Source organism: Mucilaginibacter pedocola (genome assembly GCF_002013915.1).
GTDB lineage: Bacteria > Bacteroidota > Bacteroidia > Sphingobacteriales > Sphingobacteriaceae > Mucilaginibacter > Mucilaginibacter pedocola.
In genome coordinates, this window is record NZ_MBTF01000003.1 from 229274 (window position 1) to 286944 (window position 57671).

At 47.2% G+C, this 57671-nt stretch carries 48 protein-coding genes (2 of these 48 running past the window's edge); 27 read left to right on the forward strand and 21 right to left on the reverse strand.

The annotated features are described in order from the left end of the window. The 4 genes from BC343_RS06740 to BC343_RS06755 form a co-directional block, all read left to right on the forward strand. A protein-coding gene (locus BC343_RS06740) for an alpha/beta fold hydrolase (protein ID WP_078346986.1) crosses the window boundary here: on the forward strand, window positions 1-155 show its 3' end. Its footprint begins 607 nt before the window's first position; the window shows 155 of its 762 coding nt (coding positions 608-762); the start codon falls outside the window, past its left edge; the stop codon is at window positions 153-155. A 3-nt stretch (window positions 156-158) separates the two neighbouring features. After that, window positions 159-821 carry a CBS domain-containing protein gene (locus tag BC343_RS06745; RefSeq protein WP_078346987.1) on the forward strand — a complete coding sequence of 221 codons (663 nt, stop codon included), beginning with the start codon at window positions 159-161 and terminating at the stop codon, window positions 819-821. A gap of 293 nt (window positions 822-1114) precedes the next feature. Then, window positions 1115-1645, forward strand: a complete 531-nt coding sequence (locus BC343_RS06750) for a hypothetical protein (RefSeq protein ID WP_078346988.1) — start codon at window positions 1115-1117, stop codon at window positions 1643-1645. Window positions 1646-1742: 97 nt separating this feature from the next. Continuing rightward, on the forward strand, window positions 1743-3053 hold the full coding sequence (locus BC343_RS06755) for a hypothetical protein (RefSeq protein WP_078346989.1): 1311 nt from the start codon (window positions 1743-1745) through the stop codon (window positions 3051-3053). A gap of 96 nt (window positions 3054-3149) precedes the next feature. Here the strand turns inward: BC343_RS06755 and BC343_RS06760 are convergent, their stop codons facing one another. Further along, on the reverse strand, window positions 3150-3812 hold the full coding sequence (locus tag BC343_RS06760) for a response regulator transcription factor (RefSeq protein ID WP_078346990.1): 663 nt from the start codon (window positions 3810-3812) through the stop codon (window positions 3150-3152). Window positions 3813-4233: 421 nt separating this feature from the next. Between BC343_RS06760 and BC343_RS06765 the strand changes: the two genes are divergently transcribed. The 8 genes from BC343_RS06765 to murI all read left to right on the forward strand — a co-directional run bounded on the left by BC343_RS06765 (window position 4234) and on the right by murI (window position 12676). Further along, on the forward strand, window positions 4234-5115 hold the full coding sequence (locus tag BC343_RS06765; protein WP_078346991.1) for an NAD kinase: 882 nt from the start codon (window positions 4234-4236) through the stop codon (window positions 5113-5115). 9 nt (window positions 5116-5124) lie between these two features. Next, window positions 5125-5916 (forward strand): type IX secretion system protein PorG, encoded by a 792-nt coding sequence (porG, locus tag BC343_RS06770; protein ID WP_078346992.1) that lies wholly within the window; start codon window positions 5125-5127, stop codon window positions 5914-5916. A gap of 378 nt (window positions 5917-6294) precedes the next feature. After that, window positions 6295-6816 carry an ExbD/TolR family protein gene (locus BC343_RS06775; RefSeq protein ID WP_078346993.1) on the forward strand — a complete coding sequence of 174 codons (522 nt, stop codon included), beginning with the start codon at window positions 6295-6297 and terminating at the stop codon, window positions 6814-6816. A 473-nt stretch (window positions 6817-7289) separates the two neighbouring features. Then, a complete protein-coding gene (locus BC343_RS06780; RefSeq protein WP_078346994.1) occupies window positions 7290-8030 on the forward strand; it encodes an isoprenyl transferase in 741 nt (246 codons plus the stop codon). Window positions 8031-8093: 63 nt separating this feature from the next. Then, on the forward strand, window positions 8094-10646 hold the full coding sequence (gene bamA / locus BC343_RS06785; RefSeq protein ID WP_078346995.1) for an outer membrane protein assembly factor BamA: 2553 nt from the start codon (window positions 8094-8096) through the stop codon (window positions 10644-10646). A gap of 17 nt (window positions 10647-10663) precedes the next feature. Beyond that, window positions 10664-11194, forward strand: a complete 531-nt coding sequence (locus BC343_RS06790; RefSeq protein ID WP_078346996.1) for an OmpH family outer membrane protein — start codon at window positions 10664-10666, stop codon at window positions 11192-11194. Window positions 11195-11250: 56 nt separating this feature from the next. Continuing rightward, the gene (locus BC343_RS06795) at window positions 11251-11763 is read left to right on the forward strand and encodes an OmpH family outer membrane protein (protein ID WP_078346997.1); all 513 of its coding nucleotides are present in this window, start codon (window positions 11251-11253) and stop codon (window positions 11761-11763) included. A gap of 70 nt (window positions 11764-11833) precedes the next feature. Beyond that, the gene (murI, locus tag BC343_RS06800) at window positions 11834-12676 is read left to right on the forward strand and encodes a glutamate racemase (RefSeq protein WP_078346998.1); all 843 of its coding nucleotides are present in this window, start codon (window positions 11834-11836) and stop codon (window positions 12674-12676) included. A gap of 111 nt (window positions 12677-12787) precedes the next feature. On the opposite strand, the gene BC343_RS06805 is transcribed toward murI, so the two are convergent. Then, a complete protein-coding gene (locus BC343_RS06805; RefSeq protein WP_078347049.1) occupies window positions 12788-12979 on the reverse strand; it encodes a cold-shock protein in 192 nt (63 codons plus the stop codon). A gap of 91 nt (window positions 12980-13070) precedes the next feature. Then, complete coding sequence (locus BC343_RS06810) at window positions 13071-14213, reverse strand: GAF domain-containing protein (RefSeq protein ID WP_078346999.1); 1143 nt, start codon at window positions 14211-14213, stop codon at window positions 13071-13073. A gap of 297 nt (window positions 14214-14510) precedes the next feature. Between BC343_RS06810 and BC343_RS06815 the strand changes: the two genes are divergently transcribed. Both BC343_RS06815 and BC343_RS06820 read left to right on the forward strand, forming a co-directional pair. After that, a complete protein-coding gene (locus BC343_RS06815; protein ID WP_078347000.1) occupies window positions 14511-15161 on the forward strand; it encodes an HAD family hydrolase in 651 nt (216 codons plus the stop codon). Window positions 15162-15185: 24 nt separating this feature from the next. Continuing rightward, window positions 15186-15980, forward strand: a complete 795-nt coding sequence (locus BC343_RS06820; protein ID WP_143822084.1) for a hypothetical protein — start codon at window positions 15186-15188, stop codon at window positions 15978-15980. Here the strand turns inward: BC343_RS06820 and lysA are convergent. Together lysA and BC343_RS06830 are read right to left on the reverse strand one after the other, a co-directional pair. Further along, a complete protein-coding gene (gene lysA / locus BC343_RS06825; RefSeq protein ID WP_078347002.1) occupies window positions 15977-17167 on the reverse strand; it encodes a diaminopimelate decarboxylase in 1191 nt (396 codons plus the stop codon). The two genes, BC343_RS06820 and lysA, sit on opposite strands and share 4 nt — an antisense overlap. Window positions 17168-17280: 113 nt before the next feature. Further along, window positions 17281-18591 (reverse strand): aspartate kinase, encoded by a 1311-nt coding sequence (locus tag BC343_RS06830; RefSeq protein ID WP_078347050.1) that lies wholly within the window; start codon window positions 18589-18591, stop codon window positions 17281-17283. A gap of 424 nt (window positions 18592-19015) precedes the next feature. Between BC343_RS06830 and BC343_RS06840 the strand changes: the two genes are divergently transcribed. From BC343_RS06840 to BC343_RS06850, 3 genes are read left to right on the forward strand one after another with little or no spacing between them, the layout of a single operon-like run. Beyond that, window positions 19016-19552 carry an RNA polymerase sigma factor gene (locus BC343_RS06840; protein ID WP_078347004.1) on the forward strand — a complete coding sequence of 179 codons (537 nt, stop codon included), beginning with the start codon at window positions 19016-19018 and terminating at the stop codon, window positions 19550-19552. After that, entirely contained in the window at window positions 19533-19799 is a 267-nt protein-coding gene (locus BC343_RS06845) for a hypothetical protein (RefSeq protein ID WP_143822085.1), read from the forward strand. Before BC343_RS06840 ends, BC343_RS06845 begins: the two co-directional genes overlap by 20 nt. A 17-nt stretch (window positions 19800-19816) precedes the next feature. Next, window positions 19817-20509 carry an ATP-dependent Clp protease proteolytic subunit gene (locus tag BC343_RS06850; RefSeq protein WP_078347006.1) on the forward strand — a complete coding sequence of 231 codons (693 nt, stop codon included), beginning with the start codon at window positions 19817-19819 and terminating at the stop codon, window positions 20507-20509. 241 nt (window positions 20510-20750) lie between these two features. Here the strand turns inward: BC343_RS06850 and BC343_RS06855 are convergent, their stop codons facing one another. Together BC343_RS06855 and BC343_RS06860 are read right to left on the reverse strand one after the other, a co-directional pair. After that, entirely contained in the window at window positions 20751-22631 is a 1881-nt protein-coding gene (locus BC343_RS06855) for a M1 family metallopeptidase (protein ID WP_078347007.1), read from the reverse strand. Window positions 22632-23090: 459 nt separating this feature from the next. Next, window positions 23091-23594 (reverse strand): DUF892 family protein, encoded by a 504-nt coding sequence (locus tag BC343_RS06860; RefSeq protein WP_078347008.1) that lies wholly within the window; start codon window positions 23592-23594, stop codon window positions 23091-23093. 140 nt (window positions 23595-23734) lie between these two features. Here BC343_RS06860 and BC343_RS06865 point away from each other — a divergent pair, with 140 nt between their 5' ends. After that, the gene (locus BC343_RS06865) at window positions 23735-24685 is read left to right on the forward strand and encodes a Smr/MutS family protein (RefSeq protein WP_078347009.1); all 951 of its coding nucleotides are present in this window, start codon (window positions 23735-23737) and stop codon (window positions 24683-24685) included. A 108-nt stretch (window positions 24686-24793) separates the two neighbouring features. Continuing rightward, window positions 24794-25684: an SDR family oxidoreductase gene (locus BC343_RS06870; protein WP_078347010.1), complete on the forward strand. Its 891-nt coding sequence runs from the start codon at window positions 24794-24796 to the stop codon at window positions 25682-25684. 386 nt (window positions 25685-26070) lie between these two features. Here the strand turns inward: BC343_RS06870 and BC343_RS06875 are convergent, their stop codons facing one another. Both BC343_RS06875 and BC343_RS06880 read right to left on the reverse strand, forming a co-directional pair. Then, complete coding sequence (locus tag BC343_RS06875; RefSeq protein ID WP_078347011.1) at window positions 26071-29364, reverse strand: glycosyl hydrolase; 3294 nt, start codon at window positions 29362-29364, stop codon at window positions 26071-26073. A 39-nt stretch (window positions 29365-29403) separates the two neighbouring features. Next, complete coding sequence (locus BC343_RS06880) at window positions 29404-31830, reverse strand: outer membrane beta-barrel protein (RefSeq protein WP_143822086.1); 2427 nt, start codon at window positions 31828-31830, stop codon at window positions 29404-29406. A 219-nt stretch (window positions 31831-32049) separates the two neighbouring features. On the opposite strand from BC343_RS06880, the gene BC343_RS06885 reads away from it, so the two are divergent. Beyond that, entirely contained in the window at window positions 32050-33159 is a 1110-nt protein-coding gene (locus BC343_RS06885; RefSeq protein ID WP_078347013.1) for a sensor histidine kinase, read from the forward strand. A 3-nt stretch (window positions 33160-33162) separates the two neighbouring features. Beyond that, window positions 33163-33894: a LytR/AlgR family response regulator transcription factor gene (locus BC343_RS06890; protein WP_078347014.1), complete on the forward strand. Its 732-nt coding sequence runs from the start codon at window positions 33163-33165 to the stop codon at window positions 33892-33894. A gap of 6 nt (window positions 33895-33900) precedes the next feature. On the opposite strand, the gene BC343_RS06895 is transcribed toward BC343_RS06890, so the two are convergent. Beyond that, window positions 33901-34614, reverse strand: a complete 714-nt coding sequence (locus BC343_RS06895; protein WP_078347015.1) for a LytR/AlgR family response regulator transcription factor — start codon at window positions 34612-34614, stop codon at window positions 33901-33903. 3 nt (window positions 34615-34617) lie between these two features. Further along, complete coding sequence (locus BC343_RS06900; RefSeq protein ID WP_078347016.1) at window positions 34618-35751, reverse strand: sensor histidine kinase; 1134 nt, start codon at window positions 35749-35751, stop codon at window positions 34618-34620. A gap of 221 nt (window positions 35752-35972) precedes the next feature. Between BC343_RS06900 and BC343_RS06905 the strand changes: the two genes are divergently transcribed. After that, window positions 35973-38393 (forward strand): TonB-dependent receptor domain-containing protein, encoded by a 2421-nt coding sequence (locus BC343_RS06905; protein WP_162276831.1) that lies wholly within the window; start codon window positions 35973-35975, stop codon window positions 38391-38393. 205 nt (window positions 38394-38598) lie between these two features. Here BC343_RS06905 and BC343_RS06910 read toward each other — a convergent pair whose 3' ends face one another. The 6 genes from BC343_RS06910 to BC343_RS06935 all read right to left on the reverse strand — a co-directional run bounded on the left by BC343_RS06910 (window position 38599) and on the right by BC343_RS06935 (window position 43377). Further along, a complete protein-coding gene (locus BC343_RS06910) occupies window positions 38599-39477 on the reverse strand; it encodes an AraC family transcriptional regulator (protein ID WP_078347018.1) in 879 nt (292 codons plus the stop codon). A 30-nt stretch (window positions 39478-39507) separates the two neighbouring features. Then, window positions 39508-40611, reverse strand: coding sequence for a cellulase family glycosylhydrolase (locus BC343_RS06915; protein ID WP_078347019.1), 1104 nt, complete (start codon window positions 40609-40611; stop codon window positions 39508-39510). A gap of 15 nt (window positions 40612-40626) precedes the next feature. Further along, window positions 40627-41436: a phytanoyl-CoA dioxygenase family protein gene (locus tag BC343_RS06920; protein ID WP_078347020.1), complete on the reverse strand. Its 810-nt coding sequence runs from the start codon at window positions 41434-41436 to the stop codon at window positions 40627-40629. 171 nt (window positions 41437-41607) lie between these two features. Then, entirely contained in the window at window positions 41608-41934 is a 327-nt protein-coding gene (locus BC343_RS06925) for a DMT family transporter (protein WP_078347021.1), read from the reverse strand. A gap of 26 nt (window positions 41935-41960) precedes the next feature. Continuing rightward, a complete protein-coding gene (locus tag BC343_RS06930; RefSeq protein ID WP_078347022.1) occupies window positions 41961-42848 on the reverse strand; it encodes a DMT family transporter in 888 nt (295 codons plus the stop codon). A gap of 10 nt (window positions 42849-42858) precedes the next feature. Next, a complete protein-coding gene (locus tag BC343_RS06935; protein WP_078347023.1) occupies window positions 42859-43377 on the reverse strand; it encodes a GNAT family N-acetyltransferase in 519 nt (172 codons plus the stop codon). Window positions 43378-43449: 72 nt separating this feature from the next. Between BC343_RS06935 and BC343_RS06940 the strand changes: the two genes are divergently transcribed. Then, window positions 43450-44313: a LysR family transcriptional regulator gene (locus BC343_RS06940; protein WP_078347024.1), complete on the forward strand. Its 864-nt coding sequence runs from the start codon at window positions 43450-43452 to the stop codon at window positions 44311-44313. A gap of 6 nt (window positions 44314-44319) precedes the next feature. Here BC343_RS06940 and BC343_RS06945 read toward each other — a convergent pair whose 3' ends face one another. After that, entirely contained in the window at window positions 44320-45051 is a 732-nt protein-coding gene (locus tag BC343_RS06945) for a polysaccharide deacetylase family protein (RefSeq protein WP_078347025.1), read from the reverse strand. 45 nt (window positions 45052-45096) lie between these two features. Here BC343_RS06945 and BC343_RS06950 point away from each other — a divergent pair, with 45 nt between their 5' ends. Both BC343_RS06950 and BC343_RS06955 read left to right on the forward strand, forming a co-directional pair. After that, the gene (locus BC343_RS06950; protein WP_078347026.1) at window positions 45097-45648 is read left to right on the forward strand and encodes a histidine phosphatase family protein; all 552 of its coding nucleotides are present in this window, start codon (window positions 45097-45099) and stop codon (window positions 45646-45648) included. A gap of 7 nt (window positions 45649-45655) precedes the next feature. After that, a complete protein-coding gene (locus BC343_RS06955; protein WP_078347027.1) occupies window positions 45656-46162 on the forward strand; it encodes a peptide-methionine (S)-S-oxide reductase in 507 nt (168 codons plus the stop codon). 159 nt (window positions 46163-46321) lie between these two features. Here the strand turns inward: BC343_RS06955 and BC343_RS06960 are convergent, their stop codons facing one another. From BC343_RS06960 to BC343_RS06970, 3 genes are read right to left on the reverse strand one after another with little or no spacing between them, the layout of a single operon-like run. Beyond that, window positions 46322-47728 (reverse strand): efflux transporter outer membrane subunit, encoded by a 1407-nt coding sequence (locus BC343_RS06960; RefSeq protein WP_078347028.1) that lies wholly within the window; start codon window positions 47726-47728, stop codon window positions 46322-46324. Window positions 47729-47743: 15 nt separating this feature from the next. Beyond that, complete coding sequence (locus BC343_RS06965) at window positions 47744-50902, reverse strand: efflux RND transporter permease subunit (RefSeq protein WP_078347029.1); 3159 nt, start codon at window positions 50900-50902, stop codon at window positions 47744-47746. A 39-nt stretch (window positions 50903-50941) separates the two neighbouring features. Next, window positions 50942-52174 carry an efflux RND transporter periplasmic adaptor subunit gene (locus BC343_RS06970; protein ID WP_078347030.1) on the reverse strand — a complete coding sequence of 411 codons (1233 nt, stop codon included), beginning with the start codon at window positions 52172-52174 and terminating at the stop codon, window positions 50942-50944. Window positions 52175-52557: 383 nt separating this feature from the next. Between BC343_RS06970 and BC343_RS06975 the strand changes: the two genes are divergently transcribed. Both BC343_RS06975 and BC343_RS06980 read left to right on the forward strand, forming a co-directional pair. Further along, window positions 52558-55809 (forward strand): glycosyl hydrolase, encoded by a 3252-nt coding sequence (locus BC343_RS06975; RefSeq protein WP_078347031.1) that lies wholly within the window; start codon window positions 52558-52560, stop codon window positions 55807-55809. Between the two features lie 230 nt (window positions 55810-56039). Then, window positions 56040-57671, forward strand: partial view of an alpha-L-rhamnosidase-related protein gene (locus tag BC343_RS06980; protein ID WP_238381714.1) — the 5' portion only. The gene runs 177 nt beyond the window's last position; only the first 1632 of its 1809 coding nucleotides appear in the window; the start codon lies at window positions 56040-56042; its stop codon lies beyond the right edge, outside the window.

Below are 57671 nucleotides of genomic sequence, written 5' to 3' on the forward strand. Positions count from 1 at the left end.
AAATTACTCCGCCTGAGGTTGCCGTTGAGTTTAACCAATTGCTGCCTAACTCGCATTTAGACTGGATAGATAAATGCGGCCACGCGCCAATGATGGAACGCCCGCAGGAGTTTAATACCTACTTAAAGGCTTTTTTAGAACGAATAAAACAATAAACTATGCTTGCAATTGAGCTTGTAGCAGACACTATTCCGCCGGTACACACCTCTGATAGTATTCAGAAGGTGTTCGACCGTATGGCGGAGTTTCGTGTTCGCCACTTGCCAATTGTGAACGAGGAACAGTTTTTGGGCCTGGTATCGGAAGATGACCTTATTGAGGAGCCCGACTATAATACCCCGATAGGCGCGCTTGCCTTATCATTGGTGAACCCCTACGTACTGGAAGAGCAGCATATTTATGATGTGATACGCCTGTTTTACGAGCAGGACCTGAGCGTGGTGCCCGTGCTTGATACCAAGAACGAGTACCAGGGGCTGATATCTATCAACACCATGAACGAGTACTTTGCCAAGCTTACCTCGGTGAGTGAGCCGGGCGGCATTATTGTACTGGAGATAGGTAACAAGAATAACTCGCTGGCGCACATGGCGCAGATAGTGGAGTCGGACAATGCACAGGTGCTTAGCTCGTACACGCGTACCTTTCCTGATAGTACCCGCATGGAAGTTACCCTGAAAGTAAACAAGCAGGACATCACTAATATACTGGCTACCTTTCAGCGTTATGAATACGACGTGAAAGCCACCTTCAACTTCACCGACAGGAATAATACAGCCAAAGAGCGCTTTGACTCGTTGATGAATTATTTGAATTTGTAGGGCAGTAAATATTATGTTAATGTGAAACTTTACCGCGAGAAAATTATTTAACTTTGTAAAGTGTCGTTATTTAATGAGTTAACAGACAATAAAATGGGAATTGGCCGCATCATATTTCATACTAATGAACTGAGGTACAAATCTAAATTTGGCGCTGTGAGTATTATTTCAAAGCCATCGTCTGATGTTCCAAAAAACACTAAATCTCAATTAGTTATAAGGTCGTCTTCTGACTTGAAAAATTCGCGTGTTTCCGCATATACTTACTTAATACCTTAATGCCTTGTTAAACTATGTTTAACGAGCATTATACATTCCATAAAGCTAATATTGAACGCCCCATTAGCGACAAATACCTGATTTGTACCCATAACTACACTTTTAAAACTGAAAAAACGCAGTATATCGCAAAAGTAGAACAGTACATTCATAACATTTACATCATAAAATTTTTCAGGAAGCAGGACAAAAACCGTAAGAATAGATATTCGCTATTAACTAACGAGCGTAAATGTACGCGGATAGTGTCCACTTGTATCCACATATTAATTTCTATTCTTAAAAACGATGAGCTTGCAAGTTTCGGGTTTTTAGGTGCCAATACGGTAACTAAGGAATACGAAGAAGGCAAGAGTGATACCAAGCGTTTTAGGATATATAAACAAGCGATGGAAAACCTTATTGGTGATAAAGTTTTTGCACATAGTATGGATAAACAGCATAGCACTTATCTTATGGTTAATAGAAAAAATGTCTCGGTTGAGGACTTTACCGACCAGGCTAAATTGATGTTCGACGATATATTTCCTCAATTGAGCGAATAATTCGATGCTGTGTCTCCACCTAAAAAATCTCAACAAATATCCCATCACCCAAGCTATTTTTTTAGCTTTGCAACCCCTACCACGCTAATCGCCGCTCATGAAAAACCGTTTTTTCTTGTTCTTTATCGCTATCGCTGCCATTTCGTGCACCAAAAATGCCGACCTCCCCGAAACAAAACTTCTCAATAAATATGCTGCCGGTTATGTTCGCCTCGGGCTTGCCATTGGCCAGTACGACGAGAGTTTTGTGGATGCTTATTATGGCCCCGATTCGTTGAAGCCTGCCCCGGTAAAGGATAAAGAGGATTTTCCGCGCGATAGCTTGCTGGCATCGGTAAACAGTTTGATGAATGATATTAAGATAGTAGCCACTACTGCCGAGGTAGATTCGAACCGTATGCGCGCCAACTGGCTTTACGATCAGCTGGCATCGTTCAGCGGGCGCATCAAAATATTTTCGGGCGAGTACAGCACCTTTGATCAGGAATCGAAACAACTGTTTGGCGTTGCAGCACCGGTAAACACCGAAGACTATTTTAAAAGCCAACTGGTCCTGCTCGATAGCCTGCTGCCCGGCAAAGGCAACGTGAACGACCGCTTTCAAAAACTGGCCAACAAGTTTGTTATCCCTAAAGATAAAATAGAAACGGTTATAAAAGCCGCCATTGCCGAATCGCGTAAGCGCACGTTGGCCCATTACAAGTTACCAGCCGGCGAATCGTTCACTTTAGAACTGGTTACCGATAAACCCTGGAACGGCTACAACTGGTACCAGGGCAAATACAAAAGCCTGGTACAAATAAACACCGACCTGAAGATATTTATTGATCGCGCTATTGATGTAGGAAGTCATGAGAGCTACCCCGGCCACCATGTGTATAATATGCTGCTGGAGAAAAATCTTTACCACGATAGGGGCTATGTGGAGCTTTCGATGTACCCGCTGTTTAGCCCGCAATCGCTTATTGCGGAGGGGAGTGCCAACTACGGTATTGAGATGGCTTTTCCGGGTAACGAGAAAGTGAAATTTGCCAAAAGCGTGCTGCTGCCGCTTGCGGGCTTAGATACCACAGGCATCGATAGCTATTTTAGAGCCTTGGTGATAAAAGGCAACCTTAACTATGCGCGCAACGAAGCCGCCCGCGGGTTGATTGACGATAATTGGAGCAAAAGCAAAGCGAGCAATTACCTGCAGAAGTATTGTTTGATGAACGATGAAACGGCAGATAAATCGGTAAGTTTCATCAAGAAATACCGGGCCTATGTGATCAATTACAACTACGGGCTCGACCTGGTGAAAAACCACATTGAAAAACATGGCGGTACCGCTAAAGATCCGGTTAAGCGCTGGGAACTATTCGGCAAACTGCTGAGTAACGAGGTTACGATGGACGAGTTGGCCAAGTAATACACGATTTAGGGATTGAGCGATTAGCACGAGAAATGCCTTTTCGCTTTATACCATCGTTTCTACTGCCAGTTTGCCCGTTAACTGTTATTCAGCCTACAGCAAATTATACGCCTGTGCAAATTTCACCGCGTCGTAGTTGTTTTTCAGGTTTAGTTTATTGCGGATGTTGCGGCGGTGGGTATCTGCCGTGGCAGACGATATGTAAAGCTTTTCGGCAATCTCTCCCGAATTACTTCCCATCGCCATATGTTTTAATACCTCTTTTTCGCGCTTAGTTAGTGTTAAAAATAAGGGGTTGTTATTCCGCAGAAAGTTTATTTCTTCCATTACGCGGTTTACTTTGCTGGTAATGTGGTGTACCGGGTCTATAAGCCCCGCAGTTGTTATTAGGTAGGTAGCTTCGCCTGCCTCGTTACGTGCAAAAACCTTGGTATTGCTTACAAATAATTGCCATTCGGTGTTTCGTGGTACGCGCACCTGCTGAAAGTACGAAACCTGGTCGTTCGCGTTGCTTTTTATAATATGCATTATTTTGGGCACGTAATCGTTACTGTCCTCGGTATTAAAATATTTCACGTAATACAATTCCGGGCCAAGTGCCTGTAATTCTTCCAGGGTGGTTTCCAGTATATTTAGCCCTGTGCTGTTCATATATACAATCTCGAGCGATTGCGCATCGTGTATTATTAATGCCGAAGGCAATTCATCGGCAAACGCCCTGATATTATTGAGGCGCTGTTGTAGGTGGTGGTCCATTTGGCTATTATAGGGGGCGGGGTACTGCTGCAAAATACCTAATATTAAGTATTTTTTGTAGGCCCGGATGTGCTGATATTCGCGTTGTAATTATAACTATTTTATAATTAGTTAAATAATTTTAAAATAGATAGCCTGATCCTTATCACATTTATCAAATGAATGTGATAACTGTTTTGAATAATTCATAAGCGGGGTTGTACCCGGTTTGGGGAAACAGGTTGTGTTTTAAGTGGTGGGGGCCATTTACTTCATAATCCCTTGAGCCACGGCAGGGCCTTTATTTTAAAGGCTTTGCCATACACCCGTTTTACTTCGCCTTTCTCCATTTTGGCAACCTGCAACACTCTATCTATCAATAAAATAAAACAATATTGCCGCATATCGCATTCAATAAACGATATTCGCTTTTTTATTACGGATGAAAATAGCAGTTTACGGCCGTCAGTTTAACGATCCGCAGGTATTTCCTTACATACGGCAAGTGTTTGATAGCCTCGTGCTGCATAATGTAGAGGTGTATGTACACCATCAGTTTAACGAGCACCTGCAAGGCAACGTTGATACATCTGCCTACAAAATCCTGAAAGCTAACGATACCCTAAAAGGTTTTATCGATATTTTCATCACCATTGGCGGCGACGGTACCCTGCTGGATATGGTTACGCTGATACGCGATAGTGGTGTGCCTGTTATAGGTATAAACTTTGGCCGCCTGGGCTTTTTGGCCAGTATTAATAAAAACGATATATCAGCAGCCATTCATGCCGTAGTAAACGGCGAATACACGCTTGATTGCCGCGAATTGCTGATCATAGAATCAGATGTAAAGCTTTTTGGCGATGATAACTTTGCACTTAACGATGTCACCATCCACAAGCGCGACGACTCGGCCATGATTACCACGCATGTATCGCTAAACGGTGAGTTCCTGAACTCGTATTGGGGCGATGGCATCATTATATCTACTTCAACCGGTTCTACAGCTTACTCGCTTAGCTGCGGTGGCCCCATTATTTTCCCCCAGAGCAATAGTATTGCCCTTACGCCGGTATCGCCGCATAACCTTAATGTAAGGCCCGTTATACTGCCCGATACCAGCGAACTTACTTTTGAGGTAGAATGCCGTGGTACAAATTACATCGTATCGTGCGATAGCCGCACCGCTGTTATGGATAAAACCATGCAGTTTAAGGTGCGCAAAGCGGATTTTAAACTCAATTTGATCCGCATGAATAATGAAAGCTATTTACAAACGTTAAGGACTAAATTATTATGGGGACTTGATGCCCGTAATTATTAAAACCAACGGATGCTTAAACTTTACGCCGCCTTATTGCTTACTTTTTTTTGCTGCACAGCCTATGCCCAGGCTACCTGGGAAATTGGCGGTTCGGCGGGCGGTGCGGGCTATATTGGCGACCTAAACCCAAGCCCTTTTAAACCCAGCGGCGGTTCGGGTGCTATATTTATCAAACGAAATTTTAACGGTTATTTATCAGCAAGGGCAAATTATCAATGGGGTAAAATTGCCGGGGCCGACAGCACTTCGTCAAGCGAGCAATTACGCAACCGCAACCTTAGCTTTACCGATAAGCTGAGTGAACTTAGCCTGATGGCCGAGTTTAACTTTATGAAGTATATACCCGATGCGGGTAAAAACAAATACACACCCTACATTTTCCTGGGTATTGGTAGTACAAGCTTTTCGCCCCGGACGATATACCAGGGCAACGAGATAGAACTACGCGAGCTACGTACCGAAGGGCAAACTTCGGCCTATAAAACCAATACGCTGGTAATACCTTACGGGGCCGGCATCAAATACAATATTGGCGGTAAATGGACAATGGGCGCCGAAGTTGGCTACCGCTACACCCGTACCGACTACCTGGACGATGTAAGCGGCCTGTATGCTTACCCCGGCACACTACCCAACGCAACCTCATTAGCCCTTGCCGACCGTAGCGGCGAACGCACCGGCACCTATATAGGCCGCCCCGGCACCCAACGCGGCGACCTGCGCAGTAAAGATATCTACGCCTTCTTCGGCTTTACGCTTAGTTACACTTTTGTAACGGAGAAGTGTTATTACGAACAATAGATTCGGCTATGTTAGGCGGTGAATTTAACCGCAAAGTTCTCGCAAAGCTTTTACGCGATTATTTTTCTGAACCATGATTTTCCTGATTAGAAGATTCTCTGATGATGCTTCTACCATTTAGAAAAGTACCATCCAAAACGTCATCGGCTAATCCTAAAATCAAGCGCATCAGGGTTCAGAAAAATAAAAGCTTTGCGCTTCTTTGCGCCCGCCAATTTGCTAATCCTTCGTGCTCTTTGCGGTAAAATAAACGATAATTGATATTATATTCTGTAAAACAAAATAAAAACAAAATATAATTTGTTAAAATAAAACATTTGTTTACTTTTATACGTTGAATAACCAAAACCAATTGTTTAACCCTAAACGTATAAAGCCATGGCCGAATTAAACTCTGCTCCCGAAAAACAAGGCAAAAAAGTAAGGGCTCAAAAGAAGCCGCTGAAAGTAGACCTCACCGCAATGGTTGACCTTGCCTTCCTGCTCATCACGTTTTTTATGCTGACTACAACGCTGAACAAGCCTAAAATAATAAAGGTAGCCATGCCGACGGATTCGGAGCCGGGGCCACAGGTTGCATCGCGCACCATGACAATATGTTTGGGGAAAGGCAATACAGCGATGTATTACCTTGGTATGGCTGATAAACCCATTGTGCCTGCAACCATTACCGACTACAGTAAAAAAGGGTTACGCAGGGCAATTATGGATATGCAACAGAAAGTAGGCGCAGTATCAAACAAAGGATTGATGGTGATTATTAAACCAGGCAATACATCGAAATATGAGAGTTTGGTGAACACACTTGACGAGATGACCATTACCGACATTAAACAATTCGCTATAGCGGACATAGATAGAGAAGACGTTAGCTTGCTAAAAAGCAAACAAGCCTATTAAAACGCATTACCTAAACCTCGTTCTTATATTCTGTTTTTTGTTTAACCCTTAGCCTGCCGCCTCTAACAAGGTGGCGGGGGAGGGAGGAAGCTTTAGTTATAAAACCTAAACCCCATAATAAATTAGTAGTAGCCCTCTTTGGCATTTTGCCGGGAGGGCTTTGTTATAAAATAAGCGCGTGTGTACGCATTCGGGCATTAAAAATTTTAAGCCGGAGCATAATTGTGTGCCGTTTAAATAGCCGGGGTTTATTTGTAAGGGCAATAAAAATCAAAGCCCTCATTAACAACATCTCCCCAACAACTGCCGCATATTTCTTTTTACATCCATACTAAAATAATACAAAGTAAGTTTTACCTTTGTCACCTTAAAAAAGAAGCGTATTTAGTATAACGCTTTGCTTAAAACAAGGTGTTTTTTAGCAGAGCCCTATATTTAACGGCCGTACTGCGGTTGTTAAAAGTGCACCAAAAATGAGTTTAAAGGATCAGATAGATTTGCAGAGGTTGCCCCGCCACATTGCAGTTATAATGGATGGTAACGGGCGTTGGGCAAAAGGCAAAGGCAAATTGCGCGTGTTTGGCCATCATAACGGTGTGCTATCCGTACGCGATGTTGTTGAAGGCGCCGGCGAGCTCGGCGTAGAGTACCTTACCTTATACACTTTCAGCGCCGAGAACTGGAACCGCCCAACTTTTGAGGTTAATGCCATTATGGAACTCCTCATCAGCACTATTAATAAAGAAATTAATAAGCTGATGGCCAACAATGTGCGCCTTAATGCCATTGGCGACCTTAACCTGCTGCCAGCCAAGTGCCACAAAGAACTTGATAATGCTATTAGCCGCACAGCCGCCAATACCGGGCTGGTGCTTACACTTGCCTTAAGCTATAGCAGCCGCCGCGAAATAGTGCACTCGGCAAAGGCCCTTGCATTAAAAGTGCAAAACGGTGAATTAAACCCCGCCGATATTGATGAACAACTGTTTGAAGATAATTTATATACGGGCGGCATGCCAAACCCCGAATTACTGATACGCACCAGCGGCGAGTACCGCATAAGCAACTATTTGCTTTGGCAAATAGCCTATGCCGAGCTGTACTTTACCGCCAAACTATGGCCCGATTTTAGGCGCGAAGACCTATACGAAGCCATATTGGACTACCAGAAACGCGAGCGCCGGTTTGGGATGACGAGCGAGCAGGTAAACTAAATTTTTTCTTTTAACAAAATTTAACAACTGTATAAATTACTTTTAGCCCACTAAAATATTCGGATGAATAAAGTTTTTTTTGCTATTCTTTTCTCTATTATAAGCACGGCTGCCATTGCCCAGATACCGGGCCAAAGGCGCGCACCGCTTACCAAGACAATACCTGCCGATAGCCTTAGCTACCTTAGCCCCAAAGATTATATTATTGGTGGTGTAAGTATCAGCGGAGCCAAATACCTGGATAAGGATGTATTGTTGCAAATATCGAAACTGAACAAGGGCGACAGGATCACACTCCCCGGCGAAGCTAATGCCAACGTAATAAAAGACCTTTATAAACAAGGCCTTTTTGACGATATACAGCTTAACGTTACCGGCATTACCATGGATACCATTTATCTGGAAATAGCCGTGGTAGAACGCCCCCGCTTATCGAGGCTTAAAATAACCGGTATACGCAAAGGCGAGATAGAAGACGTTACCAAAAAACTGAGCGACAAAACAGGCAAAATTGTAAACGAAAACTTGCTGAGCACCACATCGGCTATTATTAAAAGGCATTTTCAGGAAAAAGGCTTTTTAAACGTTACCGTTACCATGACCCAGGTAAAAGACCCCGGCGACCCCAACAGCGTAATACTTAACGTAGCGGTTGATAAGAAAACCAAGGTGATGATAAACGATGTTACCTTTGAGGGCAACAAAGCATTTTCTCAAAAAAAGCTGCGTAAATACCTGACCAAAACACGCCGCCGCCATTGGTACAACTTGTTTGGTTCAAAAAAATTCAAGCAGGATAAATACGACGAGGATAAGCAAAACCTTATCGATAAAATGCAGGGGGCAGGTTACCGCGATGCCGAGATATTGAGCGATAGCGTAACCCACCACAGCGATAACACGGTTAACGTAAAAATAAAAATATATGAAGGCCGCAAGTACTATTTCGGCGATATTAAGTTTAGCGGAAACGCCCGTTACGGCTCGGATGTATTAACCCGCGTACTTTCTATCGAGAAGGGGCAGGTGTTTAGCGAGGAAGAGTTAAGCAAAAGGCTTAGCGGCCCAACGCCAAATAACGATGACGTATCGTCGCTTTACCTTAACGATGGTTATTTAACCTTCAATGCCGACCCGGTGCAAACCCGTATCCACAACGATACCGTTGACTTGGATGTGCGTATATACGAAGGCCCGCAATACACTATTAACCGCGTTATACTAAAAGGTAACGATGTTACTAACGATAAAGTGGTAATGCGCGAGATACGCACCAAACCGGGCCAAAAATTCAACAAAGAGTTACTCATACGCAGTGCGCGCGAAATTGGCCAGTTGGGTAACTTCGACGAGCAGAAGACCGAACCAAGGCCAACCAATATTAACCCTGCCGAGGGTACTGTAGATTTGGTGTACAACGTAGTTGAAAAGCCTTCAGACCAAATCGAACTTTCGGGTGGTTTTGGTGGTGGCCAGTTAGTGGGTACCCTGGGTTTAACATTCAACAACTTCTCGTTGCGTAATATTTTCAACGGTAAGGCTTACCGCCCGCTGCCAAAAGGCGATGGTCAAAAGCTAAGCCTGAGGGGCCAATCGAGCGGCCGTACTTACCAAAACTTCTCGTTTACATTTAGCGAGCCATGGTTAGGTGGTAAAAAACCTATTTACTTTGCAGTATCGGCTTACACACAGGGTAGCTCTACCGGGCAATATTATCCAAAAACAAGCCCCAACTACAACAACCTGCGTATAAACGGTGTGGGTGTAACATTGGGTAAACGCTTAAACTGGCCTGATAACTACTTCCAGTTAAACTACTCGTTAAACTTCGACCACTATAATTTGGATAACTACCCGGGCTACCTGTTCAACAACGGTACTTCGTACAACATTAAGTTAACGCAGGAGCTTAGCCGTAACTCTATTGATATGCCGCTTTACCCAACTGCAGGTTCAAATATTAAATTAACCTTGCAGGGTACGCCGCCATACTCGTTGTTCAACAACATAAATTACAGCGTGGCAACGCCCGAAGAACGCTACCACTTTGTAGAGTACTTTAAAGTGAAGTTTGATGCGCAATGGTTTACCAAAATTACCGGTAAGCTGGTATTAATGAGCCAGGCACGTTTAGGTTACCTGGGCCAGTATAACAGCAAGGTAGGCCCATCGCCGTTCGAGCGTTTCAAACTCGGTGGCGACGGTATGCAAACCTACCAGTTTTTACAGGGTACCGATATAATTGGTATGCGCGGTTACGAGAACTTCTCGGTAGTGCCGGTGGGTTCAAGTTTTAATGCTAACACCAACCAGGGTAATGCCATTTACAATAAGTATACCTTCGAGTTAAGGCACCCGGTAATTGCAAGCCAATCGGCAACTATATATATGCTTGCATTTGCTGAAGGTGGTAACGTATGGGATAATATTAGCCAGGTAAATCCGTTTAACGTTCGTCGGTCGGTAGGTTTGGGTGCCAGGATCTTTTTACCGATATTTGGTTTGCTGGGGCTTGATTATGGTTACGGTTTTGATAAATTGCCGGGCCAGCCAACAGCTAATAAAGGGCATATCCACTTTACCATTTCGCAAAGCTTGCAAGGCGGGTTTAATTAATATCGAACAAGTATTTTATGAAGAAGATAGTTTTAGTACTTTTTTTAACATTCACAGCAGCAACCGCCGCCATGGCGCAACGTTTTGCCTATGTAGATTCGGATTACATCCTGAAACATGTACCTGAATATGCTTCGGCCCAAAAGCAACTGGCAGCCTTATCAGACCAATGGCAAAAAGAGGTTGACGGCCGTTTTCAGGAGATTGACCGCCTGTATAAAGCTTACCAGGCCGACCAGGTGCTGATGACACCTGATATGCGCAAACGCCGTGAAGCTGAAATAGTTGATAAAGAAAAGATAGCTAAAGATTTCCAGCGCGATAAATTTGGCCCCGATGGCGAGCTGGCCAAGAAAAGTACAACCCTGATTAAACCAATACAGGATAAAGTGTCAAAAGCAGTACAGGCGGTTGCCGAAGGCGATAACCTCGACATGATTTTCGACAAAAACAGCGAGGTAATAATGCTTTACGCAAGCCCCCGTTACGACAAAAGTGCCGATGTTATCACAAGGCTTGGTTTAAAGCCCGGCGTTTTTGCCAAGTAAAAAATTTATTTAAATTCGCATACTATTAATTAAACACCAGAACAGGACAAAAAACAATGAAAAAATTATTTAAAGTTGCTTTAGTTGCAGCAGGAATGTTATTTGCAGGCAACTTTGCCCAAGCTCAATCTAAAATAGGCCATATTAACTTTGAGCAATTGGTTGGTTTAATGCCCGAAACCAAAACGCTTAGCGCGCAGATAGATGCTTACAAACAAACATTTGTTACTCAGTTAACAACTATGAACACTGAGCTGCAGGCTAAACTAAAAGACTACAACGACAAAAAAGCAACCATGACAGATGCTGTACGTGTTGCTAAAGAAAACGAATTGCAAGACCTTAACAAACGTTTCCAGGATTACCAAAACACTGCTCAGCAGTCGGTAGAAACAAAAGGTAACGAGTTAACTAAGCCACTTGTTGATAAAGCACGTGCTGCTGTTGCTGCCATTGCCAAAGAAAAAGGTTATGCTTACGTATTAAACTCGTCTCAAACAGATTTGATCGTGTCTCCGGATGCTGATGATTTGATGGCTGCTGCAAAACTGAAATTAGGTTTGAAATAAGCCTTAACAAATTGTAATAATTTATAAAAGCGCCTCCAATACGGGGCGCTTTTTTTAGTTTTGGTGTATTATGGCAGCAAGCACACCCATCGGGATATTTGATTCGGGCATTGGCGGTTTAACAGTTTTCCGTTCGATAGTAGAGGCACTGCCGGGGTATGATTATTTGTACCTGGGCGATAATGGCCGCGCTCCTTACGGTAACCGTTCGTTTAAAACAATACACCAATACACCTGGGAGTGCGTACAGTGGATGTTTAAACAAGGCTGCCCGCTGGTTATTTTGGCTTGTAACACAGCATCGGCAAAGGCTTTGCGTACAATACAACAGCAAGATTTGGCTGCACACCATGCCGATAAGCGCGTGCTGGGCGTAATACGCCCCACTGCCGAAGTAATTGGCAATTACACCCAAACCGGGCAAATAGGCGTGCTTGGCACCAAAGGCACGGTACAAAGCGGATCGTACCTGATAGAGATAAACCATTTTGCCCCCGACCTGAAAGTTTACCAGCAGGCATGCCCGTTATGGGTGCCCTTAATTGAGAATGGCGAGTACGATAAACCCGGTACCGATTACTATGTAAAAATGTACCTTGATGAACTGATGGCTCAATCGCCGGATATTGATACCATTTTGCTGGCTTGTACTCATTATCCGTTGTTGGCCGATAAAATAAAGGCACAACTACCGGCTGGCATAAATGTAGTAGCGCAGGGCGATATTGTAGCTGCCAGCCTGGTTAATTACCTGGAACGCCATCCCGAAATAGAAGGGAAGCTTACTAAGACAGCGAATCGTAGGTTTTATACTACTATAGATGATACTGCGGATTTTGACCACCACGCCTCTCAGTTTTTTAAAGACGAAGTGAAGAGCGAGTTTGTAGATGTGCGCGAAGGATGCGATTAGCTTGTAACAACTCAGCGTCAATGAGCAGCAACTAATAAGTAGGCTATAAAAACAAAAGTCCCCCGGTATTACCGGGGGACTTTTTAGTAAGGCTGATGATTAATATATAAATTAAACAACTTTTACGTTTACTGCGTTTAAGCCTTTTCTGCCGTTCTCAACTTCAAACTCTACGCTGTCGTTCTCACGGATCTGATCGATAAGGCCTGTTGAATGTACAAAAACTTCAGCACCACCGGTAGATGGGATAATAAAGCCAAAACCTTTTGTCTCATTGAAAAATTTTACTGTTCCTTGTTGCATTATAATATTTATTAATAAAGTGCGCAAGGTAGGTATAATAATCGGCATTTCAACAAAATGTAATTGCCCGCTAATTTATGCGTGCTGTTTATCAGGCAACTATAGATAAGCGGTGCCCCTTCAAAGTATCTTCCGAATCTTTCACAATACCGCGTATCTTTTCATCAAGTTCGTTCACGGTGAGCTCCATCATATCAAAGTAGTTGAAGTAGATGTTCTCCATCTTCATCAGGTCCATAATACCCAGCAGCGATGCTACGGGGCGGCGCAATTCGTGCGATTGCATCATGGCTATGCGCTGCAATGCCTCGTTCTGGATGTTGATATAATCTTCCTGCCTTTTGCGGTGAGTGATGTCTGTAGAGTTGAGGGATATACCTATTACCTCGCCATTGTGGTCGCGCACGGGTACAAAGGCGGTTACTTTCCAGCACTCTAAAGGCGTGCCGGGCATCAGCAGCCATTCGCGGCGTATAGAGCGGCCTGTAAGGGCTATGCTGAAGTATTTTTTAAACTGTTCGAGCAGGGCGGGTTCGGTATAATCGAGTATCGAATCGCCATGGGCCAATTTGTGGTTATATAAGCTGCGGATAAATACTGATGCTGAACGATTGAACGCCAGCACCTCGAAGTTGCGATCCACTAAAATGTGTGTATCGTTAGAGCTATCAAAGATGGCTTTTAGCTTTAGGTCTGATTCTTTGCGCGCCTGGCTGTGTTCCTGCTCTTTTTTATGTTGTTCTTCAAGCGTGTTCAGGCTCCAGTTAAACTCCATCAGGTTGGCCACCTGTTTTGCCAAAATACCTATCGATTTTTTTTGATGTGCGGTTAATTCGCGGGGTTTTACATCAACTACGCAAAGGCTGCCAACAGCAAAACCATCAGTAGTAAAAAGTGGTGCACCTGCATAAAAGCGTACGTTTGGGTCGCCGGTAACCAGCGGGTTACCGCTAAAGTCGGCATCTATAAGGGCGTTGGGTACAATATATAATTCGTTTTGCCTGATGGTATTGTTGCAAAAGGCAACGCTGCGCGGGGTCGATTCGAGCTCAGTGCCTACTGCCGACTTAAACCATTGCGTGTCCTTATCTAAAAGGGTGACAAGGGCAACAGGCGTTTCGCAAATTTCGGCTATTAGTGATACTAACTGATCAATATCTTTTTTTATACCGGCATCAAGGTGGGTAAACCTTTTTACTGCATTAAGGCGTTGGTGCTCAGTATATCTCATCATATGGGGGAAAGACAAATATTTGCAGAATTGGTTTTCACAAAATGGTGTAAAACAACTCTTTCTACGTAACAAAATTGTAATATGTTGCTCTATTTAAACTGTAGCGATAAAAAACAAAACAAATAGTTGAATTTTTATCAATAACTATAAAATAGCGCTCAAAAGTGCTAAAACGATTTCTAAAAAACGCATTCGATGCCTGTACAAATCGGGGCTATTTGCATCAATGTGTTTTAGTAACACATACGTTTAAACTTTTAATGTGGATTGTACGGTTAATAATTAATTTTACAGCCGATGAAAGCATTTATATTCGACCTGAACGGCACCATGGTAAACGATATGCCATACCACGCCAAAGCCTGGACAAACATTATAAACGGAGAGTTGGGCGGTAGCTTTAGCGATGATGAGATAAAGCAAAATATGTATGGTAAAAATGCCGAGGTTTTGGTACGGATGTTTGGCGAGGGGAGGTTTAGTGCCGAAGAAATGGATCGAATTTCTGAGGGCAAGGAAGAGCAATATCGCCGGGAGTTCATCAGCGAGCTAAAACTATTGCCCGGGCTTGCAGAGTTTTTGGAACGGGCCTATCAGGCCGGAATATTAATGGCAATTGGCTCCGCTGCTATCCCGTCCAATATCGATTTTGTGTTGGATAACCTTAACATCCGCCATTACTTTAAAGCCATAGTAAGCGCGCACGATGTTACCCGCAGCAAACCAGACCCTGAATCGTTCACCAAGCCGGCGGCTTTATTAGGCGTAAAGCCCGAAGATTGCATAGTTTTTGAGGATGTGCCCAAAGGCGCCGAAGCAGCGGCCAATGCAGGCATGAAGGCTGTGATATTAACCACCACACACCCGGTAGAAGATTTCATCAATATGGATAACATTTTGCATTTCGCTGCCGATTTTAATGACGATTATATCAAAGCTTTGGTTTAACTTGTGGGCACAATTATAGCCCCATTGAAAAACCTATACACCTTGTTTGCGATAGTGGTTGCGGTAGCAGCCCTGTCATCATGCACCACCCGTTATTACGCGCCCGGACTTTACCAAAACGATGTGCAGTTTATGATAAAGCCACACTCAAAAGATTCGGTTAAAACGCGTATTTATGCTTCGGGTACTTATTTAGCACAGAGTGGTGCAAACGGGCAGGGGAGTTCGGGCAGTGGCATGCTGAATGTTTACCAATCGCGCACTATACCGCATTTTAACTTTAGTTATGGGGTAATGGGCTATACAGGGGTATATTCGGTAAGCGAGTTAAATACATCCGGCACAAATGCCCAAAATGTGATCGTCAACAAAACCTTTTCGGGCTATGGGTTTAATGGCTCTACTTCTTTTTACCTGAGTACTAAAAAGACCGATTTCAGGATCATTGGTGTGGACCTATCCTACACACATGAAGGTGGCGATTATCTGGCCTTTCGCAAAGCGCAGGTGGGGCAGCCCAACGTACGCAGTGCTGCCCAGCCGCAATTATTCAGCTATGGTATTTTTACCGAATTTATTGTGAGGCCAAATGATGCCACAAACTTTGGGTTCAAGTTTTTTACCAACCATACCGCAGGCAATATAGCCCGCGACTTGCGCCGAACCGACGGCTTATACAACTGGAGCGGAACCGGCACATACGGTTTCACCAGCTTTGTTGGTTTTAATCACCTGAACTTTCACACCACATTCGCGCTGGCTTCTTCCAACTCCATATTAGCGGGTTCGTCGCAAATAGGCGTAGCTTACAAGTTTTAAACCGAATATACCGACGGCACCGCGTCGCGCAGGTTATAGTTAGATGCCATTACCTCGCCGTAGGCACCTGCGGTACGTACAGCGATAAGGTCGCCGCGTTGCGATTCGGGCAGCTCAACGTCCTTCCTAAAGCAATCCGTACTCTCGCATATCGGTCCAACTACGTCATAGTTTAAGACTTGAGAAGAAGCTCCGTCTTCCGGACTTTCGGACTTACCGACTTCGGACTTCCGACTTAAATTTTCGATAGAGTGATAAGCCTGGTACAACATCGGGCGCATCAGTTCGGTCATACCGGCATCCAGTATCAGGAAGTTCTTTTTCTGCCCTATTTTAACGTATAGTACACGTGAAATCAACGAGGCTGATTGAGCAACCAATGCACGGCCCAGTTCAAAGTGTACTTCCTGTCCCGGTTTTACGCGCAGGAATTTTCTGAATACGCTAAAGTAGCTTTCAAAATCGGGGATGGTGTTGGTATCGGGGTTGTAATAATCTACACCCAGGCCACCGCCGGCGTTCAATACCTTTATAGCGAAGCCGTGGTTCTCGAACCAGTCCTGCATATCGTTTATGCGGGTGCAAAGGTTTTTATAAACCTCCATATCAGTTATCTGCGAACCAATGTGGAAGTGGATGCCCAAAAACTTCAGGTTGGTGCATTTGCGCAGGGTTTCGGCAACATCCTGCAGTTGCCAGGTGTTTATACCGAATTTGTTCTCGTCCAAACCCGTAGTAATAAAGTGGTGCGTATGGGCATCCACGTTAGGGTTTATACGGATAGCAACGCCTGCAACTTTGTTTTTAGCCTGCGCCAGCTCGTTGATAATTTCCAGCTCCTGTATCGATTCTACATTGAAGCAGAAAATATCCGCATCCAGCGCCAGGTTTATCTCTTTATCTGATTTACCCACGCCCGCAAAAACCACCTTGCCTTTATCAAAACCACCGGCAATGGCAGCTTTTACTTCGTTACCGCTTACACAGTCGGCACCAAACCCATAGCGCTGTACCGCTTCAACCACTTTCGGGTTAAAGTTGGCCTTCATGGCATAATGCACATGGAAGTTATGTTTAGCAGAAGCATCGCGGCAAGCATCAAGCGTTTGCCTCAACACATCCATGTTATAGTAATAAAACGGGGTCTCTATCCCCTTAAAGCGTTCTATAGTTTCCGGTTTGAACATTTTAGCCCCCTCTAAATCTCCCCCTGAAGGGGGAGACTTCTAATATCGTATTGTAATTTAAATCTATTTCTTAAAGCCCTTCCGCTAACCAGCGGATATGGTTTGGGTGGGGCTCAGAATAGCCTGTTATGCAAACTCCTCAGCGCCTCTACTTTATCTTCGGTTTTCACCAGCAGGCTCATGTTGTGGTCGCTGCCGCCGTATGATATCATGCGTACCGGTATATGCTTAATAGCTTCCAGCACGCGGGCAGCATAGCCATGTTTCTCGGCACCAAAATCGCCCACTACGCAAATAATGGTATGGTTCACGTCTATATCTACCGAACCGTAAGCAGCCAACTCTTTGGTTATCTCGCCCAGGTAGGTGGTATCATCAATAGTAACCGATACGGCAACCTCCGAGGTGGTTATCATATCAATACTGGTGCGGTAACGCTCGAACACTTCGAATACCTTGCGCAAAAAGCCATGCGCCAGTAACATGCGGCTGCTTTGTATCTTAATGGCGGTGATATCGTCTTTAGCGGCGATGGATTTAATCCTGTCCTTCTCGCTATCGGTAGTAATTAAAGTGCCTGCGGCCTGCGGGTCCATGGTATTCAGCAGGCGCACAGGTATCTTATACTTCTGCGCCGGGAATACGCTTTGCGGGTGCAATATCTTGGCACCGAAGTAGGCGAGCTCGGCAGCTTCATCAAAACTCAGCTGAGCAATAGGCTTGGTGCCTTTAACAATGCGCGGGTCGTTGTTGTGCATGCCGTCAATGTCGGTCCATATTTGCACCTCTTCGCTGCGGATGCCTGCACCAATAAGCGATGCGGTATAATCGCTGCCGCCGCGGCGCAGGTTATCTATCTCGCCAAACGCATTACGGCAAATGTAGCCCTGGGTAATGAAAAGGTTAGTATCCTTGTTCTTCTCCAGCAGCGGCGTAAGGTGCGAGGTAATATGCTCAACCACAGGCTCGGCATCCTCATCGGTTTTCATAAATTCTAAAGCAGGCAGCAGCACGCTGCGTACGCCAATTTCCTTCAGGTAAATATGATAGAGCGTGGTAGAGAGTAATTCGCCCTGCGCTAAAATAATTTTGTCTTCAATGGGCGTGAACAGGTCGTTAGCCAAACCGCTCAGCAGGCCGAAGTGGTAATCAATAACCTCTTTACCCTGTGCGTAAAACTCGGGCTTCTCTAAAAGTTCCTTAATAAAAACTTCGTACTTGTCTTTTAAAGCGGAGATGAGGCTTGCTGCCTTAGGTTTATCGCCGGCAAGGTATGCCTGCCCAATTTCTACCAAACTGTTTGTAGTGCCCGATACGGCCGACAGCACCACAATTTGCTGCTCGGCGGGGTTGATGATATCCAGCAGCTTTTTCATACGAGCGGGACTACCCACCGATGTACCGCCAAATTTTAAGACTTTCATTTTATGTACTTCCTCAGCAAAAAACGCGGTAAACATGCACCGGCGTTAGAGGCGCTAAAAATAGGATTTTATAGCTAATATTCGACTGGTTTGGTAGATGTTTTTGTTTGAAGGGTTCTTTTTAGATAAGCAGGGAAGCTTCGGGCGAAAGCGGGCGAAACTCGTGGGCGGTGCTTTCAGCCCGGGCTATGCGCTCATACGCCTGCAGGCATTACACACGGGCCGGTATCCGCTCCTATCCCTACCGCGAAGTTATCTGAACTCGAATTTTAAAGAATTCTAAGAATTTACAGAATGGGCTTATCGCAGCTCAATTTCTGCTCATTCATAAAATTCCATAAAATTCGAGTTCAGAAAAAAAAATCGCCACCTTCGGGTGATATATCGCCCGAAACCTGCACTTACTATTAAACGCAGAAAGAAAATGCCGGTAAACAACACACCAACCGAAACAGAACAGCTGATAATGCGCCTTTACCAAAGCGCATTCCCGGCTGTGGCGCGCTACGTGAGCAAAATGGGCGGCAGTTTTGACGATGCCCGCGATGTTTTTCAGGATGCACTGGTAGTGTATTACGAAAAAGCCGCCGCCGGAACATTGGAATTGCAGAAAAGCGAGCAGGCATACTTGCTGGGTGTTGCCAAATATTTGTGGTTTAAAAAGTTTAAGGATGGCAAATACGATACCTCGATTGATGAGTTTGAGGGCTTAGACCTGCCTGACGAAGCCGAACCGCAACCCATGGCCGATAAGCTGATGCATTACCTCGAAACCGCCGGGCAAAGGTGTATGCAGTTATTAAGTGCTTTTTATTACGATAAGCTGCCCATGAAAAAAATTGCCGTGCTGTTTGGCTACGCCGGCGAACGCTCGGTAACCGTGCAGAAGTATAAATGCCTGGAAAAAGTGCGCGAAACCATTAAACAAAACGCTTTGCAGTATGAGGACTTTATTGACTGAGATACAAGCCATAGACCAGCATGTGCAAGGCAGCGCCGCACCCGGCGATAAGTTGCTGTTCGACGCTAAACTACTGCTGGATGCCGAACTGCCGCAAAAAGTGCAATGGCATAAGCAAACCCTGGCTTTGGTGAACCAGTACGGGCGTAAAAATTTAAGGGGCGTTATCAGCGATGTGCATAACCAGCTTTTCACGCAGCCGGAGCATCAAAGTTTCAGGCAAAAAATTCTGCGCTTATTTAGCTAAGCAATAATTAAAATTTTATGGAAATAACTACTAACGAGTTCCGCAAATATGCGGTGAGGCATCGCCATGTCAATAGTTTGCATGTTGATAGGTTTATCAGCCGGGTGAACAGCGCGAATTTACCCACCGCCATGACGCCCAATATATTGGAAGAGCGGCAATTGAATATATCGCAAATGGATGTTTTTAGCCGCCTGATGATGGACCGCATCATCTTTTTAGGCCAGGCGGTTGATGACCACATAGCCAATATTATACAGGCGCAATTGCTCTTTTTGCAATCAGCAGATGCCAAGCGCGATATCCAAATCTACATCAATTCGCCGGGTGGGTCGGTATATGCCGGGCTGGGGATATACGATACCATGCAATTCATCTCGCCCGATGTGGCAACGATGTGTACAGGCATGGCGGCCTCGATGGCGCAGGTACTACTTTGTGCAGGTGCAAAGGGTAAACGAGCTGCCTTGCCACATTCCAGGGTAATGATGCACCAACCATCTGGCGGGGCGCAAGGCACCGCTGCCGATATTGAAATAGCCGCCATACAGGTAAGCAAAATGAAGCGCGAACTATACGAGATAACCGCCCACCACTGCGGCCAAACCTACGAGCGGGTATACCAACTATCCGACCGCGACCACTGGATGATCGCCGCCGAAGCACTGGAGTTCGGGATGATAGATGAGGTGTTGATGCCGAAAAGCTGAACCATGATTCGCTTGATTTGGGGATTCTCCGATGGATTAGCTTATAAACGTAAAACGCCCGGCATGCCGGGCGTTTTACGTTTATAAAAAACTATGTCATTTCCAGGGAAGCGAAGCGACGAGAAATCTTGTTCAGCTAAGTATGAAAGCTATGTATTACCGCTTTGCATTACGGCGAGCCTTGCATAATGAACAAGATTTCTCCCTCGTGCCTCGGTCGAAATTGACAAAAATGGATTGCCTATTTCACCACCCAGGTATTATCCCCCTTAGTAGCATCTACAAAAATACCTGTTTCCAATGTTGCCGATTTCAGGCTTTTGCCCGGTTCGGCTTTAAAGGTTACGAAGGTTTGTTTTTGGTCGGCTTCCCAAACTGCCGGGGTTTGGTGAAGGGTTTTTGTTGTACCATCGGCATAGGTTAATACTACATCGAACGGAATAGCAAAACCGCCAACGTTGGCAACAGTTAGGGTGTAGCCATCTTTGCCTATCACGCCGGTAACCGCAAGGTCGTTATAACCATTGCTGAAGAACCAGTTGTTGAAGAACCACGTTAAATCCTTACCCGATACGTTGCTCATCGAATTAAAGAAATCCCATGGGATAGGGTGTTTGCCGTGCCAGCGGTCCATATAGCCGTGAAGCGACTTTTTGAATAGATCGTCGCCCAGCATATCTTTCAAAGCAAGGTAGCTCAGCGATGGCTTGCCATAGGCGTTGTTGCCGTACCCGTTCTTTTGCTCGCTGCTCATGGTGATGATGGGTTGGTCTTCGGCGGTAGATTTATCACCTATCCAACCGTTTATGCGGAACTGTTTGTAAAAGTTATCCGCTTTTTCTTTACCGTTCTCGGCGGTGCCTATCAGGTATTCTAAGGTGGTTGCCCAGCCTTCGTCCATAAAGGCGTATTTACTTTCGTTGATACCCATGTAGAAAGGGAACCAGGTATGTGCTATCTCATGGTCTTGCACCAATTGTGCAAAAGTAGCATCGCCAAACTGGCTGTCGTTCACCATCATGGGGTATTCCATATCGGCAAAGCCTTTAAAGGCGGTCATTTTAGGGAAAGGGTAGGGTACGCCCGGCCAGTTAGCACTGAACCATGCCAATGCATTACGGCCATATTGTACCGATTTTTTGAAGTCGGTAGCCGCTTCGGGGTAAGCGGCCTGCATACTGCTGCGGCGGCCTGTAGATTTATCAACTATAACGCTGGCGGCATCCCAAATGTAATGGTCGCTTATGCCTACGGCCATGTCGCTAATGTCATCAGCTTTCCAAACCCAGGTGTTAGTTTCCTTTTGGGCAGTTACTTTTTTAGCGTTAAGCTCGGCAAGGGTAGCTATGTGGATAGTCGAATCGCTCTTCATCGAAGCGGCCAAACGTTTAGCGTATTCTTTCTGTAATACTTCAGTAGGGTTTTGCAGGGTGCCGGTTGCCCAAACAATATAGTTTTTGGGTACGGTTACGCTGAGGGTGTAGTTGTTAAAATCGTTATAGAACTCTTTGCTATCTACAAACTCTACGCGGTCCCAGCCCTGGTAATCATCATAAACCGAAATGCGGGGGTAAAAGTATGCCAGGTAGAACGAAGTAGAATCTACAGCACCCTCGCGGCCGCTTTCTTTACTTAGGTCGTAATGCCAGGTAATGTTCATGGTTAACGAGTCGTGCGGCATCAATGGTTTCGATAACACCAGGCCCTGGTTGGTAGTGGCTGCGGTTGCGTTATTCCATTTCTTTTTCTCGTTGTTTACCAATATACTGTCAACTAAAATACCTGTGCTAAGGTAATCCAGGCTGGCACCACCATCGCGCGAGGCTCCGGGGCGGTGCACGTTCATGATGAGTTTCATGTTCAGCCTTTTCAGCGTATCGGGGCTATTGTTAAAGTAGGTTATTTTTTCTACGCCTTGTACGGTGCGGCCCGGAGGGGTTACGCTAACGGCAATATTATACTTGCCAAAGTTTTGCCAGTATTTGGCGCCGGGTTTTCCATCGGCAGAACGGGTGCCTTTGGCGTATGCCTGCTTAATTTCGCGGGGCATATACAGGTTTTGAGCTTGTGCCTGTAATAGGATCAAGCCGCATAATGCGGTTAACGCAATGGGTTTCAACATAATGCTATCGGGTGTTTAATTAATATGGTTGGTTTGATGTTTAAGCACGCAAAATAAAGATTATCCCTGTAATAGCTGAGACGAGGATAGTAAACGAATTGTTACAATAACAAGGGTAGTTTAATTTGCGTAGCGAAGATTAATTCTGTTGATTTGTTCAAAGTTATTTTAGTAGGGGTATTAAATAACTGTGCAAAGCCGGGCTTTATGTCCGGCTTTTGTTATTTAAGAGATTTTGGTAGTTGATGGCGTGGTGATTTTTACCGCAAAGAACGCAGAGATTTGCAGCCTTATTAGCGCAAAGAGCACAAAGCTTTGCAAGCTGAATAATAAGAGAAATTGATAAATAGGTAAAATACGTTTGGATAGCTGATTCAGCCTTCAACTGAATTACGTTTGCAAAGCTTTGCGCCTCTTTACGAAAACTTTGCGGTTAAATATAAAGAGCCAAACTAACCTCTAACTCGCTATATACTCCTTCGCTATCAAAGTAAACAGCTTATCGTTCTCTTGCGATTCGTCGAAGCTTTCTTGCAGCAGTTGTTTTATGTTATCGTACTTCAGCGTTTTGGCTACCATAATAAGCATGCGGTACGATGTAATGTTCACATGCCCAAGCACTTGTATGTAGAGCATCAGGTCGAGGTCGTTCAGCAGGGGGATGGTTTGGGTTTCATCCAGGCAGAACTCATCTTTTACGATGTTCTTGATAGGGTTGCAGTCCTCGTTCAAGGGGACGCGGCCAACGGCCACATAAATAGCTTCCAGGCGCTCTATTTGTTTGGCAACATCATCAGTAAATTCATCAATGGCCAGCTTAAGCCCTTCGAAAGAGGCAAGTTCTTTTATGCCCGGCAGGCTTTTAAGTAAAAAACATTTTCCGTTATATATGCGGGTAAGGTGGTGTATAAATACCTCTTGCAAAAGTGCATCGTTAAGGGGGGCAGGGGTAGCAGCGGCCATGTTGTTTAAATTAATTGTGTGAGAGTTGGGGGTAAAAACTTTTGGTTAACCATGTGGTGTTAACATTGTTTCGCTGTAAATATAAGTTTAATTACGGCGCTTGTGCTATAATGGTACCTTTGTACCCAATTATTATACCCATGAAATATAAGTTAGGCGATTTTGTAAGATTTGTTGACGAAAAGATGGAGGGTTACGTAACCCGAATTATCGACGAGCAAATGATAGGCGTTACCGGCGAGGACGATTTTGAGATACCCGTTTTGGCAAGCAAGGTAACTTTTGTGCACGGCCATGCCAAACTGGTGGGCGATGAAGAGGAGGCAGAAGTTGCGCAGGTTACTATTCCAGCAGGCGAGTTTAAAGGCAAGGGTGTACACGTTGCCGTAGTGCCCGATCAACGAGCCAATTCCGTGGTACATCTGCATGTGCTCAACGAAACTTCATATCAGTTATTGGCATCGGTAAGTACTGAGCAGAATAAGCAATATAAAGGCGAGTATGCCGGTATTGTAGAGCCGCGAAGCCATGCAAAAGTATACTCGGCAAAACTGGCCGACCTGCAACTTTGGCCAAAACTTATCTTCCAGGTATTGTTCCACACTAAGCAGAACCAGCCCGTACTTGCCCCGTTGAATATTACGGAGCAATTTAAGGCGAAGGATTTTTCAGGCACGAAGAAGCTGGTACCTTTTATTAACCAGTTAGGTTGGATGATACAGCTTGACGAGCCTGAACTGGTGATAGATGCCCAAAAGCTGAAAGAAAGCTTTTTTAAGCCTGCCGAAGAAAAGCAGGAAGTTGCCAAACCCAAAGCTGAAATAGATTTGCATATAGAAAAACTGCGCGACGACTACCAGTTTTTAAGCAGCAGCGAGATGCTGAACATACAGCTGAGCAACTTTAAGCACGCGCTTGATGCTGCCATTGTACACCAAATGCCCGATATTACTTTTATACACGGAACAGGCAACGGCATACTGAAACACGAACTGCATAAACTGCTGAGCAAAAACAATAAGGTGCAAACCTTTATGGATGCCCGTAAAGAGAAATTTGGCTACGGCGCAACCAAGGTGGTGCTGAAATAGCCCACCTGATATTCGGCTAAGCCAAACGCAGATATGGCTAAATTTTTGAATGATAGATGAGGCACCTTTGCATTGTTCATCTATTTAAACATTACAAAAATTTAAACCATGAAAGTATTTCTTACAGGAGCCACAGGTTTTGTAGGTTCCGCAATAATCCCCGAATTATTGAACAACGGGCACCAGGTATTAGGCTTGGCACGCAATGATGCAGGTGCCGAAAAATTAATTAAAGCAGGTGCCGAAGTACATCGTGGCGACCTGGAAGACCTCGAAAGCCTTAAAAGTGGTGCCGCTGCTGCGGATGCGGTTATCCATACTGGTTTTATACACGATTTTAGCCGTTTTGCTGAAGTATGCCAAACAGATGCCGACGCTATTGATGCCATGGCCTCGGTTTTGGTGGGTACCAATAAACCGCTACTGGTTACATCAGGTACCGCATTGGTAAACCCGGGCGGCCTGGCTACCGAAGATATTATCCCGGCAAGCCATCCGCATATTCCCCGTAAATCTGAACAACGCGCCGATGCTGCTGCCGCGCTTGGTGTTAATGCCGGTGTAGTGCGTTTGTCGCCATCGGTACATGGCGAGGGTGATATTATTGGCTTTGTGCCCATTTTGGTGAAAACCGCACGCGAAAAAGGTTTTTCGGCCTATATAGGCGATGGCCAAAACCGCTGGAACGCCGTACACCGTTTAGATGCGGCGCAGGTATATCGCTTGGCCTTGGATAAAACCCAGCCTGCCTCACGCTTCCACGCTGTTGCCGAAGAAGCTATCACCTTTAAGGAAATTGCTGAGCTAATTGGCAAAAAGTTAGGCCTGCCTGTTAAATCCATAACAGCAGATGAAGCTACAGCGCATTTTGGCTGGTTCAAAAACTTTGCTTCGATAGATGCACCGGCATCAAGCAAAGCTACACAAGAACTTTTGGGTTGGACCCCGACCCACAGTACACTGCTGGCTGATATTGAAGCAGGCGTGTACACTAAGTAAGTGATACAGAAATGTTGGCCTCAAAAGAGGAACCTAGGGTCAGTCTGAGCTTGTTGAAAAGCGCGCGGGGGTAAAATTAGATAGCTTACATAAAACGTTCCTATGGAACGTACTATCGGTCTTTGTTGAGTTCTACCGATAAATCGTTCCATTGGAACGAGCGCTTTTTCATCCCATCGGGATGTTTTATGGGTAGAAATAGGTAAGCGAATGTCTCACGTTCCTTAGGAACGTCTTATAAAATAGGCGTTATGCCTAAGCTATTAGCGATTGCACGGGAAAATGCCATGCCCGCTATGGTTCGACAAGCTCACCATGACCCATCGCACCAATTTGTCATGAGCAAAACCAAACTGAACAGGCGGGCCGAAACCCGCCTGTTTTGTTTATTCGGCAGCCGAAATAGTTACGGGGCCAATTAAACCACTGTTGCGAAGTGCCGAGCCTTTTTCGGGGCCGCTGACGGTCCATGTTTTGCGCTCGTTTTCGGGTAGTGCCGCATCGTAAGCCAGGCGGTTGAACCATGTGCCGGTAACTTCTACTTCCAGTTTGTTCTCACCCGAAACAAGTGCGCCGGAAATATCCACCTTATAAGGCGCGCACCACACCGTGCCTACATCCTTACCGTTAAGTTTTACTTTGGCTATCATATCTACCTCGCCAAGGTTAATAGAATAGTTTGCACCGTTTTTTACCTGCGGAATGTTGAAAGTGGTTTTATAAATTGCTGTGCCCGAAAATGCTTTGGCCTCGGCGGGCATATCCAGGTCTTTCCATGGTTTCAATTCGGTAATGCTAACCGCTTTTGGTGCCCCCCAGCCTTCAGGGAAGGAGAGTGTCCAAGGATTGTTAATAGTCGAGAGCGTGTTTTCTTTTGTGGGCGAAACCCTTTCTGTACTTGCTTTTTTATTATGATTGAAAACTACAAAGCAAGAGCCAGCCTGCGGCAAATCGAGTGAAATGGTCGTACGCCCATTATTTTCAGTGCTTGCGATAGTTTTAACGGTGCCACTTACCGGGTCCCAAAGTTCTGCGTTGCCGGTATTCCTGAAATTTAGTTCGCCTTTAAATGAGCCGCCTTTTGGTGCGGTTACAAAATACCAATCGGCACCGTTTACTTTACGGTGCGCCCAAAGTGCATCGCCGCCGCTAACATCGGGTTGTAATTGTAATTTGACAAATGCATCAGCAAGGCTTAAGCCGCTAATGAGTGTGCCTTTGCCAATACTTTTTATGCCACTTTCCGTTTTGTTTCCCCAAATGGCGTTCACTGCTTTGTTGAAGCGCAGTTGAGATGCCGAGCCTCCTGTTAGCGTAACCAATGCCTGCGGGCGGTTACCTACTATGGTAGCACCATCGGCCAATAGCTTTTGCAATTTCTCAACCGTTTGCGGCAGCATGTGGAAGTTCTCGGGCAGCCAAAGCAGGCGGTATTGTATGCCTTCGGGCGTTACCAACAGACCGTTGGCCACGCTCAGCCTTTTCAGCAATACATCGGGGTTACAGTAATCGTACTTAAAGCCTGCGGGGAAGGGGGCGTTTTGGTCGGGTTTGTGGCCTATCTCGTCGCCGAGGTACCAAAGTACATCCGATACGGGCTTGCCGCGTTCCAGCATATAACTGCAGCGGGCAAAATAGGTGTTCAGCAATGGCATGTGTTTCCACCAGGTTTGGCCGCGTAAAAAGGGCGTGCCTATCCTCGCTCCGAAAGATGTGCCGGGCAAAAGTGAATCGGCTTTAGGGTTGTGGGTGTAGGTATGATAAATTAAATGCGTTACGCCTTCGGTGATATTTACGTCGGCTACTTCTTTCAGCATCTGCCAGTGCTCGTCCCAGGTAAGTTCAAAGGAGGTGAACGCCTCAGAACCCAACCGTGGTTTACCATAAAGCCTGGCGGCAGATGCGGCGGGTTTTATCGGTTTAAAATTTGATGAACCTACAAAACCGTTTGTAAAGGGCTGCCAAAACTCGCACATGGGTACATCGGCAAATTTGTAATACTCCATAATATCCGCAGGGAAAACATCCCCTGCTGCGGTTTCGTACGATATGTTGAGGTTGTTCTGTTTAGCAAGCGTAGCCATGCGCCCGTAAAATTTGTTGGTATACAGGTTGTTTATGGTGTAGCGCCAATCGTGCAGGAATTTAAATGTGGTTTCTTCATCCTTAAGCACATAACCGAACAAAGCAGGCATCCATTTACGCAGGGGGTACGCCGAAATTCGGCTGAACTCGGCCTCCATATTATCCGTCCAGGTTTGGGTTTCGCATTCCCAGCTATCCATCAGCATGCCGTTGAGCATACCTGTGCCCAGCACACCGTTTGCTCCGGCAAGGCGGCCAATATAGCCTGCAAAATGCGCGTTAGCTCCGCTTTCCGATAGCTTGTTCGATTCCCAACCCGTGCCTTCCTTGGGCGCGGGTCCGTTTTGTTTGCCGCTGTTTACGTGCCCTACGCGCAGTACGGTCCATTTGCCGGCGGGAGCTTTCCATTGCAGGTTGCCTTTGGTATCCATCATTTTGCTGATGTCGATAATTTTAGCAGGGTCTACAAAGGTTTGCGCCGGTTGGTTGTATTGCTTGCCGCTACGGTCGATATTGCGCAGCGTCCATGCCGCTTCCGATTCCCAATTGTTTTTACGCGCTGCCGAAAAGAAACGGATAAAACTTAGTTCGATGTCGTGTTTATTCTCTATCCAAAGCTTTATTTTCTTAGCGCCTTTTACCTCGTGGCAGGCAAGGGTGAGTAATTGGTGGTCCTGAAAGTTGGAGGCCGGTAATGTTGTGTTGAGTATTTCAGTGCTTTTGCCATCGGCGGTAATAGCTTCGGCTTTTACTTTCACGCCCGGTTCATAGCTCCATATATAGCCAATGGTGCTCACCTCGGGTAATTGGATGGTGCGTACGGTAACCGCATCTTTAAAACTAACTTCTGCCCAATAAGGCTTCCCAGCGGCGGCAGGTTTAAGTTTGACTGCCTGTTTGCCCTGCGTAATAAAGCAGCTATCCCACAAAACGTTTTCGCTGCCCTTTACCGATGATACCGTTAAGGGCTTCCCGGTATCATCCATTGGGGTTGGGAAGGCCAGTACGGTAACATCTTTATAATCGCGCCAGTCTTCTTTGCTTGGTTGCGGTTGCTCTAAATGTGTGCTGATGAGCTTGCCGCCTCTTACATCGGTGCGGCTCCAGGCCAGTACGCGCATGGCGTTCGCTGGTGTTATCCAGGGCCCACCCGCCATGGCCCAACCCGGGCAATTTTGCATGGTAAAACGCAGCCCAAGCCTTTTACATTCGGCGGCGGTATGGCGTATGGCATCGTCCCAAAGCGGACTAAGGCAGGTTATCTGCGGCGTAACACCCGGCCATGGCCCGCCAAACTGCCCGTGAAAAAGTTGTATACCCGATATGCCCGAAGCTGCGATGGCTTCCAAATCTTTCGTTATACCATCCTTCGATACGTTGCCACCAATAAAATGGAACCAGGTCTCGGGATAATATACCTTGTCCGGCTTGCTGAATGTAGCCTTATCCCAATCGCCAAAGTTGCGGTTAAGCTGTGAGGCGGGCGGTAGTATTGGTGCCGTTTGTGCCGAAGCGTTAGTTATGCCTGCGCATATTATAATCAGGACCAAAAAAGCACGAAAAATAGTTTTGCAGAAACGTGGGTTTATATCCATGGTTAGATTTGTGGCGGAATATAAGCATTCGCACTCAACTCACTGTCCTATCCTGTCCTGCTCCGGCGAGCTTGTTTTTTGCCTTTCAACTGCGCCTCTATTCCTTCCGCCGAACGTACGTGTATAGCTCAGTTTAAATATTGGCCTGCGGGCCGATTCGGGATGGAAATCAACATGCGTATTCAAATCAAAGGCCTCGCGGGTAAGTACACCGTAATAACTGGTTACGGTGCCCGACATGAGCAGGTCGGTAGCAGATAATTGCAGGGTGCCGCCGTTGTTTTTTAGTTCCATTTTCAAGCCAGCGTTCAGTGCACCATAACCATCTACTTTTTTGGAGCCATTGTATGCCGCAGAGTTATAGTAGCCCGAAACTTCGAGCGACAGGTCGGGCGATAATTTGAAAAGCTGCGTACCATGCAGGTTGTAAGCAAAGTAGGTTTTTTGGGCAGGTACGGGTGTATAGTCCAGCGCGAATTTGCGCCAGCCGCCGCTGATGTCGTAATTCATATCCCACCAATTACTTACCCGCACCGGCGCACTTAATTGCAGCAGCAAGTTGTTTTGATAACGCAGGTTTTGCGGCGAAACCGCCATTTGCAAACTATCGGGCGTGTAAACGCTTTGGTAGCGGGCAATGGGGTTATTATCCCTGCTGTAAGATACCGATGCCGAGTATCCCGCTCTGCGGTAACCCAGGCGGATGGCGTTAGTAATGGTCGATTTTAAATTAGGATTACCTGTATTAACAGATTGCGGGCCGTTATAGGTTACGTACGATGCCAGGTCGCTGAACGAAGGGCGGCTGATGCGGCGATTGTAAGACAGGTACAGTTCGGCTTGCCCGGGGAGCGTTCTCGTCAATAATACATTCGGGAATAAGGTGCCTACTTTTGACCCCGTTACCGATCGGGTGGCGTACTCGTACCGCAGGCCGGTTTGTATGCTCGTGAGGCTGTCGGGTTTCCAGTCGGCAGCAACGTAAGCTGCGCCGATGTTCTCTGTAAAGCGGTTATTGCTTTGAGCGAAGGGGCGGGTAACATACCCGGCCTGCAAAAGGCTTTCTATGGCCGAGGATGTATTGGTTTTAGTGTAGGTTTCCTTTAGCCCGGCGTTTAGGCTTAATTGGGGACTGAGCTGTGCGCTATAATCGGCCTGTGCCGCAAATTGGTGGATGAGGGTATTGGAGTTGCCTTTTTGCCGCGGCGAGAACAGTGTATCGTTACTGTTAACCGGCCTGCCGGTGCTGCTTAAAAAAGTACTGTTCACATCAATGGGGTTGCCGCTGCTGTAACGGGTGTAGTCGGCATTAAGGTTCAGCTTTTGGTCCTGGTTTATTTGTTTGTTCAGGAAGAGGTTGTAGTTCATACTTTGCCAACGGCTTCTCCCTGCAATATCCGCGTTCAGCCTATATACCGAATCGCCAACAAAATAAACACCCCTGTTTTGGGTTGCATTGCGGAAGGTGCTTTGGTTGAAGATGATACCTGCACCCAGCGTTGTTAACGAATCTGGTATTAACTCGATGCCCGCCGTGCCGTTTTGGCTATGCGCGGCACCGGTAGTAATGCTTTTATAGTCGGACTGAGCAGGCCCGCCTAAAAAGGGTTCCTGCTCGGAGCCTGTAGCGTGGAAGTCGCTGTAGGTATTGTCGCGGTTAAAATTGTAGGATGCGTAGAGGTTGGTTTTGCCGTTGTTATGGGCAATGCGCCCGCCTATGCCGCCCTTTTCGCGGTAGCCATAACCTGCAGTTGCAGTAAGGCTGCCGTTAGTGCCGCTTTTGCGGTTCTCTTTTAACACGATATTGATGAGCCCGCCGCTACCTTCGGCATCATAAGCGGCAGAGGGGTTGGTCAGTAGCTCTATGCGCGATACATCATTGGCGCTCATGCCGTTCAGCATGGCCACTACCTGCGCTACGGGCATGCGCGTAACCTTGCCGTTCACCATTACCTGCACGCCGCTTTTACCGTTGAGGCTAATGCCGCTGTTCTGCCTGTCGATAGCCACACCCGGCGAACGTTCCAATACTTCCAGCGCCGAACTGCCTTTGGAGAGGATGCCGGCATCCACATTTACAATAGTACCATCTGCCCGCTGCACGGTAGCAGGTTTTGTAGCGCGGATGAGTACCTCGTTTAGTTGCCTTTTGTTTTCGGTTAGGGTGATGGTGCCCATATCCCTGGCAGTTTGCGCTGCGGTTAACGCGAACGTAGGCGTGCTATAAATTGCATACCCCACGGCGCTTATGCGTAGCAGGTAGCTCCCGGCTTTAGGTGTTGCGAATGCAAAAGTTCCCTCCATGTCCGACTGTACGGTTTGTACCGAAGTGCTATCTGCACTGTTCAGCAAAGTAACCGTAGCAAAAGCAACAGGCTGTCCTTTACTATCGATAATTTTGCCAGATACCTGCGCCATTAGCGCTGCCGGGATAAGTAGCATGATAAAAATGATGAGCTTTTTCATGGCCGTTTCTGTTTTGGTTTGTGGCAGCAAAGGAAGCCGGGGCTTGGCAGCGTTAAAAAAGCGAATAATAAGGCGCAGGTTTTTATTGATGACGGGCGGATATCCCTGTTAACTGCCCAAAGCTGCCATTCATCAGTAGTTTAGGTGCTTTCAGCACAGTTATTTCGGCGAAGCAACAAATAGCCCTATCTTAGTTATTATTAAAAAAAGCCAGCGGAAATGAGAAACTTTTGGGACGATGGGCCGGGTCAGCACTGGTTCTTCAAATACAAGCTTTACCATATTCCATTTTGGTGCCTCTACCACTATGTATGGTGGACGGTAGCCTTCGGCAATCCTTTTAAGGCCGCTGCCAATATTGTGCTGTTGCCTTACGGGCTCAAATACATTTTCTACGTAGTATTCGAAGCAATGGCGGCCTATTTCAACTTATATTTTTTGCTGCCGCGATATTTCGATACCAAACGCTACGCTGCCTACTTTTTTTACGTGATGCTTACGGTGGTAGCTTCGGCATTGCTGATAGTGGGCGGATATTATGCAAGCTCTATGCTCAGCGGGCGCTCACTGCACGACTTGTATGGCAACGGCTCCAACTGTTTTTATTATTTTATGGGCTACGCGCTGCCCTCGGCTTTTGCCAGTATGAGTTTGGCTATGGTGATAAAACTCATCCGCACGCGCATGCAGCAGGAGCGTAAACTGGAGCAAATAGAAAAAGCAAAACTCGAAACCGAACTTAAATTTTTGAAAGAGCAGTTCAATCCGCATTTCCTGTTCAATAGCATAAACTCTATCTTCATCCTGATACGAAAGAACCCCGAAAAGGCTTCGGCAGCACTGGCTATCTTCTCCGACCTGTTGCGCCACCAGCTTTACGATTGCAACGCCCCCGAAATAGCCCTGAGCCGCGAAATAGACTACCTGAAGAATTATATAGAACTGGAAAAGATACGCCAGCCTAAAGGATTGAAGGTGAATTTTGTAGCCGATGAATTTTACACCGGGCACCTGGGCATTGCCCCCTTTGTGTTAATGACGTTTGTAGAAAATGCTTTTAAGCACGTATGTAAAGATGAAGGCAGCCACATCGATATCCGCCTGAAACTGGAAGGGCAGGCATTAGAGATGTTGGTGATAAACACCCGCGGTGAAAGCACTCTGCCAGGGCATGAGGGTATAGGACTAAAAAATGTACAACGCAGGCTTGATTTGGTGTATCCCGAGAGGTACAACCTAAAAATAAACACCAGCGGCGAAAACTTTGAAGTGAGCCTGCAGCTTGGCCTTAACGAACTGGCACCCGAGCCGCAATTGGTAAATGCATAAACGATGATGAATTGCGTAATAGTTGATGATGAGCCGCTGGCCCGTGAAGGCCTTGCCGATTTTGTAGAGGATGTTGATTTTCTGCAACTGGCCGGTATGTGCGAAAACCCGGTACAGCTTATCAATTTCCTGCAGGCCAACACCGTAGACCTGATATTTCTTGATATACAGATGCCTAAAATGAGCGGGATGGATTTTTTGAAGATAACTAAAAACCCGCCCATGGTTATCCTGACAACGGCATACCCTAATTACGCCGTTGAGGGTTTCCAGTTGAACGTTTTAGACTACCTGCTAAAACCCATCACGTTCGACCGCTTTTTTATGGCGGTGAATAAAGCGAGGGATTACCAGCGTTTCCTGCAATTTTCTTCGGGCCAGCAGCAAGCGCCTGCCGTACCGCAGGCAGACTATTTCTTCATTAAATGCGGCGGCAAATACGAGAAGTTATTTTTGGATGAAGTGCTGTACATCGAAAGTATGCAGAATTACATCAACATCTTCACCACAAAAAGCAAGTACACCACCCAAACCAACCTGAAAAGCCTGGAGCAGTATTTTGATAAAGGGGCCTTTATGCGGGTACACAAATCGTACATGGTGGCTCTGCGCAAAATAGAAAAGCTGGAAGGCAACGAGATATTTATCCAAACCCACCGCATACCGCTAAGCCGCAATTACCGCGATGAGGTTATAGCCACCATCAATTCCAAATTGTTGGATAGGAGGGGGTGAGTGCTACTATCGCTTATCTATCAATCGTTTAAAAACCACTTTCTCCAACACCATATCGCGGTAGCTGCGGCTGATGGGGATACGGCTGCCTGATACAAAAATTTCATTGCCCTCAATTCCATCTATCTTACCAACCGCCGCAATAAACGATTTGTGTACACGGATGAAGGCATTGGCCGGCAGCTTTTCTTCGAGATTTTTGAGCGACAGCATGGTAACGTATTTGCCTTTGATGGTGTAAATGGTTACGTAGTTCTGCATCCCCTCAATGTATAAAATATCCTCAAAAACTACTTTTTCGTACTTCGTTCCGCATTTGATGAAGAAGTAATTATCGGTAGCGCGCGGCGAATCGGCGTTGACCAATTGGTGGTAATCGCGGGCCTTAGCGGCGGCTTTAAAAAAACGCTCGAAGGTGATAGGCTTCAGTAAATAATCGAGCACATTGAGTTGGAAACCCTCCAAAGCAAAGGTGGGGTAGGCTGTTGTAATAACTACCATGGGCGGGCGCTGCAGCACCTTCAGAAAGTCGATGCCATTCATTTTGGGCATCTGTATATCGAGGAATATCAGGTCGGTGTTTTGTTCGTTCAGCAGGGGGAGCAGTTCCAGCGGGTTCTCGCATAGGCCCGTCAGGTTCAGGAAATCTACTTCTCTTACGTAGTTGGCCAAACCCTCGCGGGCCAGTGGTTCATCGTCTATTATAGCGCAGTTTATCATGTTTTATTCGGCCATTAAATAAGCAGGTGATGCGGCGGCGGTTGAAGCACTCAATTCCAGCCCCAGGTTTACAGTAAAGCTATCTTCGCTACGGTTTATTTCCAATTGATGTTTGCCGGGATAAATGAGTTGCAGGCGCCGCTCTACATTCTTCAACCCGATACCGCTGTAGTGTATCAGTTCGGTAGAGGCATCGGTACTGGCGGTGTTAGCTACCTTGAACCATAAACGGTTATCGGTAACTGTTAACGAAATGTGTATCCAATTGGCGCGTTGCTTATCCTTAGATACATGCTTGAAAGCGTTTTCTACAAAAGCCATCAATATAAATGGCGCTATGTCAAGAGGGCAAAAGTCGCCTACATTGGTATCAAGCGTAATTTCTAAAGCGGCGTTTTGGCGCAGCTTTTCCAGTTCGATAAAGTTTTTGAGGTAGGCCAGTTCTTTTATCAATGGTATCTCATGGTCGTTACAATCATACAACTGGTGCCTAAGCAATTCCGAAAATTTGGCCAGCGATGCCGACGCCATATCCGGGTTTTTGTGGATGAGGAAGAAGATGGAGTTGATGCTATTGAACAAAAAATGCGGGTTGAACTGGTACTTCAGGAACTTTAGTTCGGTTTCCAGTTTTTCTTTTTCCAGCGCTTGCTGGTGCCTTTTACTTTCTATCCAATTTTTGGCCAGTTTAATGCTCATGGCCAGCGTGGTAGCGGCTACGGTAGAGCGGAAGGGTTCTTCTTTTATTAATTCGTATAGGCTCCTAAAATTGGTGGTGAAGCCGTATATCTTCTCCACGCTGCTGCCAGCCAGCCAGGAGGTGATATAGTAGCCCGGCGCGATTAGAATAGAAGATACTACTACAGTAAGAGCGAGGTAGGTTAAGTACAAAGTATATCGCCCTTGTTCCAAATAGCGCGGTACCAGGTAATACAAATTAAAATACACCGCAAAGGCGGGAAATATGATATAGAAAGCGCTCTTAAAAAAATATACCGACATGAACATGTGCCGGGCGGCATCGGAAATGCTATCTACCCGCAGTGCCCAAAGCACATAATCGTACAATACCCAAAACGGGATGTGGTACAGTTTGTACCTGATAAACCAGTTCTGTTTGGGTTTTGCAAAGGCCATAGGCAATAAAGTTACGCCTAATCATCAATAATATAATGTGCTTTATCTGAACGGCGGTATTTTATTGACCACCTGCACCGCCCTGTATTCCAAATGCAAAAACGCTGGTGGATGCCGCGATTTTAGAGCTAATGGCCGCTGTAGCTGCTGTTCGTCAAGTATAAGCTGCGGCTTGGCAAACGTATTTTTTGATGCGGCGGCAGGGTAATTCTTTTGCCGGTATGAAACCAATCATCACCACCATAATGGCCCTGCTGGTAACCTGCTCTGCCATGGCGCAGGTAAGCGGCCGCGCCCAAACTTCCGGCGGGCAAGCTGCAAGTTTTGCAACAGTAACCTTGCATAGCAATACCGATAGTACCTTTACCCGCAGCGTGCTCAGTAACGATGCAGGCGAGTTTATTTTTAGCGGGATAAGCAAGGACCTCTACTTCATCAGCATAAAAAGCCTGGGCTACCAAACTGTACGTTCGGTAGTTTTTCAGTTGGATGATGCGCACCCTACTTATAACACGGGCACGCTTACATTGCAGCCTGCCGACAGGCAATTGAGCGAAGTGGTGATACGCGCAAGCAAACCTGTGGTGCGGCAGCAGGAGGGCGGTTTGGTGGTTGATGCGCAGGCGAGCATACTCACCAAGGGCAGTACGGTTATGCAGGTGCTGGCGCGTTCGCCGGGTGTGTTGGTTGATGTGCAAACGGGTGCCATAAGCCTGAACGGCAAAAGCGGCGTTATGCTGATGATAGATGGTAAACTGCTGCGCATGCCCGCTGCACAGGCAAACGCATTGTTAGCAGGTATGCAGGCAGACAATATTGATAAGATAGAATTGCTGAGCACCCCACCCGCCAAATACGATGCTGATGGCAATGCAGGGCTCATCAACATCGTCACCAAAAAGAATAAAAAGCGGGGTATGAGTGGTTCGGTATCGGTGAGTGCGGGTTATGGCCGGGGCGAAAAACTCTCCGGCGACGCCAATGTCACCTACAACGCAGGTAAACTAAGCCTGAACGGCGAATACGGCTATTACCGCTCGAAAGGCTACGGACTTTTGCTGGCCGAAGGCACCGAGAACGTGCCCCTGATAGGTGGGCAAACCGAGTTTCATTACAATGGCCAGTGGAAACCAACTGCCAACAGCCACAACTTTGGCGCAGGTGCCGATTACCGCCTAAGTACCAAAACAACCATCGGCGGCAGGTTTTATGTTTCTAAGAGCGCTGGCCAAAACAAAGGCCACAACTTTGGCAATTACTTGCTGCCCGATTCTAACCTCGTTTTCGATTCGCAACTGCTGGGCAATACGCATAGCACCTACAGCCACCAAAACGCTTACCTGCAAAGTATTTTGTCAGCTGCCCAACAACTGAGTATCGACCTTGACCACTTCGGGCACCAAAACAATGGCATAACTTCGGTGCAGAGCAATTTTAGTAACAGCCTGTTCGCGCCTACCCAGCGCAGTTTGGCCAATTCCAACATTAATGTATGGGTAGCCAAAGCCGACTACAGCGATGCGCTCAGCAAGAGCCTGAAACTGGAAAGCGGTGTAAAAGGCACCTTCACCTCGAGCAAAAGCGTGGCAGGTATTGAAAACCTGGTGAATGGGCAATGGCAGCCCATAGGGGCGGGTACCTCTAACGATTTGGGTACTCGCGAGAACATTTTAGCCGCCTACACCACGTTGGCTTTGCAGGTAGATAGCCTCACCAAAATAAGCGCCGGCGGCAGGTACGAGTATTCGCATAATTATACCAGCCACTCGCTCAATGCGGAGTTCGCGGTTGACCGTAAGGTGAAAAAGCTGTTCCCAAGTATATTCATCACCCGTAAACTTAACGCTACCGACGAACTACAGCTTTCGTATACCGAACGCATTACCCGCCCCTCGTTTAATGACTTAGCCTCGTATGTTTCTTATAACGACCCTGTTTCGGTATTTACAGGTAATCCCGCCCTCAAACCCACCATCACCCGTAACTTAAAGTTGGGCTACCAGTTGCACGATTATGTGTTGAATCTTGTGTACAGCCACGATACCAACCCCATATTGGGCGTGCAAGCTTTAACCGGCCCTACCGAGGGACTGGTGTACCTGAAACCCGCCAATGCCGACTGGCAGCGCAACCTAACCCTGCAAGCGGTAATACCTGTAAAAGTTGCCAGCTGGTGGGAAATGAATTACAGCTTGCTGGCGGGCTGGCACCAATACCGCGTTAGCTTTTTCCCCTCGCTGCTGCAAAAAGGTTACACCTCATGGTCCGTTAATTTTACAGAGAGTTTTAAGCTGCCTAAAAGTTTCAGTGCCGAGTTATCGGGCAATTATTATTCATCGGGTTACGATAGCAACCTGAAAATCGGCGGCAACGGTGTAATAAACCTGGGGCTGAAGAAAGAGTTAGGCAATCAAAACGGTACGCTACAACTCAGCGTGGCCGATGTGTTTGGCACATCTTTTTTCAGAAGCCACATGGGCACGCTGGTTACCGATAGTTTTAACAGTAATGTGCACGTACAGTATAGGCCCGAAAGCAATGGCAGGCCCATATTCAGGTTGAGCTATACGCGCCCGCTGGGTATTTCGGTAAAAAAGCAGGAACGAAAGGATGGTGGGAACGAGGAGAGGAGCAGGATGTAAGGGGGGATGAAAAACACTTCTATGTCCCGGAGGGACTATCTGTTTGTAGCCTGCAAATACAAACCCGATAATTGCCCCGTTAGGGGTTACCTAAACACAATATTGGTGGCCACAATGCAAATTGTGGGTAGCACCTACGGCGCAAGAATTTTATTATTTGGACTGCTACAAACAGGTAACCCCTAAAGGGGTATGGGAAGGTACTTTAACCCACCGAGCTCAACCTCCGCATATATTCCTTCCTGTACTCTGCGGGACTACTGCCGGTACTCGTTTTAAACACTTTGTAAAAGAAGGCCAAATCTGTAAAGCCACACTCGAAACAAATATCCGTAACGGTTTTGTGTGTGTTTAGCAGCTGCTGCATGGCATAGTTGAGGCGGTAGGCCACAATAGCCTCGGTAAAGGTTTTGCCGGTTTGTTGTTTGTAATACTTGCAAAATGCATTTGCCGACATCTTAGCCACGCCTGCTATCTCGGGCAGCGTAATTTTATTGCGGAAGTTGCCGATAATAAAATCCTGCACGGCATTAAGGCGGTGATGGTGGTGCGGGGCGGCGGTGTATACAATGGCTTCTTCGTTCAGTAACTTTTGTTGCGGTATTTCGGCGAGCATATCAAACACCTCCAGCAAAATGATGAGCTTTTTGTAAGGCGTGCCGGCCGAGGCCATATCGTGCATACGGCCAATAACCTGTTGCGTACCGGCACCGCTAAAATGTATGCCGTGCACGCTGGCCTCCATTAACTGCGCAACATGCCGTGCCCGGTGCCGCTCGAAAAAGCCATCCCCCAGCAAGGTTTTATCAAACTGTACCACTATCGATGCAGCGTTCACCACTTCGCCCTGCGTAGTGTTCTTCCAGCAATGGGGCACGTTTGGTCCCAGCAGCACCAGGTCGCCTGCCGCATAGGCCGACATATTATTCCCCACGAACCTGTTGCCCTCGCCCTTGGTTATGGCCGTTAACTCATACTCCGGGTGAAAATGGTAGGGCGAATGAAACTCATCCAACTCGAAGGTGCGTACCAACAGCGGGTGTTCGTTTTGGTGCGGAAGTGGTTCTAAAGTTGGTTTTAACATATGGCTGCCCTGCCCGGCGTTTAGGCAAAATTAATTGCTATGCTGATGAGTTTGGCTATATTCTTTTGATTTAGAATCTGTGATGAATTTGCTGAGCAGCGTTATTTCACTTTCGTCATAGGGTTTAAAGTCGCCATGGTAAAGGTCGTGCTGCCAAACTTTTTGTTCCGGGTCGCCGGGGCGGTGGCCCCAGGGTAGCTCGGTTTGGGTTTTGCCATTCACTAAGCCCCAAAGCGTGCAGCCTATCTTGTTTTCGTAAAACACGTCTAATACTTCGGGAATGGTAGACTTGAAGGGACGGTTCATCCATTCGGTGTTGATCAGCGGGCGGTTGTATTTTTTGTAGCGTTCTATGGTTTTCAGGAGGGTTTCGCGGTTGCCATATTCGTGGAAAGATATTACGTCCGAGTTTTCCGTAATGATATCATTAAGGCGCTTGTTCATATCAAAAGCTCCGATGGTTAGCGGTTGCGAAGGATTTACCTCGCGTCCCCAGGCTATTACCTTTTTCAGCAGGGGCAAGGTAGTGTTGCCTAATCCACCGTTGGTGGGTTCATTATACAGGTCCCACATCAGCACCCTATCATCATTCTTAAAGCGGCTGATAACGGCCTTTACATATTTTTCCAGCTTGGGGTAGGTGGTGGTATCAGTAACCATACTGTGCCCCGGGCTTGGCGACCAGGCCCAGGCATACCAGCCTTTCAGCGGTTCGGGTTGTTTGCCAATGACAGGGTCGGATTTGATACCGAACGAGCAATCATCGAACAGCGCGGGAATGAACTTGATATGGTGCTTATCGCAAAGCTTCATGAAATTATCCAGCGTAGCCAGGAAATATTTCGGGTCGTCGGCATATACGGCATATTGCAGTACGGCGCGCAGGGTGTTCATGCCGCTTTTTTCGGCGAGGGCAAGTTCTTTGTCAATGGCCGCCGGGTCGTAAGTGGTTTTGTCCCACATGGCGGTGTAGTTAATGGCGTAGGCCGGTATGTAGTTAAAGCCGCAAAGCCAGGGCTGTTTGTTGTACCATTCCCAAATGCGTTGTTCGCTCCATTTATTGGCGTTGCTTTGGCTGTAACTGTTCAATGCGCCTGCCATAAGCAGCGCCATCAGTATCAAAATTCTCTTCATGTATCGGTAGGGTTGTTATAATATCAATGGGTTAAGCGGCGATGCGGCTACGCTGCCTACGGGCAACCCGCTGAGCCAGCGCTGGCGGTCGTTCTCCTGGTGTTTGTTTTGCGGTTCGGTAACGTGCGCGCCATCAGCATAAAAAATAATGGTCATTACCTCGCGGGTTACGTCCGCGTTATTGCCCGGGGCGGTGTGCAGGGTCCAGCCGTAATGCCAGGTAGCATCGCCCGCCTGCATGGTAGTTGCCCGGGTAACCAGGAAGCCTTTATCGCGAATGTATTTTTGAAGCGATGTTTCCGATTCGTCAGAAATAGGGATATTCTCGGCGAAACCACCCCTGTGCGAACCTGAGGCGAAGGTGAGCATGCCCATATCCTCGTTAATATCCATCAGCGGCATCCACATGGTTATGGTTTTATCGGTATCCAATGGCCAGTAATATTGGTCCTGGTGCCAGGGCGTAAAGCCGCCGCCGGGTTCTTTAAACAGCGCCTGGTCGTGATACAGGCGTACGTTCTCTACACCCAGCAGGTTCGCCGCTATTCGTCCGAAACGCTTGGCCAATGTAAACCCGCGCACCGGCTCATCCTGCTCCCAAAGGTTCATCACCTGCAAAAAGGCTTTGCCGTAGGTGTCGCGCTCCTCTAACTTACGCTGTTCGGTATTGTAGCGGTAGGCAGCATCGTTAATGGCTTTGCGGTAATGCGCAAGCTCTTCGCCCGACAGCAAGCCCGGCGTAAGTGTATGCCCATCGCGGCGGAAAGCAGCAACCCGTTCGGCGCCCACTTCTGTGCCGGGCAGCGCGGTGTTCAATGATGTCATAAATTTAGGTTTACAATTGGTTTATGATATCAAAGTACGGGAAATTAAAAGAGGCGTGCTATGGATATATTGGATAGTTTGTAGGATATGTTATCCAAATACCTGGATGGTGGATTTTATTATGGGATAAATGGAATATATTCAAGGGTGTTCGATATCACTTTTTAATATTTAGTGCGATACTGCTTTCAACCCTATGATAGAGCCAATAAGGGTGGTCAGGAAGAATATCCTTAACAATGTTGCGGGTTCTTTAAAAACTAAAATGCCTACAATTACACTTCCAACGGCACCTATGCCCGTCCAAACGGCATAGGCAGTACCGAGGGGTAAGGTTTGCGTGGCTTTCATTAAAAAGCCCATACTCATGCAAAGCGTTATCAAAAAGCCGGCGTACCAGCCATACATTTCGTTGCCCGAGGTAATCTTCGCTTTCCCGAGGCAAAAGGTAAATGCTACTTCGCATAAACCGCCCAATACCAATATAAACCAATTCATAATGCTTTGTAAGTTCGATATCCTGCTTAATTTGCTACTTCGAACCCATCCTTTTTTGTCGGCCCGAATTTAAGTTCGCTTATCAGGCTTGCTGCAAATATCAGGCCTCCGCCTAATAGTAAGCGCCAGGTCAGGTCCTCATTAAGAATAAAAAAAGCAGCAATTGAACCGAATACCGGCTCGAACAAATAGATGATAGATACCCGCTCGGCACTGATGTAGCGTTGCGAAATGTTTGATACCGTGTACATATAGGCTGTGGAGAAGAGGGCGCAGAAGACGATGCCCATCCAAAATGTGGTATCCGTCGGCAGCCAGTTGCTTTGTTTTTCGGTTAAGGCAAAGCCGAGGGCAAATACGGCGCATGCCGCAAACATGGGCACAATGGTAGGGAGGAGGCTTTTGATGGCAGCTTGCTTTTCTACCTCTATAAGGTAAACGGCAAAGGCCAGCGAGCCTGCTATGGTGAACAGGTCGCCAGTGCTGATGCTTAGGCTGCCTTTAACAGCGATAATAACTAACCCGCACAGGGCTATAACTGCGGCGAGCCATATTTTAAAAGGGGCTGCCTTGCGGTAGAAAAACAGTTTTAGGATAGGTATAATGATAACACAAGTGCCTGCAATAAAAGCACATTGCGATGCGGTGGTATATTTGATGCCCAACGTTTGCAGCGAAATACCCAGCATCAAAGGGATGGCCAATAAGGCACCCGTAATTACCGATGCTTTGCTTACATTTTTAACATGTTTCCAAAAAATAAGGGCAAGCACCGCAGTGGCCAGCACAAAGCGGTAAAACAAAAACAGGAAAGGCGAATTATGCCCGATGGCCAGTTTGGTAACCGGAAACGATAAGCCCCAAAAAGCTGTGCCGAGTATCAATAAAAATAGTAAAGTATGTTTCTTTTCCATGGTTTGCGCGTTATAAGGTCTTTTTCATCATGATATCGGTCTGCTCGTCGCTGCCCAATTTGAAGATGTGTTTATCAAAAGGTTCGAAGCCATTTTTGGTATAAAAGCGAATGGCTTTATGGTTATCCTCCCATACGCCGAGCCAAACGTATTTTGCCTGCATAGTTTTGGCCATATCCATAGCACGATCGAATAATAGCTGCCCCACCTTTTTGCCCTGGTAAGCCTTCGATACGTAGATACGCTCTACCTCCAAGCCTCCGCTATCCTTTAATTCCGTTTGTGCTCGCCCGGTATTTACCTTAAGATAGCCTGCTATGGTATCGGCGTCCATGGCAAAGAAGAATTGCGATCCTTCGTTTTGGAGTTCGGCGGTTAGTTTACTGATCGATAAGTTCTCGTTGAGGTAATGGTTCATATCCTCCTCGGTATTGAGGTGCGCAAAAGTTTCCAGGAAAGTTTCCTGCGCTATTTGTTGCAAACGAGTTACATCGGCCTCGGTAATTTTATCGATCCTTATATTCTCCATGCACCAAATTTACCGCTATGTTAAATGCAATAAAATGCTATTTTATCATCTATTGATGCGTATATTGCATTAATGGATCTTCAGCAGATAAAATATTTTTTAGCCCTGGCGCGCGAACTTCACTTTTGGAACACCGCCGGCAAAATGAACATCACCCAATCGGCACTTACACGGCAAATACAATCGCTGGAAGCGGAGTTGGGTATACAATTGTTTGAGCGGAACAAACGCAATGTAAAGCTTACGCCCGCGGGCAGGTTTTTAAAAGAAAAATGGGAAGTTGAGCTTAACGAGCTGGAGTTTTTTCACGAACACGCCCGACAGATACAATTGGGAGAGAGCGGCACCATCATTATTGCGCACCCCGATTCAATCTCGGCCTCCATAATGCCCGATATGATAAGCCGAATTGCCACGGCATTCCCAAAATTAAAGATCGAACTGATGCAGGTGCGGTACGAAGACCAAACCGAATTTTTGAGAAACTACAAAGCCGACCTGGCCATAACCCGGGATATTACTACTGCGGAGGACATACGATCGAGGAAAATTTATACCGATCACCTTGCCATTGTAGTACCCGATGCGCATCCCTTCAGGGATGTGAGCGACATCACCACCGAATCGCTTGCCAGCCAGAAGTTCATTTTACCTATTAAAGACGAGGGCAGTAGCTACAGCGATATCATTCAGCAAATGTTCAGGCATTTTGATGTGGTGCCCGATGCCTACCTGCATTCCGAATTTGGTTCGGCCATTACTGCGCTGGTGCGGAAAGGCCTTGGCATAGCCATAATGCCCGATTCGTATATTCATCACCAAATACCGGGCATCAGGTTCATCAGCATGCCCTTTAAAACCGACCTGTATTTGAACTGGCGGGTAGAAGAGCATCACCCCGTGCTGGATAATGTTTTGAAGTTGATATTGGAGTAGTAAAACCTATTGCCTCTTCCCAAACCCATGCTTTATCAGATAATCAAATCTTGCCTGGCTGCCGCCGCCATTGTCAATTATGCGGCGGATGGTCATTAGCGGGTATTGCGGATCTCGGGGCTGGTCGAGCGAGAAGGCGGCGGTGTAGCCAAAGCGCTGTACTTCGGGCAGCAGGCGTTTGTTCCAAACGCCGAAAGGGTAGGCCAGGTATTTTACCGGCCGGCCGGTGAGCAATTCCAGTTTTTGTTTGGGCGTTTCCAGTTGTGCGGCAAGGTCGGCGGGTTTTACTTTGGCCAGGCTAGGATGGTCGAGGGTATGGCAGCTGATGGTGTTGCCTTCGTCGGCCAGCTGGCGTATCTGCGCCCGGGTCATGTAATATTTGTTTTTGTTGATGTTGTTGAACGTGATAAAATACACGCCTTTAAAACCGTATTTGGCCAGTTCGGGGCGGGCAATGTTATACTGGTCTGCGTCTGTATCGTCAAACGTTATCATGATGGGTTTGGCCGGCAGTGGCGTACCTTTGGTGAGGTGCGCGTAAAGTTCATCGGGCTGTATGGTGTGGTAACCGCTGTCGGCCAGCATTTTCATACGTGCACGGAAGGTTGCCGGCGGCATAATGTATTCCTTGTTAACGCGGCGGTCGGTGGGGCGCCAGTCGCGTATTTGGTGGTAGCACAATACGGGAATTTGCGGCGGTAATAATAAGGTTAGGCGAACCAAAAGCGAGGTTATCATGTTACGAAGATATATTAAGCGTTATCAATTTTCTTAATTTGCATCATGAAAAATTTGCTCCGCACATTATTACTCCCGCTGCTTTGGTTGCCGTTCAATGTATTGGCGCAGTCGGCAGGCGATCTGCGTATCGTATTCATCCGCCATGCCGAAAAACCAGCCACGGGCGACCAGCTATCCTGCGCGGGACTGAACCGTGCGCTGCAATTACCAAAGGTGCTGGTGGCTAAGTACGGTGTTCCCAATAGCGTATATGTACCCACTATATCGGGCGGTAAAGCCACCAAAGCTGCGCGTATGCTGGAAACCGCCTGGCCGCTGGCCACAAAGCACAACCTGGCTATTAATAGTAAGTTTGATGTGGACGATAAGGAGGGGCTTGCTGCCAACCTGCTCAAAAAGAGCGGTACGGTATTGGTAGTGTGGGAGCACAATGCCTTGCCGAAGATCATGAAAGCCCTGGGCGTTCACGATAAGCAACTGAACTGGCCGGGCAGCGATTTCGACAGTATTTGGGTAGTAACCATCCACAACGGCAAAGCAAAACTGGCTACCGACCGCGAGAACATCCAACCCGCCGCGAACTGCAATTTCTAATTATTCTATGCAGCAAATAGGTTTTGGCGGCAGCTGCCATTGGTGTACCGAGGCTATCTTCCTGTCGTTAAAAGGCGTAGGGCAGGTGCTGCAGGGCTGGATAGCGTCTGATGGGGATAATACGAGTTTTTCGGAAGCGGTTATTGTGGAGTTTGATGTGGAGGTAATTAGCCTCGAAACTCTTATTGCAGTACACCTTTACACGCATAGCTGCACCAGTACGCATAGCATGCGTGGCAAATACCGTTCGGCGGTTTATATTTTTGGCGAGGGGCAGGCTGCACAAGCGGAGGCTGCCATCTTAAAGTTACAGTCTGATTTTGATGAGCCTATCATTACGCAGGTATTGCCTTTTAAGGAGTTTAAACCGAATAAGGAAGAATACCTGGATTATTATTACAGTAATCCCGACAAACCCTTTTGCCAAAACATTGTGAACCCGAAGTTGCGGGTGCTGTTAGAACGGTTTGGAGATAGTGTAGATAGCGAACGCTTGAATCATTTGGGTAGATAAATTCCCTCCTTGGGGAGGGCGTGCGGTTGGCTGAGCGCAAATGCAGGGAGGGGTTTAGCCACCTCGCTTATCAAGCATAGGCCACTAAACCCCTTCCTCCTCCTTCCCCAAGGAAAGAATCGCACCTTCCCCGCGCTTTTTATTCTAACTTTTATATGCCTATCGCCAGCCGCCGCCAAGTGCGCGGTACAAATTCACTACGGCTTGCAACTCCTGCAACTTATCATTCACGCCGCTTAGCTGGGCGGATAATAAAGTTTGCTCAGATGTCAATACGTCGGTGTAATTGGTTGCCGAACTGTAGCGCAACAACTCCTGCGTATACTCTACCGATTTTTGTAAGGCGGCTATCTGTTTAGCCCGGGCATCTGCCTTTTCTATAGCGGTTTGGTGGGCGTACAACGCGTTTGATACTTCTTGTCCTGCGGTTAATAGTGTTTTTTGGAAGGTATTCAACGCTTGCGCTTGTGTGGCCTGGGCATTACGTAGGCGTGCTTTGTTCAAACCCTGGTTAAATATGGGTTGGGTAAGCCCGGCAACAGCGTTATAAAATATCGACTTATCAAAAAAGTTTTTCAGCTGCAAAGTAGATAAACCACCCTGCGCCGTAATGGTGAACTGCGGGTAAAAATAGCTTTTGGCCACATTGGTGTTCTCGAAGGCCGAACGGAAGGCCAATTCGCTTGCTTGCACATCCGGGCGGTTGGTAAGCAATTGCGCCGGGAAACCGGTTTGCAATTCAGCGTTTATTTTTTGTTCGGCCAGGGTAGCACGGCTAATTGGGCCTGCCGGGCGCGAAAGCAGTATTGAAAGTGCATTCTCGGTTTCGCGGATGCTGCGTTTTATATCGGGGATAGAAACTTCGGCGGCATAGCGGTTGGCCTCGCTTTGTACTACGGCCGCGCCGGTAACAACGGCACCTTCCTTCAGCTGTTTCATGGTTTCCACATCCTGTATGCGGTTCTTCAGCGTTTGCTGGGTTATCTCCAGTTGTTTATCCAATGCCAGCAGGCTGAAATAGTTGTTGGCAATATCTGCTATCAACTGCGTTTGTACGGCGCGTTTGGCGGCATCGCTTTGTAAAAAGCTGGCCAATGCCGCGCGTTTGGTACTGCCGAATTTACCCCATACATCTGCCTCCCACGAAGTACTTAACGATGCCTGGTAGGTGGTAGTTAAGGTATTAAATGCAATGCCCGAAGGAAAGTTTAGCCCCGCCTGCGATTGCTTGCTGCGCGTTACAGTTGCGCCGCCGCTAAGGCTCGGGAAAAATGCCGCCTTGCTTTGCGCCAGAGTGGCTTGTGCTGCTAAAATGCGCTGCACTGCCGACTTCAGGTCGAGGTTGTTGGCTATGCCTTCCTGTATAAGCGCTTTTAAAGCCGTATCGGCAAAAAGGCTCTGCCAGGGCAGGGTAGCCAGGGTGGCGCTATCGGTCACGGTTGTGCCGCGGTACAGGTTATCCGTACTTACATCCGGCTTTTGGTAGGGCTTGCCTACACGGCAAGCCGATAATACCCCCGCCAGCAGGGTAAAAAGGGCTATATATTTAATGAATGCTTTGTTCATGTTACAGTTCTTTTATTAGTGAGCGGGCGTTATTTCCACCTCGTCGTCATCATTATCATGGCTTTTATCGCGGCCTACCTTTTCCTGCAAATGCTGGAAAATGATATACAGCACCGGTATCACAAATACACCGAATACTGTACCTACCAACATACCGCCCACGGCACCAACACCTATCGAGCGGTTACCATTGGCACCCGCGCCGGTAGAGAACATTAGCGGCATAATACCGAAGATGAAGGCAAAGGAGGTCATCAAAATAGGGCGCAGGCGCGATTCGGCACCGGCGATGGCCGATGGTATCAGGTCCATACCCCCGCGACGGCGCTCCAGAGCGAACTCCACAATAAGGATGGCGTTTTTGGCCAACAAACCAATGAGCATGATGAGCGATATTTGCAGGTAAATATTACTGCCTATGCCAAATATCTGGGCAAACAAGTAAGTACCCGCCAAACCCACAGGCAGCGAAAGTAACACCGCCAATGGAAGGATATAGCTCTCGTACTGTGCGCTGAGCAGGAAGTATACGAACACCAAACACAGAATAAAAATGTAGGCAGATTGCGAACCGGTGCTCAATTCCTCGCGGGTTAGGCCCGAGAACTCAAAATCATAACCTGCAGGTAAATTAGTTTTTGCAACTTCCTGTATGGCTTTGATAGCATCACCGGTACTGAAACCCGGATTTGGCGAACCTGTTACCGATATTGAAGTAAACAGGTTGAACCTGCTGATAGCTTCGGGGCCGAAAACCCTTTTCAGCGTGATGAAAGTGGTGATGGGGGCCATAACGCCGTTAGCGTTGCGCACAAATATTTTGCTCAGCCCATCCTCGCGGGCACGGTAATCATAATCGGCCTGCACCATTACGCGGTATTGCTTGCCAAACTGGTTAAAGTTAGAGGCGTATAAACCGCCGTAATAACCCTGTAAAGTACCTAATACCGAGTTTACGGTTACGCCGGCCTCTTTACATTTGGCCACGTTAACATCTACCTGGTACTGCGGGAAGTTAGGGTTGAAGGATGAGTTCAAACTCTGTATCTCGGGGCGTTTGCGTAATGCTGCCTGGAAGTTGTTGCTCACTTTATAAAGCTCGTCAACCGTGTGTCCGCCTTTATCCTGTAGCTCGAACGAGAAACCATCGCTGTTACCAAAGCCCTGCAGGGTAGGGGGCGAAAAGTAGAACACCGTAGCTTCGCGCAGGTCTTTAGTTTTATAGAATAGCTGCCCTATAATGCTTTCCAGGCTTTGCGTTTTCTCTTTACGCTGGTCCCAATCCTTCAGTTTCAGGATTACCATGGCGTAGGCACTACCCGAACCTGCCAGGAAGTTGAAGCCTACCAATTTCAGCGAGTTCTCTACTTCGGGGAAGGTGCGGCCAATGCTGTCTATCTTGGTTGCCACGGCAATGGTACGCTCGGTAGACGAAGCAGGCGGCAAGCTGATCGCAGCAAATATGGTACCCTGGTCTTCATTAGGCACAAAGCTGCTTGGTGTAGTTTTCACTAAATAAAACAACACAGCCGAGAACACAGCAACAGCCGCCAGCGCTATCCACTTTTTGTGCGACAAAAAGTTTACCGACTTTTTATACTTACCGCTTACCGCATCAAAGGAAGCGTTGAATATCACGTAAAAACGGTTCAGGAAACCATGTTTTGCAGTTCCTTTTTCGTGTGGCTTCAAAAACAGGGCACACAGTGCAGGGCTCAACGTTAAGGCGTTTACCGCCGATAGGATAATGGCCACCGCCAGCGTGATACCAAATTGCTTATAGAATACCCCGGTAGAACCCGAAATAAAAGTCACCGGTAAAAACACCGCCGACATTACCAAAGTAATGGAGACAATGGCGCCCGATATCTCGTTCATGGCATCAACCGACGCTTTACGTGCCGATTTATAACCCATATCCAGCTTGGCGTGCACGGCCTCCACTACCACAATGGCGTCATCCACCACAATACCTATCGCCAGCACCAATGCAAACAGCGTAAGCAAGTTGATGGTAAAGCCGAACAGGTTGAGGAAGAAGAAGGTACCCACAATGGCCACGGGCACCGCAATGGCCGGGATCAAAGTAGAGCGGAAATCCTGCAGGAAAACGAACACCACGATGAATACCAGTATAAAAGCTTCTATCAGTGTGCTGATAACCTTCTCTATCGAGGCATTTAAAAACTCGTTGGCATCAACCAGGTAAGCTATCTTAACCCCATGCGGGAATTTTGCCGAGGCATCATCCAATATTTTCTTTGTATTATTAATTACATCGCGTGCGTTGGAGCCTGCTGTTTGGCTAATAGCCACACCTACCGATTCGTGCCCGTTGGTTAGCTCCTGGAAAGAATAATCCAACGCACCCAGTTCTAAGCGCGCCACATCATTTAGGCGCAGTAATTGCCCGTTGCCTACCGATTTAATAATGATATCACCAAATTCCTTGGCCGATTGCAAACGCCCTTTATAGCGTATTACATACTGAAATGGCTCGTGGCTGTTCTCGCCGAATTTACCAGGCGCAGCTTCTATGTTTTGCTCGTTAAGTGCGGCGGTAACATCATCAGGTATCAGCCCGTAGCGCGACATTACATCAGGCTTCAGCCAAATACGCATCGAATAATCTTTAGAACCAAATACCATGGCATTACCCACACCGGTTACACGCTGTATGGCGGGCACCAGGTTTATTTTGGTGTAGTTCTGCAGAAAGGTTTCGTCGTAAGTTTTGTCTTCGCTGTATAGCGAGAAGATGATGAGCTGGCTGCTTTGGCTTTTTGATACCGATACCCCGGCTTGTGTTACCACCAATGGCAGCAAACTTGTAGCGCGCGATACACGGTTTTGTACGTTAACCGCGGCCAGATCGGGGTTGGTGCCTACCTTAAAATATACGGTGATGGAGGCCGAACCATCGTTACTGGCGCTGGAGGTCATGTAAGTCATGTTCTCCACGCCGTTTATTTGTTCTTCCAGCGGGATGATAACGCTTTTAAGTACCACATCGGCATTGGCACCGCTGTAGGCGGCCTGCACCTGTACGGTAGGCGGGGCTATATCCGGGTATTGCGAAACGGGTAGGGTAACCAAACCCAGCACACCCAGAATTACCAGTATAACCGATATTACGGTTGATAAAACCGGGCGTTCTATGAATTTTTTAAGCATGGTATTGCTTTATATAATGTACGGATGTTGTCTGTTGAATTATTTAAGGTTACCGTAAACCGATGCTGCGCTAACCGGGTTTGGTTTTATTTCGGTACCATCGGGTATATTGCCCGAGCTTTCGAGGATTATCTTTTCGCCGCTTTTAACGCCACCTGTAACCACATAAAACGGCCCGGCGGTGTTTTCCATCACCTTTACGGCTACGTTCTTCACTTTATTTTGTGCGCCAACCACGTAAACAAAACGCTTATCCTGTAATTCGTAAGTCGAGCTTTGGGGTACCAAAATGGCATCTTTTACCACATGTGGTATGCGTACGCTTGCGCTGCTGCCGCTGCGGATAAGGCCTTTAGGGTTCACAAAATCGGCACGTACGTTGGCAGCACCGGTGGCGGTGTTTATCAGTCCGTTAACGGTTTCTACACGGCCGGTATGCTCGTACACGCTGCTATCGGGCAGTATTAAAGATACATTGGGCATTTTGGCAATAACGTCTTTCAAAGGCTTTGTGCCGCTGCCATCGCGGTTTAGTTCCAGCAATTGCTTTTCGTTAATAGCGAAGTACACATACACGTTGGCTGTATTGTAAACCGTTGTGAGCGGTTCGGTGGTAGTGGCGGTTACCAGGCTACCCAGTTTATAAGGCAACGAACCAATAACGCCGCTAACCGGGCTGTTAATAGTAGTGTAACCTAAATTAACTTTTGCATTGGCCAAAGCAGCCTTTGCCTGAGCCAGTGCAGCAGCTTTCGATTGTTGTGTATACTCAGCCGATTCCAGCTCATATTTGCTAATGATGTCTTTCTCTACCAATGGCCTCACTTTGTTTACCTGCATGCGCGCAAGGGCCAGGTCGGCTTCGGCAGTTTTAATACCGGCCTCGGCGGTGCGTACTTCCTGCTCGTATTGCGGGGCGTTTATTTTAAACAACAACTGGCCTTTGGTAACAATGCTACCTTCGTCAACAAATATTTTTTCTACATAGCCATCTACTTTGGGGCGAATTTCGATGTTCTGCTGCCCTTGTATGCTGGCAGGGTAATCAACACTCAGGGTAGCGCTATGTGGTTGCAGTTCAAGTACTTTATAATCCAGTACCTGCGCACCGCCGGGACCACCCGGGCCGCCTGCGCCCTGTTCTTTTTTGCCTCCGCACGATGAAAAAAGAATTGCTGCTGTAAGGCCAATAAGGCAAGTGTTTTTAAGCGTCAGATGGGTTTTACCTAAGAGAGGTGTTCGGGCGTTTATTAATTTCAGTTGCCTTATCATTATTTCTGTTTATATCATTATTATAATATCAGGCAAATGTAATTATCAAACCGTCAATAAAAGCTATTGGTGCTTGTTAATTTACATAGGACAATTTGCCTTGTTTAATGCCACTTACCCTGATCATTGATAGATGGTGAAAGGTGCTTAGATGTTACAAATAATGGCATTCCAAATTTGTTTTCTGCCCCAAATCGACGAAACATATATCTAAAATCGACCAAAAGCAGGATTTAAACGATGGGGTAAGTGTTCGCCAACGGCATGCGTAGCTATGAAAAACTACTTCATCCCCATGACGGTGCAGGATGCGCATACCATGTGCCTTTTATAATTTAAGCCCCTCATAACAGGCTCCTCCTGTTTTAAACCTGATTTTTTTGATGCCACTAAAACACACCTGCCTACTGTTAGCCGGCCTCGCCATTGGCGCGCTGCAAGCTAATGCACAAAGCAAACCCACAAGTAAGGCTTTGCCTCATCGTTCATCAACTTTTAAAACCCTCGAAACAGATTTTGCTACCATCCCCGATTCGGTACAAACCAGTGTTTACTGGTATTGGATATCGGGCAACATCTCCAAAGAGGGTGTGGTGAAAGATTTGGAGGCGATGAAGAAAGTGGGTATCAACCGTGCTTTCATCGGCAATATCGGTTTGGATGAGGTGCCGAATGGTAAGGTAAAAATGTTTTCGCCGGAGTGGTGGGAAATAACCCACGCTGCGCTTAAAGCTGCCACAAGGTTGAATATCGAGATAGGTATTTTTAACGGGCCGGGCTGGAGCCAGTCGGGCGGGCCATGGGTTAAACCGGGGCAGTCTATGCGGTATTTAACATCATCGCAAACTATGGTGAAGGGGCCAATGGTGTTCAACCAAAAACTGCCCGTGCCTAAGGCCGATTTTCAGGATGTAAAGGTAATTGCTTATCCTGTAGCTAACGATTATCAGTCGGATATAAGCGCCCTAAAGCCCACTTATAGCTCGATGCCAAAAGTAGATTCGCTGGATAATTTATTTGATGGGAGCGATGCTACTGCAGTGCCGGTAAAGGAAGGCAAACATTTAGCGGTAGATGTAAATGTGTCGCAACCTTATACGCTCCGCAGTGTAACCATCAACACCAGCCAACATCCTGTAATTTTGCAGGGCGAGGTGCAGGCAAAAAACGATACCGGTTACGTAACCATCAGGCAATTCACTATCGACCGCCGCAACCCGGCGCTCAATACAGGCTTCATACCTTACGGGCCGGCTACCATATCAACACCTGCAACTTCGGCAACAAGCTTTAGGGTGGTGTTTAACAAGGTGTCGGGCAATTCGGGCGTGGCAGAGATAAAATTTTCGTCGGTGCCGATGGTAGAAGACTACCTCGAGAAAACTTTAGGCAAAATGTGGCCAACGCCGCATCCTTTCTGGACGGCCTACCAATGGGATGTTCAACCCAACGATAAAAACAGCTACGACATAGACCCCGCAAAAGTGCAGGATATATCAGCTTCGATGGCTGCCGACGGCACGCTTAACTGGAACGTGCCCGCCGGCAACTGGATAATTGAGCGCACCGGCATGGTACCAACTTTGGTAACCAATTCGCCTGCGCCAAAAGAGGGGCAGGGGCTGGAAGTGGATAAGATGAGCAAGGAGCACGTTGCTGCCCACTTTGATGCCTTTATGGGCGAGATATTAAAACGCATACCCGCTGCCGACCGCAAAACCTGGAAGGTAGTGGTGCAGGATAGCTACGAAACCGGCGGCCAAAACTGGACCGACGGCCTTGCTGCCGAGTTTAAACAGGTTTACAAATATGACCCTATACCATACCTGCCCGTTTTACAAGGTAAAGTGGTAGGCAGCCGCGATATGTCTGACAGGTTTTTGTGGGACCTGCGCCGTTTAATTGCCGACGATGTTTCTTACAAATACGTTGGCGGTCTGCGCGATGTAAGCCACAAATACGGCCTGCACACCTGGCTAGAGAATTACGGGCATTGGGGCTATCCCGGCGAGTTTTTGCAGTACGGCGGCCAATCCGACGAGATTGGGGGCGAGTTTTGGAGCGAGGGCGACCTGGGCGATATTGAGAACCGTGCGGCATCATCATCGGCACATATTTATGGTAAAACTAAAGTGTCGGCAGAATCATTCACGGCGGCGGGTGCACCATTCGGGCGTTACCCGGCCATGTTCAAAAAACGTGGCGACAGGTTTTTTACCGAGGGTATCAACAATACCCTGCTGCACGTTTACGTGGCTCAGCCCGGTGATGATAAAACGCAACCCGGCCAAACGGCTTGGTTCGGGGTGGAGTTTAACCGCCAGAATACCTGGTTTTATGATATGGATGTGCTGATGAAGTACCTAAAACGCTGTAACATGATGCTGCAGCAAGGGCGCTATGTGGCCGATGCAGCTTATTTCATCGGCGAGGATGCACCAAAAATGACTGGTGTTACCGACCCTGCCTTGCCCGAAGGTTACTCTTTCGACTACATCAACGGAGAGGTTATCAAAAATAGGCTATCGGTAAAGAATGGCAAATTTGTACTGCCTAACGGCATTACCTACAGCGTGTTGGTGTTGCCAAAGCTGGAAACCATGCGCCCGGAATTGTTAGTTAAAATAAAAGAGCTGGTGTTGCAGGGCGGCGTGGTATTGGGGCCAAAGCCAAGCCGTTCGCCAAGCTTAGCGGGTTACCCTGCAGCTGACGGGCAGGTACAAAGCCTTGCTGCCGAAATGTGGGGCGAAGGCGCCGAAGCCAAAGTACACCATTACGGCAAAGGTATGGTGCTGAGTGGTATGGGTATGGAAGAAGCCTTTAAGATAGTGAAGGCTGGCCCCGATTTTAAAGCGCGGAATGCCGAACAGGTATTATTCATCCACCGCAAACTGGCCGATGGCGATATGTATTTTGTATCGAATCAGAACGAGAAGCCGATAAACTTTACCGGGGAGTTTTCGATAGCAGGTAAACAGCCTGAGTTGTGGGATGCGATAACCGGTAAAACGCGTGCCTTGCCAAATTATACGCAAACCGCAACCACTACTAAAGTGCCAATGCAATTAGCACCGCTGGAAAGCGCTTTCATTATCTTCAGGAAGCCCGGCAAAGGTGGTAATAAAGCTAAAACCAATTATCCTGTGCCGGCCAAAAGCATCAGCATTGAAAAACCATGGACGGTTAGTTTCGATAAAACCATGCGTGGCCCCGTAAAACCTATTGTTTTTGATACCTTGGCCGATTGGTCGAAAAGCGCGAATGATAGCATTAAATATTACTCGGGCACGGCATGGTATCGCAATAGCTTTAAAGTAGAGAAGCTGCAGCAAGGCGGCAAATATGTTATCGACCTTGGGCTGGCACGTTCCATAGCTAAGGTGTACGTAAACGGCAAAGAAATGGGTGGCGTTTGGACTCCGCCTTACCGCGTAGATATTAGCAAAGCTGTAAAAGCAGGCGAGAACAAACTGGAAGTGAAAGTAGTGAACAACTGGGTGAACCGCCTGGTAGGCGATAGCAAAATGCCGGTAGGCACGCGCCCGACACAGGTTATTTATGGCCCGGATGCTAATACGGGGTTACAACAGTCGGGTTTGTTAGGCCCGGTTAAAATTGATGTGATAAAATATTGATGATGAAGATTTTTTTTAATTCCTCTCTTGAGAGGGGGCGCGAGAGACTGAGTGAGAGCAGGGGTGTGTTAGCCATTATGAAAAGCGTTATGCATAGCACGCAAAACACACCCCTGCACCCCTCTCAAGAGGGGAACCGCACAAGCCTTTCCGCGCTTTTGGCTTTGACGAAGGATGGTTTTAGTTCCCCTCTTGAGAGGGGGCGCGTAGGTAAGAGCGGGAGCAGGGGTGTGTTAGTCCGTAATGCATTAACGCGAAACACAGGCTCGCGCTATTATTCCTTTACGCTTTTAGCTTTCACCTTTCTGCTTTTAGCTCAAAACACCTACGCCCAACTCCCGCCGGTATTTGCGGGCGATAAACGTGCGGTACAAAAAGAAGAAACGGTACGCACTTACCTTTCGCCAACCAAAATACTGTGGCAAAGTACCACCGATGCGGCTAATATTAAAAATGCAGCAAGGCTGCTGAAGACAGGCGACGGGCAGGCCAACCTTTCGGGAAAAGACCTGTGCATTTTGCAAAACACCGCGACAGCAAAAGCAAGCCTCCTGCTCGATTTTGGGCGCGAACTGCATGGCGGGCTGCAACTGGTTACCGACCAATCGCGCGGGGGCAAGCCCATTAGGGTGCGCATCCGTTTCGGCGAATCGGCGAGCGAGGCAATGAGTAATATCGATACCGTAAAAGGCGCCACTAACGACCACGCCATGCGCGATTTTGAAATATCGCTGCCTTGGCTGGGTAAGCTGGAAGTAGGCAACACGGGTTTCCGTTTCGTGCGGATAGACCTGCTGGGGGATAATGCAGAACTGAAGCTGAAAGAAGCCCGGGCGATATTTATCTTTCGTGACATCCCGTACTTGGGCTCGTTTAAAAGCAGCGATACCCTGCTCAATAAAATTTGGATGACCGGGGCTTACACCGTGCACCTCAACATGCAGGATTACCTGTGGGACGGCATCAAACGCGACCGCCTGGTTTGGGTAGGGGATATGCACCCCGAAACATCTACCATTGCGGCGGTATTCGGCAACAGCAACGTGGTACCCAAAAGCCTCGACCTGGCAAGAGATATTACCCCGCTGCCCGAATACATGAATGGCATGATATCCTACTCGATGTGGTGGCTCCTCATTCAGCACGACTGGTACATGCATAACGGCGACCTGAAGTACCTGCAACAACAGAAGCCATATATGATAGCGCTGCTGAATTTGTACCTGAAACAAATTGACGATAACAACAGCGAAGCGCTGAAAGATGGCACGCGCTTCCTGGATTGGCCAAGCAGCACCGACCCGAAAGCCATCCATGCGGGTTTGCAAGGAATGCTGGCCATGACACTGGATGCTGGTGCCGAGCTATCAACCATTTTAGGCGACCCAACAACTGCTGCTAAGTGCAAAGCCGCCGTTGCCCGCCTCAAAAAGAATGTGCCCGATCCGGGCAAGTCTAAACAAGCGGCAGCGCTTTTGGGCCTATCCGGTTTAATGCCTGCCGATAAGGCGAATGCTGTATTGTCGGCCGGTGGCGTGCACGATTATTCTACCTTCTTTGGCTATTACATGCTAATGGCGAAAGCCAAAGCCGGCGATTACCAGGGTTCGATAGATGCTATAAAAGATTACTGGGGCCCGATGCTTTCATTAGGGGCGACCTCCTTTTGGGAAGATTTTAATATCGATTGGTTGCCCAACGCTTCGCGAATAGACGAACTGGTGCCCGCGGGTAAAAAAGATATCCATGGCGATTACGGTGCATTCTGCTACAAAGGTTTCCGCCACAGCCTTAGCCACGGCTGGGCATCGGGGCCAACACCATGGCTAACCCAATACGTATTGGGTGTAAACGTAATGGCC

Excerpts from the sequence above, each read along its gene's own strand:
- BC343_RS06905 (WP_162276831.1), top strand. The coding sequence starts at position 35,973 with ATGAAACCAATCATCACCACCATAATGGCCCTGCTGGTAACCTGCTCT.
- BC343_RS06750 (WP_078346988.1), top strand. The coding sequence starts at position 1,115 with ATGTTTAACGAGCATTATACATTCCATAAAGCTAATATTGAACGCCCC.
- bamA (WP_078346995.1), top strand. The coding sequence starts at position 8,094 with ATGAATAAAGTTTTTTTTGCTATTCTTTTCTCTATTATAAGCACGGCT.
- BC343_RS06840 (WP_078347004.1), top strand. The coding sequence starts at position 19,016 with ATGCCGGTAAACAACACACCAACCGAAACAGAACAGCTGATAATGCGC.
- BC343_RS06880 (WP_143822086.1), bottom strand. The coding sequence starts at position 31,830 with ATGAAAAAGCTCATCATTTTTATCATGCTACTTATCCCGGCAGCGCTA.
- BC343_RS06865 (WP_078347009.1), top strand. The coding sequence starts at position 23,735 with ATGAAATATAAGTTAGGCGATTTTGTAAGATTTGTTGACGAAAAGATG.
- BC343_RS06830 (WP_078347050.1), bottom strand. The coding sequence starts at position 18,591 with ATGAAAGTCTTAAAATTTGGCGGTACATCGGTGGGTAGTCCCGCTCGT.
- BC343_RS06940 (WP_078347024.1), top strand. The coding sequence starts at position 43,450 with ATGGATCTTCAGCAGATAAAATATTTTTTAGCCCTGGCGCGCGAACTT.
- BC343_RS06760 (WP_078346990.1), bottom strand. The coding sequence starts at position 3,812 with ATGGACCACCACCTACAACAGCGCCTCAATAATATCAGGGCGTTTGCC.
- BC343_RS06745 (WP_078346987.1), top strand. The coding sequence starts at position 159 with ATGCTTGCAATTGAGCTTGTAGCAGACACTATTCCGCCGGTACACACC.
- BC343_RS06850 (WP_078347006.1), top strand. The coding sequence starts at position 19,817 with ATGGAAATAACTACTAACGAGTTCCGCAAATATGCGGTGAGGCATCGC.
- BC343_RS06930 (WP_078347022.1), bottom strand. The coding sequence starts at position 42,848 with ATGGAAAAGAAACATACTTTACTATTTTTATTGATACTCGGCACAGCT.
- BC343_RS06765 (WP_078346991.1), top strand. The coding sequence starts at position 4,234 with ATGAAAATAGCAGTTTACGGCCGTCAGTTTAACGATCCGCAGGTATTT.
- BC343_RS06965 (WP_078347029.1), bottom strand. The coding sequence starts at position 50,902 with ATGCTTAAAAAATTCATAGAACGCCCGGTTTTATCAACCGTAATATCG.
- BC343_RS06910 (WP_078347018.1), bottom strand. The coding sequence starts at position 39,477 with ATGTTAAAACCAACTTTAGAACCACTTCCGCACCAAAACGAACACCCG.
- BC343_RS06855 (WP_078347007.1), bottom strand. The coding sequence starts at position 22,631 with ATGTTGAAACCCATTGCGTTAACCGCATTATGCGGCTTGATCCTATTA.
- BC343_RS06920 (WP_078347020.1), bottom strand. The coding sequence starts at position 41,436 with ATGACATCATTGAACACCGCGCTGCCCGGCACAGAAGTGGGCGCCGAA.
- BC343_RS06945 (WP_078347025.1), bottom strand. The coding sequence starts at position 45,051 with ATGATAACCTCGCTTTTGGTTCGCCTAACCTTATTATTACCGCCGCAA.
- BC343_RS06870 (WP_078347010.1), top strand. The coding sequence starts at position 24,794 with ATGAAAGTATTTCTTACAGGAGCCACAGGTTTTGTAGGTTCCGCAATA.
- BC343_RS06915 (WP_078347019.1), bottom strand. The coding sequence starts at position 40,611 with ATGAAGAGAATTTTGATACTGATGGCGCTGCTTATGGCAGGCGCATTG.
- BC343_RS06970 (WP_078347030.1), bottom strand. The coding sequence starts at position 52,174 with ATGATAAGGCAACTGAAATTAATAAACGCCCGAACACCTCTCTTAGGT.
- BC343_RS06975 (WP_078347031.1), top strand. The coding sequence starts at position 52,558 with ATGCCACTAAAACACACCTGCCTACTGTTAGCCGGCCTCGCCATTGGC.
- BC343_RS06805 (WP_078347049.1), bottom strand. The coding sequence starts at position 12,979 with ATGCAACAAGGAACAGTAAAATTTTTCAATGAGACAAAAGGTTTTGGC.
- BC343_RS06925 (WP_078347021.1), bottom strand. The coding sequence starts at position 41,934 with ATGAATTGGTTTATATTGGTATTGGGCGGTTTATGCGAAGTAGCATTT.
- BC343_RS06935 (WP_078347023.1), bottom strand. The coding sequence starts at position 43,377 with ATGGAGAATATAAGGATCGATAAAATTACCGAGGCCGATGTAACTCGT.
- BC343_RS06780 (WP_078346994.1), top strand. The coding sequence starts at position 7,290 with ATGAGTTTAAAGGATCAGATAGATTTGCAGAGGTTGCCCCGCCACATT.
- BC343_RS06890 (WP_078347014.1), top strand. The coding sequence starts at position 33,163 with ATGATGAATTGCGTAATAGTTGATGATGAGCCGCTGGCCCGTGAAGGC.
- BC343_RS06845 (WP_143822085.1), top strand. The coding sequence starts at position 19,533 with ATGAGGACTTTATTGACTGAGATACAAGCCATAGACCAGCATGTGCAA.
- BC343_RS06960 (WP_078347028.1), bottom strand. The coding sequence starts at position 47,728 with ATGAACAAAGCATTCATTAAATATATAGCCCTTTTTACCCTGCTGGCG.
- murI (WP_078346998.1), top strand. The coding sequence starts at position 11,834 with ATGGCAGCAAGCACACCCATCGGGATATTTGATTCGGGCATTGGCGGT.
- porG (WP_078346992.1), top strand. The coding sequence starts at position 5,125 with ATGCTTAAACTTTACGCCGCCTTATTGCTTACTTTTTTTTGCTGCACA.
- BC343_RS06900 (WP_078347016.1), bottom strand. The coding sequence starts at position 35,751 with ATGGCCTTTGCAAAACCCAAACAGAACTGGTTTATCAGGTACAAACTG.
- BC343_RS06815 (WP_078347000.1), top strand. The coding sequence starts at position 14,511 with ATGAAAGCATTTATATTCGACCTGAACGGCACCATGGTAAACGATATG.
- BC343_RS06955 (WP_078347027.1), top strand. The coding sequence starts at position 45,656 with ATGCAGCAAATAGGTTTTGGCGGCAGCTGCCATTGGTGTACCGAGGCT.
- BC343_RS06895 (WP_078347015.1), bottom strand. The coding sequence starts at position 34,614 with ATGATAAACTGCGCTATAATAGACGATGAACCACTGGCCCGCGAGGGT.
- BC343_RS06790 (WP_078346996.1), top strand. The coding sequence starts at position 10,664 with ATGAAGAAGATAGTTTTAGTACTTTTTTTAACATTCACAGCAGCAACC.
- BC343_RS06885 (WP_078347013.1), top strand. The coding sequence starts at position 32,050 with ATGAGAAACTTTTGGGACGATGGGCCGGGTCAGCACTGGTTCTTCAAA.
- BC343_RS06775 (WP_078346993.1), top strand. The coding sequence starts at position 6,295 with ATGGCCGAATTAAACTCTGCTCCCGAAAAACAAGGCAAAAAAGTAAGG.
- BC343_RS06950 (WP_078347026.1), top strand. The coding sequence starts at position 45,097 with ATGAAAAATTTGCTCCGCACATTATTACTCCCGCTGCTTTGGTTGCCG.
- BC343_RS06795 (WP_078346997.1), top strand. The coding sequence starts at position 11,251 with ATGAAAAAATTATTTAAAGTTGCTTTAGTTGCAGCAGGAATGTTATTT.
- BC343_RS06810 (WP_078346999.1), bottom strand. The coding sequence starts at position 14,213 with ATGATGAGATATACTGAGCACCAACGCCTTAATGCAGTAAAAAGGTTT.
- BC343_RS06875 (WP_078347011.1), bottom strand. The coding sequence starts at position 29,364 with ATGGATATAAACCCACGTTTCTGCAAAACTATTTTTCGTGCTTTTTTG.
- lysA (WP_078347002.1), bottom strand. The coding sequence starts at position 17,167 with ATGTTCAAACCGGAAACTATAGAACGCTTTAAGGGGATAGAGACCCCG.
- BC343_RS06755 (WP_078346989.1), top strand. The coding sequence starts at position 1,743 with ATGAAAAACCGTTTTTTCTTGTTCTTTATCGCTATCGCTGCCATTTCG.
- BC343_RS06860 (WP_078347008.1), bottom strand. The coding sequence starts at position 23,594 with ATGGCCGCTGCTACCCCTGCCCCCCTTAACGATGCACTTTTGCAAGAG.